Source organism: Colwellia marinimaniae (genome assembly GCF_002207865.1).
In the GTDB taxonomy this organism is placed as follows: domain Bacteria; phylum Pseudomonadota; class Gammaproteobacteria; order Enterobacterales; family Alteromonadaceae; genus Colwellia; species Colwellia marinimaniae.
On the sequence record NZ_BDQM01000005.1, the window covers coordinates 57,672 to 115,342 of the forward strand.

Below are 57,671 nucleotides of genomic sequence, written 5' to 3' on the forward strand. Positions count from 1 at the left end.
CGATATAGTTATCAAAATCAGCGGCCATGGTCTCTGGCTCAATGGCTAAATCTTTTAACATATTTAGCTCTTCTGCCATAACTATGATGCTGTTTTGAGTATTCGCCTTGGTTTTTCCTGCCGATAACATTAAGTAATTGTTAATTTTTTCATTTAATGTTGCCACTTCAGTATATAAACCGGCTTTGGCAAAACCTGGTGTTAGGTGGCTTATCATAGTCGCTCGACCACGACGTTTAGCCTGCATAGCCTCACCAACATTATCGATAATATAGGGATAAAATACCGGCAAGTTGCCTAAAGCTAAACTCGGTGCATCATAGACAGATAAACCACGTTCTTTACCGGTGAGCCATTCTTGACTGCCATGAGTCCCTAAGTGAATATAGGCATCAGCGCCGAAGATTTCTCGGGCAAATAAATAGCTGGCTAGGTAGCTATGATTAATCGGTGTTTTAGTGCTGTGGTATAAATTGGCATGCTCTTGGGCATCGTCACCACGAACACCTTGGGGTATCACTATCATATTGCCAAGGTTCATTCTTGGAATAATAAACGCGGGTATGGTTTCGCCGTTAATTTTTGCTTGTCGTAACATGCTACTTTCTTCTGGCTTGCCCCAACGGGCAATAATAGCTTCAGTAACCTCTGCTGGCAGGGCATTAAACCAATTAAGGTAAGTAGTTAACGGCATATATTCGGCCAAATCGAGGGCGATTAACTGCTCAACATCTTCGCCGCGATAATAGGGGCGTAATAACTTACCCGCTGACTCAATGATTTCTTTATGACCTTTAACATCAATGTTGTAGCCTTTGTCTTTCATCGCTTTAGCGATATTTTCAATGGATGTTGGTACGTCTAAAAAGGCGGCACCAATATTTTTCTCACCTGGTGGGTAGTTCCAAATAAAAGTGGCTATTTTTTTATCACTGTTGTTGATATGCGCTAGCTTGGCATGATTATAAGCACGCTCAACTAAGGCATTTAACTGATAATCAATTACCGTTTTAACACCTTTGTTCTTGCCGGTACCGTTGGCGGCAATAATAGTAGGGTCTGCGCTACCGGTATCTTCTGGCATCACCAAAAAAAATGGTGTTAATGATGGTGAAATACCGGCATGGTCTTGTTCAAAGCTGGCTTGATCGCCTTCGGTATAATTAAGGGCATGTAATACTGGCACACCCAGTTGTTCAAACTCAGTTCGACGCTTAGCAACAAAATGTAATGAGCGATAGTTAATCAATAAATCAACACGGCTTTTAGTGGTAGTCATGGTGCCTTGTGCACTTGCAATACTGCCAGAGCTTTCGACCGTCAATAAATCAGTGAACTTCGTTGCTTGATCTTCACCTTCGAAGAAATAAGCTAAGGCTTTAGCGCCCTTTGCTTCAAGACCTTTAATCAAGGCATCGACGATTTGTTGTTGTTCATAATCAATAACACTTCTATGGATACCAATAGCAATTACCGGTTGATTGTCGGCAATATTTAGATACTGAAAAAAGGTTTCTTCATCGGCGGTCACTAAACCGGGAAAATCATAATGGTATAAGCCAACATTTGGCACAATAATAGGCGCTTTGGCGGTAAGCGAAGATAGCTTTAAAAAATCATTGGCAAGGTAAAGCATCAAATTACCATAATTATCACGACCAGCATTATTGTAATAAAGGGCAATGTTTTTAGCTTGTTCGCTTGGTAAGCCTTGGTTCATGTTAGCGTTATGTAAATCGCCCAAGGAGATAACCGGCACTGAAGAAAATTCACTGACATAAGCTTGGTATTTACCAAACATGAATTTAGACAAAGCCGGATTGATACCATCAAGCATTATTAAGCTGGCTTTCGACCAAGCCGCTTTAATATCTTCTGCTGATTTGCCTTTGCTGGAAAAATTAACTAGCTCAAACGGTTGCTCTTTTGCTAATAATTGCAATAAGTCGCCCTTAGGTTTAGAGACGTGAGAGGACATCATCAGTAATATTTTCGGCTTAACTTGTGCCTTATTTGACTGCTTATCTACCGTGGTAGAGGGCTCAGCAACACTGACATTTACTAAGCACATTAGTGCTAAAGCCGTTAGTAAAGTAAGTTTATTTAAAATTTTTGTTATCATTATATTTTTGAGAACCTTTTTAACCTCAGCTCGGGTTAATGGTTGTTAATTAGAGTAAATATATAGCCAAGCTAGGTAAAATGCCTTTTCAGCACGCCTGAGTAATTCATGATGTTTGGCTATAAAGACAATATATCGGTTAGTGAGCCAGAGCATGCATAGCTCAGCTATGCATGCTCGCCACCGCAATAGCGTTCCACCAATAAGGCGTTATTACTATTGATAGCAATAACAACTCATATAGAGGAAAAAATAGCGACTTAAACTAACGCAACTAATCCCTCGTTGGCTTAGTTGCTACTGACATGGACTCAGTTTGTGCTGCAACACCTTCAGGTACATAAATAAAACTACCATCAGCCATTTTATACGCAACACCGGCTCGCACACCTTCACCTGAGCCGACTTTTCCAGTAGATTTGTATTGTTTAATTTCTTTGCCTTTTTTAACAATCACTTCCATATTTGGCTTACCGGGATTTTTTATCACGGTAACATCATCACTGGAAAAGGTGCTCAAGGGATTTTGTGCTAACGCAATTAACAAGGCGGTAATGATGACCAAAAACACATCAATCAAGTTAACAGCACTAAGAATGGGGTTTAGCTCTTCATCTTCATCAAGAAAGCGCATTATGCCTGACCTTTAATTTTTCTAATGTTAATTAATTCAACGGCACACCAGCGTTTTTTCACCGAGGCCGGCCAAAACGTTAACGATGAAATTACCATGCCCCAAATAACGGCGGCAAAAGCAATGATCAAGTTTTCACTAATGCCTTGGATATTGCCATCAGCCAAGGCTTGTAGTGCTGGCCCCATGGGAATCATGGTGGCAATCAAGCCTAACATTGGCGCAATTCGTGTCACTATACGCAGGTTTTCTAATTGCTTTAGCGCCACCACTTCCAATTCATCTTCACTGGCATGAGGGTTGTTAATAAAATGGTTATGGATGGGATAACCATTATGTGTGGTCACCTTCGGTAGGTCTGCTTGGGAAATCTGGCGTACATAAGCCAGTTTGTTTTGTTTTCTAACTAAGTACTGTGAGAAAAATCGCCCTAATGCATATATGGCGTAAACGACTAACGAACAGATTAAAATAATAACGGGCGTCATCAATAGTTCTGATGTTTGTGCCATGGTTATTTCTAAAGAATGAATATTCACTGTGCTAATTACCTCGTAAAAATTAAGCCAAACAATTGTACAACTCTCCGAACAACATATCAAATAATAATTATTATCATTTAGGTTTACATTTGCATTTCCACTCTGTATGGTACTCACGAAATTAATAAGCAACGTCTGTTTCTTGCACAAATGCACAATGGATACTTGCTGAAGTATTGCTTTTCCTGAAGCAAATTATTTACTTAATACCCCTATTTTATATTTAGGTGTATCTCTTTCTAATAGGAATAAAAAATGTTTATGCCCAAGCGCGCCCTCCTCGCAATCGCGATTTCCACAGCCATTTTTGTCGCACCGTCAAGTTATGCTGAAGACAATGTCCATAACACTGTTCATAGTGCCTTAGAAAGAATTGTTATTAGTGGTACTAAAACAGAAAAGCCACTAAAAGATGTTGCTGGTAGTATCTCGGTCATCACAGAGCAAGACATTGAAAGACAGCTAGTTACCGACATGAGCCAGTTATTTAAATATGATCCCAGTGTACAAGTGACCGGCAGTATCGGCGGCGCACAAAATATTATCGTGCGTGGCATGGGCGGCGATCGTGTCTTAATGATCAAAGACGGCATGCGTATGAACGAAGGTTATGGCGCCAATGGCTTAAATGATATTGTTGGTCGTGGTTTTATTGACACCGATACCTTAAAACAAGTGGAAGTAGCTAAGGGTGCCTCTTCTTCGCTTTATGGCTCTGATGCCTTAGGCGGTATTATCGTCTTTACCACTAAAGACGCTGCAGATTACTTAACGGATGGTGAAACCTTTGCTGGTACGGTTAAAGTTGGCTACACCGATGATGGTAAGCAAGGCAATATAGGTACTACCCTAGCTTTAGCAACCGGGGATTTTGAGCAGGTACTAAACCTAACTTACCGCGACGGTGAAGAGTCACAGAACTATGCTGGTACAAAACCGTCATTAGCGATTGAATCAAGCAGTATGTTCTATAAAGCAAAATACCACTTCAATGATGATACTTACCTTAGCTTTACTGCTGACATCTGGCAGCAAGATGTTACCGGTGATCTTGCTTACGGGCTATTAGGTTATTTTAGAGATCTTGAAGGTTATAGCATTATTGATGAAAATAGCCAAAGTCAAAAAGATAACCAATCCTTGCAATTGCGCTTTCATAGTGAGACTAAAACAGCCGTTTATGATCTGCTCAATGTCTCGCTTTATAGCAATAGTACTGAACAAGAAGATATTGAATATGGTCAGTTAGACATAAACGCTAATTATGGTTATCCGCTAATTGAAATTCGCGATATGTGGAAAACCGCGCTTTATAAACAAGCGACCCTAGGTTTTTTATCTAACGCCAGCCTAGCCCTAAATGACACTCACACTATTGGTTATGGTTTAGATATTGAACAATCGACTTCTAGCCGTACCGAAGTGAAACTTTATTCCGTCGAAGGTACGCCAAAAAATGGCTACCCACAAGCAACGGATAAATTCCCAGAGACTGATGTTTTTCGCGCTGGTTTCTTTATTAATGATGAAATTTCGTTGTTAGATGGCAAGCTTTTATTCACCCCTGGTGCCCGTTTTGATACTTACCAAATGGATGCTAATGGCGCGCTAAAAGAAGACGGAACCCCCTACGCAGATTTTGATGAAAACCATGTTTCATTAAGCATTGGCGGCCTATATAAGTTTACCAACACCATTGCTGGCTTTGCCCAATATGGACAAGGTTTTAAAGTACCTGCTTATGATTTAGCCTACATTGAGCATGATAATTCAATGTACGGGTATAAGATTGTCCCTAGTGATGATTTAGCACCCGAAGAAAGTGATAATTTTGAAATTGGTCTACGTGGCCATACTGGCAATTTTTTCTTTTCGACCGCTATATATTACAGCACGTTTGATAACTTCTTAGCAACAGAGGTTATTGGCCATGAAACTATTACCGACCCATACACGGGTCAAGATATGCTGGTAGAAATCAATCAATATCAAAATATTGACTCAGTGACACTTAAAGGTATTGAAGCAGCGGTTCGTTATCATATCAATGATAGTTTTTCTGTCTTTGCCAATGCCGCCTATCAAGACGGTAAAGATGATGAAAGTGGTGATTACCTAACCAGTATTTCACCACTTTCAGGCATAACAGGTGTTAGTTATGAAGTAGATGATTTATCTGCTGAGTTAATAGTTAACTGGGCTACTCGTATGGAAAAAGTGAATGATGGCAGCCCTGAAATTGCTGGCTATGGCACGGTTGATTTCTTAACTAGCTACCAAGTTACTGATGAATTTAGAGTTAGCCTAGCAATAACCAATATCACTGACAAAGAATATGTTAAATATCTAAACGGTGCTGGCCATAAAGATATGGCGACTTTATCAGATGTTACTGAAGCTGGACGTGGTTTCTCTGCATCAATGCGTTATGATTTCTAATGAGTCGCTAATAGCGTGTTTAATGAAATAACAACAATGGCCGTATCAATGATACGGCCATTTTTATATTTAAAAACCTTATCGCAATGTCTTATAATAAGTATTAAATACCCTATATAAGACGATAACGTTTACACCGAAAATGGATATTTAATCGCCTCATGGCACTCGTAACCTTCTACTTTAAAATCATCCATGGTTACCCAAGTCTCTAAATCTTCTAATGATTTGATGTCTGGGTTGATGATAAGTTTTGGCAACGCCATCGGTTCACGTTTTAGCTGCACCTCTTGCATTAACGATAACTGGTCTTCATAAATATGGGCATTAACAATTTTGTGATAGGCCATACCGGCTTTTTTACCGGTTATTTGCGCCATTAACGCCAAAAAGGTAAACACTTGCACCTGGTTAAAGTTAAGTCCTAGCGGTACATCACACGAACGCTGAAAGCTGGTTAGGTGTAAAGTATCGCCCAATAACGAGAAGTTATGAGTATGCATACAAGGTCTTAAACAGCCCAAGTGAAATTCACCTGGGTTGTAAAAAGTCATAATTTCAGCGCGATCATCAATACCGTTTTTTAGGTTATCAACAATCTTCTTCAGTTGATCAATAGTGCCGCCATCGGGCTTAGCCCAAGCGCGGGCTTGAACACCATACACGCGGCCCATATCATCTTCACCTTTACGGTGGGAGTTATTCAGCCAAGCTGCATTTAAATTGGCATTGGCATCCCACGTTTTAGTGCCTAATTTACGAAAATCACTGGCATTATCATAGCCACGGATATAACCAATAAATTCCGCTATGGCCGATTTATAAAAGCTTTTACGGGTGGTAATTAACGGAAATTCATTAGCGCCAACATTGTATTCTAAATCGGCATTAATCACCGTCAAACAACGCTTGCCAGTACGCTCATTTTCAACCCAGGTACCTTGATCAACAATGCGTTGACATAAATCTAAATAAGCGCGCATTAACTATTTCCTTTGGCAGATTTTATCGATGATGAGCTATTAGCTTTCTTTGATGATGAGCTAGCAGATGTACTGGTCGACTTCGCACTGGCTTTGCTCACTTTTTTACTCTCATTAATGGCCAATTTTTGCTGCTGGTTGTACCCCCAATAAATGATAAACAGTCCAATAAGTATCATGGGAATACTTAATATTTGCCCTTTGGAGATAAAAGAGAAATACAAACCTAAATGAGCATCTGGCTCACGGAAGAATTCGACCATACTTCTGAAAACACCATAACCAATTAAAAACACCCCCGAGGTTAAACCTAAACTGCGTGGCTTACGGGTAATAACATACAAAATAATAAACAATACCACGCCTTCTAAAAAGAATTCATAGAGCTGTGAGGGATGACGCGGAACTTGTAAGGCATCTGTTGGGAAAACCATAGCCCAAGGCACATCAGTTTGACGTCCCCAGAGCTCGGCATTGATAAAGTTGCCTAAACGGCCCATGCCTAAACCAATAGGTACTAAGGGCACAATGAAATCGCCGACCGCTAAAAAGGACTTATTGGTCTTACGGGCAAAAATCAGTACCGCTAAAGTAACCCCCAGTAAGCCACCATGAAAAGACATGCCACCTTGCCATATTTGTAATAGGTATAAGGGATCAGCTAAGAAGTAGTCAAACTGGTAAAACAGCACGTAGCCAATACGGCCACCTAAAATAACGCCGATAAAACCGTAAAATAATACATCACTGACTTGCTCACGTGTCCATAAGCCATTACTTTTATCAGCCGCCTTGTTTGCCATAAACAGTGCGGCAAGAAAACCAATTAAGTACATAGTGCCATACCAACGTAATGATACTGGGCCAATGCTAAAAATGATGGGGTCTATCACGGGGAATTGTAAAAACTTATCTGTCATTGCTGGTCCATTTTTTAGATAAAAGTTAGAGATAAAAGGTTAAAAGATAAAATCTTTGCTTAATGCGCACGATTATACCCTGTTATGGCTAAAAGGTTATTTATTAAAATACTTAACTGCAAACCACTCAACTTAAAAAATCAGTTAAAACTGGTTAACTAAGCATCATTTTAATAGCGACAAGAATAAGAAAAACCGCAAAAATTTTCTTCAAGGTTTTCACCGGTAATTGACTGGCATATTTAACCCCTATCGGCGCAAATATTATCGAACTCATCACTATGCCCAATAAGGCTGGCAAATAAATATAACCGAAACTCCACTCAGGCAAATTTGTTAAATTAAAGCCAGTAATGATGTAACCAAGTGAGCCAAATAAGGCCACCATAACGCCACAAGCGGTTGCTATACCAATGCTATGGCGCACCGACACGCCGAAAAAACTCAACATGGGTACTAAAATAGCACCGCCAGCAATGCCCATTAAACTGGCAATAACGCCGGTAAAAAAGCTAAGTGATGGCAAAACATAAGTGGCGGGCAGTGACCTTACTTTTGAGGCATTTATCGAAAGTAACATGTAAACCGCCAGTAAAACCACGACAACAGAGAAAAACCCGGCCAACACTTCACTCGAAAGAGAATCAGCAATGAAAGCGCCTAACAATGCCCCTATGGCGATTAAGATCATTAATGGTCTGGCTAATGACCAGGGGATATTATCTTGTCTATGGTGGGCGAATGCCGCACTGGCCGAGGTAATGACAATTGCCCCTAAAGACGTGCCTAACGCCACCGGCATTACTATCTCGCTACTCACGCCAACCAGTGGCAGTAAATACACCAGTGCTGGTACGATAATAAGACCGCCACCTATGCCTAACAGGCCAGCAAGAAAACCAACAATACTACCTAAAACGAGACAAAATATTAATACAGTTAAAATCATACTAGTTAGCGGCAAGTCCGCCCTTCTATCAATTATTGCTCAAAAAGGAGGGGGAAACAGCCCCTAACCACCCGCGTGAATAAAAACACCCAGGCCAAGTGCTTCCAGCTGTTCATTGAGATAACTATGTACTTGCTTAGCCGTTGTTAAGGTTAAGACTTTAGCTAAAATAGTTTCTGCTTGAGTAAAGGTAATGTGACGAATAACCCATTTAATACGGGGTACGTTATGACCATTCATGCTTATTTTGTCATAACCCATGGCCAATAATAAAATGGCCCCGGCAGGTTGTGCCGCCAATTCACCACATAAACTAATGGGCGTTAAATATTGCGCCGATTGCTGAGCCAAGCTATTTAAAGCCGTTAATACCGCCGGATGAAAAGCATCATATAAATTAGCCACCTGGCTATTATTTCGATCGACCGCTAATAAATACTGCGTTAAGTCATTACTACCAACAGAGAAAAAATCAACACGTTTTGCTAGCGCTTCCATTTGAAATATAACTGAAGGCACCTCTAGCATAATACCCACTTTGGGCCGTACTAATTGCGCCGATACAGCCTGAGCTTTCAATTGTGCTTGCTGGAGACTTAAGTGACCATCGGCATTGCTTGCTGACATTAGCTCTGTGGTTATTGCTGTGGTCAATTCCGCTTTTAGCTCGGCAAACGCCTGATTGATTAAGCGAATGGATTCATCTACTTCTTCAACACCAGAGATCATCGGCAACATGATTTCTAAATTATTTAAGCCTTGATTGGCCCGTAACATTGCCCGCACCTGCACCAGAAATATTTCCGGATGATCTAGGGTAATACGAATGCCGCGCCAGCCCAGAAAAGGGTTTTCTTCATTAATAGGAAAATACGGCAGTGATTTATCGCCGCCGACATCTAAAGTACGCATGGTGACACTATGTTTAGGAAAGACCTGTAGCACTTTGCGATATAACTTAGTTTGCTCTTGCTCCGAGGGAAAACAGTGCCTATTCATAAAGGGTATTTCGGTGCGATATAAACCAATACCAAGGGCACCAAGTTGCGCATTATGTTCAAATCCTGCCGATAAACCGGCATTGAGTAACACTTCAATCGCTCTACCATCTTGGGTAATACAAGGCAGGTGTGCCACGGCCATGACTTTATCGGTCAGGGCTTTTTCTTGGCTTAATAAATACTGATATTCTTGTATTAAAGTTTCATCAGGTTTGATAAATAACTCGCCACTATAACCATCAAGTATCGCCTGTTGCTGGTGTAATTGACTAAGCACTATGGCATTAACCCCCATAATGGCCGGCAAACCTAATGAACGCGCTAAAATAGCCGCGTGAGAATTATTTGAACCTGATAAGGAAATAATGCCAAGCAGACCCTGATGCTGATATTGAGCGACCATGGCGGCACTAACGTCTTGTGCCAGCAAAATAAATTCGTTGGGCAATAGCTGTTCTTCTTGCGCTTGTTGCTGAAGATTAATCAATAAACGCGTGCCTAAGTCTCGAATATCACTGGCGCGCTCGCGAAAGTAGCTGTCTTCAATGGCTTCAAATTGACTAATATAATGCTCGATCACTAACCTTAAGGCACTATCCGCACGCCAACCTTGGGCGATTTTCGCGGCAACCTCTTGGCCTAAATTGGCATGTTCTAATAATTGTTTGTAAACATCAAAAATAGCTAAGCTGTCATCATCAATCGTTTCACTCAATTTACTACTTAGGGCATTAAATTCTAAACGCGTTTTTTCAACGGCTTGTTCAAAGCGCAATAACTGTTTTGGCCTATCGTTAGATTTTTTTAATGAGACCGCAGCAAGATCAGCTTGCGGTTGGCAGACGAAAATTTGACCTAAGGCTATTCCTGGCGCGCCAGCAATACCATGTAATTGTTTAACACCTTGATTGTGTTCTTCTTGCTGATTCAGTAAATTTTTAATTTCGGCATTAGCCAAAGCACCGGCTAATTGCGCTGACAGTGTCACTAAAAAAGCTTCGTCATTTTCAGTAAAATGACGCGACTCTTTTTGCTGAATCGCTAAAATACCTAACACTTTACGTTGATGAATAATGGGCGTGCCCAAAAAGGCATTAAAATCCTCTTCTTCAACTTCTGGAGCGTGAATAAAGTCTTGATGCTGCTGAGCATCAGCAATATTTAACGGTTCTTCTCGTTGGCCGACAAGACCGACTAAGCCCTCAGAAAAACCGATACAGGTTTGTCCTTGTGAAGTTTTAGCTAAGCCATCAGAAGCCATTAATAAAAAATGTTGCTGGTGATAATCGGCAAGATAAATTGAGCAACAATCAGTTTTCATGGCTTTTTTTACACTAGATACCATACGTTCTAACGCATTTTGCAGTTCAGCCTCTTGACTAAATTCCAAGACTATTCGACGTAAGGTAGTTAACATTTAAGGCCTCAAAAATTTATTAAGGGTTAGCATAAAGTGAAAGTTAGAAAAAAATAACCCACAATAAAGTGGGCTATTACGATTATTAGCGCGATTCTACAATCATAGTAATAATTAAGTTTTATTGACACTAGGCGCGACGTTTACGACGCTCCGGCCGCCGTTCATACGTTAACGGTAAAGCAAAACTGGCAAACTCTTTCATGACCATGCGATATATATCACGTTTAAAAGAGACAACCTGCCTAACCGGATACCAGTAACTTACCCATCGCCAATCATCAAATTCAGGGTGCGAGCTATGCAGTAGATCAACTGCAGATTCTGGTGCCGTTAGTTTTAATAAAAACCACTTTTGTTTTTGTCCAATACAAACGGGTTTAGAGTCATGCCTAATATAACGTTTTGGTAATCTATATTTTAGCCAATGCTTAGTTGAAGTAACAATTTTCACGTGTTCGGGTTTTAAGCCAACTTCTTCATGTAACTCTCGATACATGGTTTCCTCAGCCGACTCACCTTCATCAACACCACCTTGTGGATATTGCCATGAATGTTGTCCAAACCGCCGTGCCCAAAATACTTGCCCCCTGTCATTAATTATTACTATGCCGACGTTGGCGCGATAGCCTTCGGCATCGATCACAGGAACTCCTGACAATTTATAAAATTCTTGCATCAATTCAACCATATTAACGTCAGAGGGGCAAATGATTACTTTGATTTTTTTAGCAAAACCATGATAATAGTTATTAACTTAGTAATAATATATTTCATGGTTAATTCACTGCACTTATGAACATACCCTCCTCTGAACAAGCACTGATGCAAAGTGCGCAAAATTTAGCCGGATTAACCCTAGGTGAAATAGCGCAACAAGCAGGTATTGCCATTCCTAAGGATTTAAGCCGTAATAAAGGTTGGATAGGTTTGTTATTCGAGCATGTACTAGGCGCCAGTGCTGGCTCTAGGCCAGAGCCAGATTTCCCTCACTTAGGTATTGAACTAAAATCCTTACCCATTAATGAGCAAGCTAAACCGCTTGAAACAACATTTGTCAGTGTAGCCCCGTTAACTGGTCTAGTTGGGGTAACTTGGCATAATTGCTACGTGCGGAAGAAGTTAGCGCGAGTACTCTGGGTGCCAGTGATCACCCGTAAAGATGTGCCGTTGAGTGAGCGTTTAGTGGCTACACCTTTTTTATGGTCGCCCAACGCTGAAGAAGAAGCGTTATTAGCCCAAGACTGGCAAGAGCTCACCGATATGATAGTACTGGGTGAAGTAGAGAATATTCATGGCAAACACGGGCAAGTGATGCAGTTAAGACCCAAAGCGGCCAACAGCAAAGTAAAAACCCAAGCATTTGACCGCAACGGTAAACCTTTTATGACCTTACCGCGGGGTTTTTATCTAAAGATAAATTTTACTCAAGCCTTGTTACATCGCTATTTAAGAATTAACTAATTCGTCAAAGAAACGAGAGTGTAGTTAAAGTTTAGTGACGGTTATTTCTTGCGAGATGATGACAGTTGTCCCTGCCGGCAGTGCTTGCCAGCGAGTATTTGCGGCTTCTAAACAAACATATTCTTGCTCACCATTAGGGTGAATATCTGCCATAGTATTGGCTAAGTCAACGCCTGGGTTCCATAACACCCACTGTTGGCAATTACTGCTGACGATAGTAATTTTACGCTGCCACTGGCTATCAACAAGGGTCATTGGTTCACTGCTATGATATTCACGATCAATCTCGCCGACACAACTAACGCTCTGTTGTTGAATGCTCGAATTACCGGTTAATTTATCATAATAATTCACGCCAGTTAACGCATCTATGGTGACGTTGTTTGGCTTACTGACACTAAAATAGCTATGCAAGGCAGTCGAGTATTGGGCATCGTCTGGCGAAAGGTTGCTCATGGCTAGGGTCTGTTTAAGGCTTTTACCAAAAAACAGCGTTTGCTTTAATTTATAGGCATTAGGCCACAGCGGATGTTGCTGCTCTCCCTCTAAGACCAAAACAAGGGTAACGCCACTTTCATCGGCCTCAATTGCTTCAAGTTGCCATGGCAGTTGGCGAGCAAAGCCATGGTTAGCTGATTTTATCTGCTTATCTTGCTTATCATGCGCACCAAACCAAGGCCAACACAGCGGGATACCACCGCGAATTGCTGTACCGCGTTGATAACTAGCTTGCTCACTTAACCATAAAACATCTTTATGGCCCCTAGGGGTAAAACTTAACACTTGCCCGCCATACAAACTTAGCCGTGCTTGGCAATGTACATGGCTAATACTGAGTCCCTCATGACATTCAGTAGCATTCCCCGCTGGAAGGTTTCCTGGTGAAGAATCACCCTGGTTTAGGGTGATGGCGGTAACTTGAGCAAAATCGTTATCTAATAATATTTGTGTCATGGCGGTAACTAATGTAGTTAGGTTATAAAGTGGTAAGTGCTTGTTATACCAAAATCAATTGTTCGCGTTTTTAAACGGTAGATTAAGCTAGGTTTTATTAGCAAGTAGCTAAAAGCTGCTAAATTCTATAAGAAGCTAACACTGGTTGATAGCATAAAAGCTTACCTGCTAGCTTTTACTTAACAGCAAGCCATATAAAAATATGCTCTTTTAGCGAGAAATCACTTCGTTAGCTACAGTGGCCTATCTACCAGCTTTTACCTAGCGATAAAAATAGCGAATACTCACCGCCTGTGGCAGCTCCTATACCGAATACCGCAGGGCCAAAACTGGTGTCTGTGCCTATGTAAATGCTGCCGGAGTGAATTAAATCACTGTATTTAACGGTTTCATTCATAGCCCAAACATTACCGGCCTCAATACTGGTCCCTAAATAAATAGGTAAACCTGAGCCACCGGGTACTTCACGGCCTAAATCATACTGATAAACAACCGCAGCAAAGACTTTATGTACACCAATAAGCGCATCCTCTTGATAGCCAGACAGGTTTAAGAAACCACCTAGCTCGGTCACATGGACACTAAAGTCACTGTCATTATCTATAGTGGCAAAAGAGGTTATACCAACAAAAGTATGGCCACCAAGACCAACAGCACCACGCCAATCAAGAGTAAAGGTCAGGGTTTTATCTGTTGTAGTGGTGGTTAAATGCGGTGAGTACTTATCATTTAGCCACTGCACTTCAACGGATAACTTATTGCCTTGCGTGGGGAAATTAATACTGTTGAGCGTATCATAAGCAAACTTAACAAAGCTGCCATAACTCTGATAATCAAACTCATCAGTATCGGGAGTATCTAAGGATAAATCCCCCGTTTCAGCCGTTACGCCTAACTCAATAATACCGTTAAAAGAGTAATTATAACCTAAGGATAGCGTTGCCAAATAAGAGTCTTTACTCAGTTCAGGACGTTGATTGGTTTTTTCCCACCGGTCTTGAGCAAAGGTAACTCTAGCGCGACTGTATAAATCATGTGACTTGTTCAACGGTTGATAGAATTCACTAGCAAGTAAGGTTTCCCAACCAACTCTAACTTCATTTAACCAGCGACCACCCTTAGGGGTAAGATCTGTCATCAAATAAGACATATTCATCGAAGTGATAGAGCGATTAGAAAAGTCTGTCTTTAAATTAAAACCAAAATCAAAGTAATTAGGCCCCCAAGACTTAGCCTTAGTATAGAGAATTAAAACCCTACCTTGCTCGGTATCAATAAACTCAACGGTTACTTGTTCAAATTTATCTAAGGCATAGACTCTATCAATGGCTAAATCTAAGGCTTCTTTGCTCAGTTCTTTGTTTAACTCAACGGCAAAGTGCAGGGCAATAATATCGTTTTCTACTTTTGAATCATTGCTAAATTGAATTTCAACAATTTTGTCGGCTAGCTTAGCAAACCACTGTTGAGCTTTATTGCGCTTTTGTTGTTGATAAGCTTGATAATCAATGTCATTAATGGCTAATTTTGCCAAAACATCTAAATTAGCCAACGCGGCTTGCTCGCCCAACTTTAGCGCTTGTGGCATAACCGACCAATCTGTGGTGCTTAGCTCATCAATGGCTGGCCGTAACAACACATCTTTATCAGTCATTAAGGCTTTTTTCGCCAAACTGGTATTGTTCGTTAAAATGGTAGATAACTGATTGAGCACGGATACGGTACTGGTTAATTCACTTTGTTCTGCTAATGGCGAGCCAATATCGACAGCAATAACAATATCGGCGCCCATACTTTTAACGACATCAATGGGCATATTATTGGTGATACCGCCATCAACTAACATCACGCCATCAATTTCGACCGCAGCAACAATACCTGGTACGGCGGCCGATGCTTTCATTGCTTGGTTAATACTGCCAGCATCCAGCACCACCATTTTTGCTGTTGCTATATTTGAGGCAATCGCTCGAAAGGGTATGGCCAAGTCATCGAAACTAGCAAAAGAGCTGACGGTATCCGTTGAGCGCTGTAGGATTTGATAAGCACTTTGTCCTAACAACAAGCCATGGGGAACTTTAAACTCGCCATCGCTATAACCTAATCTTATTGATAAATTGTACCTATCTCTGTGCTGTTTATTGGCATATGAGAGTGCTGCCCTTGGGATGAAATCAGAGTAACCATCATGCCAAGGCAATGCCAGCATAATACGTTCAATTTCATCAACTTCATAACCTAAGGCATACATGCCGCCGACATAAGCGCCAATACTGGTACCGACCACATAATCGATAGGAATGTTATGTTGTTCTAGAACTTTAAGCACACCAATATGGGCCGAGCCTTTCGCGCCACCGCCACTTAAGACTAAACCAATTTTATCCCGGGCATGGACAGAAAAAGCTAACGTAGCTAGCTTAAAGAGTAAAAAAGTCAGTAAAACAAAACGCATAATAGTTGCTTAAAAATTAGTTAGTCAGTTAAATATGTAACATTATAATAATGTTCAATAATTAAAATACAAGTTTAATCTCTTGACTCAATTTAGCCATCACTTAGCGAATGCGCTGAATATAATACTGACCAAGGCAATTTATTTTAACAATTGTATGAGTAAAATAAAAAGCCCGTATGTTGAGTTTCCTTAACATACGGGCTTTGTTAACGGTACAGTGACTCCCTCAATGCCCCAAGGCTTTAGCTTTATGCTTAACCTTAGGCTTACCTTAAAGATTGATCATTATTTAGTATAGGCACGCGGCATATTAGTATCGGCGGTATAACGTTGACGTAATGCATCTTGGCGTGATGTTAACGACATAGCATTACCGTTAATCCACATAGCATCGACCTTGGTACTAATTTCAAACGGATCACTGCTCCATAAAACTAAATCAGCATTTTTACCGACAACAATACGGCCAGAGTTTAAGTTAAAGCTATCGGCAACATTGGCAGTAATTGCGGCTAAGGCAGTGGTTTCTGCTAGACCATTGGCAATGGCCACACCCGCATCAAAGCGTAATTGATTAATGTTATGGCTCTCTCCACTATTAGTGATAATAACGGTAACACCCGCTTTGCTCAATATAGCGACATTGGCAAGTGAGGTATGCAATGAATCAAAACTAGTCGGTAAGTTATCAATAGCACTCATCATTACCGTTACCTTGGCTTTCGCTATTTCTTCGCTAACTAGCACAGCATCGCTTGCGCCAACAAGTATTAGATCAAGGTTATATTTTTGCTTTATTTTAAGTAAGGCGAGAATATCTGTTGCTCTATCCGCGTAAGCCAATAGTGGTTTTTCACCTGATAATAAAGCATACATGACCTGCTCTGCCCGCGATGGCGTTTTAGCTTCTTTTTCTTCTTTGTCTTTTCCTTGCGACTTTTTCTTCTTGGCTTTAGCTTTTTCGGCTTTAGCTAAGGATTTTTGTGCATCTTCAAGTTCATTACTCAAGGTTTGCAATTTAACCGCTCTTGAGCCTTTACGAGTGCTACCAAGTGACACTATTACCGCGTTTTGCGAGACAATAACACTGTCAAATTCACCGGATAAATTAACGACAAAGCTTTGACCGGTAAACACTTTTTCGCCACCATGTGGCATAACCAAGTTACTGGTTATACCGCCCTTGCGCGCATAAGGTATTAAGCTCGACTTAGGGTTAAAGGCTAAACTGGCATCAAAGGTTAAATCTGCTTTTTTATCAGAGCCGTCGCGAGTAGCGGAGACAGCGCCCACTTCAACTAAACCCAATAAGTTCTTAGTGGCAATAAAACCTGGCGTTAAAATACGTCCTTTAGCATCGATAATAGTGTCGGCATTAAGTGAGTCTGGCACGTCATCCTTGCTATAAACGGCGGTAATTTTTCCCCCTTCAATAACAACGGTTGCTTGTAAAAGTACCCCTTGTTCAGCAACTGTATACACAGTGGCATTGGTGATAGCTATTTTTTCTGCCTGTACCGCGCTAGTTGTTAGGGCTAGTGCGCCAAACAAAACATAACGCAACGAAGTAATTAATTGAATGTTTTTCATTGAGGTTGCCCTTATTTGGTTACTGGTTTGGTTACTGGTTTGCTTGCTGGCTTATTTACTGAGTTGTTTACTGAACTGTTTACCGGTTCAGTGCTTGCTTTGTTAGCGGCTTTACTGGCATCGCTATCAACATAACTATCTAGTGTTTGGCCAAGTAAAAAATCACTTTTAGCTTGGTATTTATCATCAAACCTATCATAAACCTTAGCGCCATCAATAAAGACTTGCTCAGCTTGGGCATAAACGCTGAACGGATTAGTGCTCCAAACGACAACATCAGCCTTTTTACCCACCACTAAACTGCCAACTTCATCATCAATACCCAAAGATTTGGCGGCATTGGCGGTAATCCACTTAATGGCATCTTCTTCTTTTAAGGCAAAACCATGCTCATTGGCACGGTACATCACTTTCGCCGCTTCTTGGTTTAAACGTTGAATAGTTGTGCTTGAGTCAGAATGCACCACAGCACAAGAATTTTTAACCGCATCAACAATGGCAACATTTTCTTCAACCATGTCAAAAGCTTCCATTTTAAAGCCCCACCAATCTGGCCACATGGCCGCACAGTTGCCATTGGCAGCTAATAAATCAGCAATTTTATACGCTTCAATGGCATGGTGAAAAGTACCCGAGTGATAATTAAACTCATTACCAAGGTCAATCATTACCGCCATCTCTTCCGCTTTATAACAATGGTTATGAATTAAAATTTCGCCGTCTAAAACCCCCATTAAGGTATCAAGCTCTAGATCACGTTTTGGTGCTTTCGGGTTTTTACCAGCGCTGTAGTCACTGTCATACTTATCCCAAGCACGCTGGTACTCCGTCGCAGCAAGCCAAGCACTGCGGTAACCGGCAACATTACCCATGCGAGTAGATGGTAATACTTTTCGGCTACCATAAACACGTTTAGGGTTTTCACCACAAGCCATCTTCAAACCATAAGGTGCCTCGGCAAATTTCATGCCTTGCATGGTTACACTGGGTACATTACGTAAAGTAACACCACGGCCACCAAATAAATTAGCTGAGCCAGGTAATATCTGTAGGGTAGTTACACCACCAGCACGAGCAGCTTCAAAGGCCGGATCTTGCGGCCAAACGCTATGTTCAGCCCAAACTTCTGAAGTATTAGGCGAGGTCATCTCATTGCCATCGGAATGTGATTCCACTTGTGGATTTGGATAAACACCTAAATGGGAATGAACATCAATGATACCTGGGGTAATCCACTTACCGGTCATATCAATAACCTTCGCCTTACCTGCGAGTAAGTCTTTACCTACTTGCATAACTTTGCCATTAACTAACAAGATGTCGGCATCATTTAAGCGCTCACCAGTACCGGTTAAGATAGTGGCATTGGTTAGTAAAATACTTTGCGCCGGTAGTGCTTGGTAAGTACTTGGGTAAGGGTTTTTATTGATAACAACTTTAGCATCTTGTTTTTCATTGGGTAGACAAGCAGTTAAACCAAGTGACAACATACTGGTGGCGAGCAAGGTAAACATACTTTTATTATCAGTGATTTTTTTAGTGAATTTACCGTTAAAAAAACTGCGTGGTAATGACTTTTTAGGCATCTTAATTCCTGTAGCGAAACATATTGCCCGATACCATAAATTTTTTTGGCTAAAACAACAAGGTTATGACGACAAACAGTCAAAAAATTAGGTTTAATGACTGAGATTAAGCTCAAATCTGAGTCTATCCTTAACCCTGAGAAATTATTTATAGCCATGTCACCGCAAAAGGCTGGGGTCAGCGTATCTAAACTGGTGCTGGTTATTTCTTCTTAACGATAGATAAGAGTAACGCTTTAATTTTTTTATAGCGAAAAGCTAATAAAATGAGGGTCAAGATAAAATAAAACAGCGGTGAAATAAGTTCAGATTTAACCGACCAATAAAAATGAATCGCCACCAAGACAGTAATAAGATAAGAAAAATTATGTAAGCTTTGCCATGATTTACCCATTTTCCGTTTAAGGCGGTTAACGGAAGTAATGGCCAGCGCAGCTAATAACACAAAGGCAATCATGCCAACTGTGATATAGGGGCGTTTAATAATTTCGTTAAAAAATAACGACCAAGCAAACTGCAAATCAAAGGCTAAAAAGTTCAGTATATGCATAAAGGCATAACTAAAAGCATATAAGCCAAGTAAGCGTCTTACAGGCAATATATAACCTTGTTTAAATTTTTTGGCCAGCGGTGACACAGTAAGCGTTAGCAGTAACAAGTTAAAAGCACCGATACCGGTAAAGTGAATCACCCGTTGTACCGGGTCAGCACCGAGTAAATCATTAAAAGCCAGGGTATATAAATTAAACAAGGGCAAAAAAGCCGCTAGATGAATAACAACTTTCAACATCAATACTTTGTTCGCCGTGGCTATTTTTCTCTTCATACAACTAAAAGAACTGTCTTAAATTCATACCTTTATATAAATGAGCTACCTGCTCACCATAACCATTAAAAGCTAAAGTTTTAATGCGGTTGCGGGCAAATAAACCTCCCGTCGTTATGTGCCGTTCACTGGCTTGACTCCACCTTGGATGGTCATGCTCGGGGTTAACATTGGCGTAAAAACCATATTCCTTAGGTGCCAGCTTATGCCAGGTGGTTTGTGGTTGCTGACTTACTAACGTAATCGACACTATGGATTTAATACTTTTAAAGCCATATTTCCATGGCACCACTAACCGAATGGGCGCACCATTTTGCGGCGGTAAAGTTTTACCATATAAACCGACACTCATTAAAGTCAGTGGGTTCATCGCCTCATCAAGTCTAAGTCCTTCAACATAGGGGTAAGCAATACCACCGCCTAAGCGTCTATTGGCTTGTCCTGGCATCTGCTCTGGATCATCAAGGGTTTCAAACAATACATATTTTGCTGAGGCGTTAGGCGCTACTTTCTTTAATAAGTCAGCCAAAGAAAAGCCGATCCAAGGAATGACCATGGACCAAGCTTCAACACACCTCAAACGATAAATTCGCTCTTTAAGGGGAAACATACTGGTTAGGTCATGGTAATCTAAAGTGATGGGCTTATCGCATGCACCACCAATAGTTAACTGCCAAGGATTAACGTTAAAATTTTGTGCTAACTCTTGTGGTTGCTGCTTTTGTGCGCCAAATTCATAGAAATTATTGTGGGAAATAACTTTACTTTCAGGAGTAAGAATTAACTTATCTGGATTGGTATCCGGTGTGTACTTTAACGGTGTTGTTTTGAATTTTATTGGCTCATCTTTGGAGAACCAACCAGCGTTCGCATTAGCACTAGCAGTAGCTAACAAAGCACCCGCCCCTAAAAAGCCCATGCCCTTTAATAATTCACGTCTATTTAGATATACATCTTCTGGGGTTACATCGCTTTCTTTTAAATCGTAGCTCTTGGCTGTTTTTATAAGCACAGCTAATCCCTTATTAAATATGACAACTAGTAATAAGATAGGTTTTAGCTACATTAAATTTCAAAGCTGGCTCATTAAAGATATTACTAACATTTAAAATAAAAAAAGTGCGCCATCAATGGCACACTTTATAATAAGGTAAGTTAGCTTAGCTTAACTTATCTCAACTAAACTAAACTAAACTAAAGCTAAGCTAAACTAAAGCTAAACTAAAATTAAGCGGCTTTAGTTAAGGTTTGTAAATGTGCTACCACATCACTTGACTCATATAACCATTGCACTTGACCATCTGATTTTTCTATACGTAGACAAGGTACTTTGCGTTTACCGCCTTCACGAATAAGTTCTTCACTAAAATCATTTTTACCACTGATGTTACGTAGCTCAATCTTTAAACCTTCTCGTTTCATGGTACGGCGAACTTTTACACAAAAAGGACAAGATGGTAGCTGATACAAGCTTAAGCTTTGGGTTTTATCATCAATTTTAGCTTGTTCCTCTATCGCGCGTTTTGGTGAGCGCGGTGAAAAAATAAAGTTTAGTATTAAAATTAATTGCCCTATGGGCCAACGGATAGCTTTCATCAACATAATATTTAGTAACTCTTGTAAATAAGGTAATTTCTATATGCTTAATTAACACTTTGTTTAGGTTAACTATTAATATAGGTACTAGTGTTATAGGCGTTCAAGACACCAATTCTGGCAATTATTCTAACACAATTGTCAGACTATTATTTTGCTGACCATTGTCCTATTAATTAACTACCACATTAGGTCATCGGGAATTTGATAATCTGCATAAGGATCATCTTCATCCGTTTCTGCAGTCGCTAACTTATCGTTTTGCACTAGCACCATAGTATGGTCGAGCTCTGCGACTTTGGCAGCCGTTTCACTGGTAACAAGGTAAGTGACTTCATTTAAGCCACATAATGCCAAGCGGCCATTGACCAGTGCTTTATGGGTGATGGTATTAAGCGATAATTTTTTAACTTTATTATTGAAGGTATAGTTATACTCACTTTCCCCGCTAACACCTGTCAGTTGGTGATGTTCAAGAATTTGCTTGATGCGTAATAGCTGTTCTTTAGTAGCAACCTCTTGTTTTTTAACATCATTAAGTGCGCTATCTTTAGCAACTTTCTCAGCTTTCGACTTAACTAAGTCTTGTTTTACTTGCTCTTGTAAACTCGCGCCATGATCAACACCGCTACGTTTTTGCTTATTTTTTTTACGTTTATCGGCATTTGCTTGACGCGTTTTTTGCCTGGTAGTTAAACCGGCTTTGAGCAACTGTTCTTGAAGAGAAGCCATGATAAATTCCTTACTGCTTTAGGCAATATGTGAGGCGAAAATTTTTTGCTATTCTACCCATATTTAAGCGTAAGTGCCAATTTAGGCGCATAAAGACTCCAGAGTAACGCATCAAGTATTATCCTGGCTAAAGAAAGACATTATACCAAGTCCATTAAGTTAGTTCCCGAAGGGCGAATTTAAAAACTTATCCACTGGCGTTATTACTTTTGATAAGGACTCGGCATGGATACTTATTAGAGAATGCAGACGGTACCTTATGTGGATAATGCCGGAGCAATGATCCTGAGTATATTCTCCTCAATAACCATTCTCGACCATCAATGCCTTGGCTCTAAGACTTTTAATGCCCGCTGAGTGAGAACAAGTTCCTTGGTATTGTATCGATTACCTACCGGTTGCTTTTATCCAGCAATTATTTTTCCTAGACAGTCATGGCCTTTGCCAAGGCTTAGTTAATAAGACATAAATGGTAAAGTTTTACTGGTAATTCATCGACTAAAAATAGCATTATTGTCCTCTAACCGTGGTAATAACCCTATAATTTGTACTGGTTGATCCGATGATAACACCCAAAAACAAGTAAACAACGAAGCCTTTCGTAATATTATAAAGTTCAGCTATGGGTTAAAGTGGTTAGCCAACCCCTGTATTTAAAATGGCCTATACTCATTGAATTCATTGATAACTAGATTTTATAGCTGTTTTAAACGCCCGTATTATAACCACTGACATCTAAGGTATTCCGATGGCTAAGGCGCAAGTTTCATTTCCCTGACTTTCAATTGCTAGGTAGATGCGTTACTGTACAGGCGATCAATTATATGATTATAATTATTTCAAAAATATAATTTCAAATTTAAAGTAACAGGAAAGTAGTATGTCTCAAGCAAGTGCACGCCACATTTTAGTGGATACAGAAGAACAATGTTTAGCCTTGAAAACAGAAATTGAAGCAGGTAAAGACTTTACTGAAGTAGCTAAAGAGCATTCTAACTGCCCATCTAATGCCCAAGGTGGTGATCTAGGTAGCTTTGGCCCTGGCCAGATGGTACCGGAGTTTGATGCAGTTGTTTTTTCAGCACCTTTAAATACCGTACAAGGCCCAGTAAAAACTCAGTTTGGTTACCACTTATTAGAAGTAACTGAACGTAGCGAAACCTAGTCCAATAAAAAGTAAAATAAAAAGCTAGTTAAGCTAATGGTTTGTAAAAACTAAGTTTAAATAAAGAACATGAAAAAGCCGCAAAATTTGCGGCTTTTTTGTCTCTGTTTTCTAGAAGCTTAGGGCAGTAACAAGCTAGCTAAAAGTTGCCTGCATCATCCAGAAGAACAAAATGGATAAACCTGCACCTATAGGTAAAGTGACAACCCAAGAGATAACAATGTTTCGCACCACACCTAAGTTAATGGCGGCAATACCACGGGCCATACCGACACCTAACACCGCACCAACCAGAGTTTGTGTAGTTGATATTGGTAGACCTGCACCCGAGGCGATGACCACAGTACTAGCCGCAGCTAATTCAGCAGCAAAACCACGACTTGGCGTTAAGTGAGTAATACCTTGGCCAATGGTGGCCATTACTTTATGACCAAACAGCGCTAGTCCAGCAACAATACCAAAACCACCTAATGGAAGAATCCACCAAGCAATGGCTGACGTAGCAGAAATTTGCCCATCATTTTCAACAATACTTACCACCGCGGCCAATGGACCAATGGCGTTAGCAACATCATTTGAACCGTGAGCAAAAGCCATAGCACAAGCGGTAATTACCATTAATACAGCAAATACTTTTTCTACATTGACGTATTGCGCTTTTTTGGCAAGCGTTTCATCAAACTTCAAGCGACTAATCAATATTTTACCTATGATTGCCACGATAACAGCGACAATAATTGCTAAATAATAACCACCTGCGCCTTTGATTTCAAGAGTGACAATACCAAGATCGACAGTTTCTAAACCTATGTGTTTAAGACCTTTTTTGATGGTAACCAGTGATAAGACAAAACCAGCAAGAAACATATAAACAGGAACCCAACGCTTAGCTTGTTGTAATGGTTTATCAGTATCAAAAATCAATTTTTGTGCACTGTTAAAAATAACAAAAGCGATAACACCTGAGATAAGTGGCGTGACAACCCAGCTACCAACAATACCAAGAACCTTACCCCACTCAACAGCATCAGGGCTTACGCCTACCGCAGCAAAACCAACAATGGCGCCAATTATAGAATGCGTGGTAGAGACCGGCCAACCTAAGGCTGAAGCGATTAATAACCAGGTTGCCGCAGCAAATAATGCTGAAATCATGCCATAAACAAGTAATTCAGGCGTTTCGATAAAGTAACTAGCATCAATGATGCCTTTACGTATGGTTGAGGTCACTTCACCACCCGCAAGGTAAGCTCCGGCAAATTCAAAAACCATTGCTATAATAATAGCTTGTTTAATGGTTAGTGCTTTTGAACCAACAGAGGTTCCCATGGCATTAGCGACATCATTGGCACCAATACCCCATGCCATGAAGAAGCCCACAACAGCAGCAATAATGACAAAGGTGCCGCCTGAGTTAAGTATAATATCCATCAGTTAAGCCTTATTTCCTAGCAAGAAGAATTTCTAAACGTGCACCTACACGTTCAGCAAGATCGGCTAAGTCGCCAACCCAATCAATAATTTGATATAAGAACATTACATCAACTGGATTCAAATCCTTTTCAATCGCTAATAAGTTTTTACGTAAAATAATTTGCAAGCTATCGGTATCATCTTCAATAGCGTCTAATTGGTTGATCATTTTCTCAACTAAGACAACTTCACGGCCACGAAAGCCCGTTTCTAATAAGTCATCTAGTTCATTAATGGCTTCAGCCGCTTTTTCGGTAGCATCAAGACAGCGCATTAGATAAGTAGAAAACTCTGCTTGCAAGCTAGTTGGTATTTCAAGTTTACGCCCTAAGATTCGGCCGGCAATATCTTTTGCTTTGTTGGCTATTTTGTCTTGTTGGGTAAGGAGTTCAAGTAAGTCAGCTCTATCCACTGGCATAAATAAGCCACCAGGTAATTCTAGACGTAATTGACGTTTTAAAGTATCAGCATCTTGCTCTAACTTAGACAGTTTACGACGAACTTTTGCCGCTTCACTCCAGTCATTTGCAAAACATGCATCAAAAAATGGGATAAGTTGTTTACTACATTTAACAACTATTTGAATATGTTTTTCTAACGGTTTTATTGGTGATTTTGCAAATACACCTATGATTGTATTTCTGGCCATAATTATGTTTCCAGTCTGTATAACTCTCGTCATTGCTATGCGCGGCGGATAGTAACTCATTTAACTTCCAATGTTAAATGCTAATATGAGCTTAAATGCATACCTATATTAGCTAACCACAACAGTGTTAATTTATATCCACTAAACTCTCGATTAGATCTTAGCTAATCAATTGAATTTAATGTTTTTTTTATTATTCATCTTTATTTAAATTACTTGGTAATTACTTGTTGAACGTTTAGAGATTTTTCATCTCTTCCGCCGTGGTATGACGAACCACCTTACCTTTAACAAAATAAATAATATGTTCACAAATATTTTGACAACGGTCGCCAATACGCTCTAACGCTCTAGCGGACCAAATAACCGTCATAACTTGCGGGATGGAACGTGGGTCTTCCATCATATAGGTCATTAATTGACGTATCAGCGCTTCATATTCACGGTTGATTTTGTCATCCATTTGATGAATTTTAATAGCAGCATCAACATCCATTCGAGTAAAAGCATCTAAGCTTAATTGCAAAAACTCTAATACCCGTCGACCTAAGTTATCAAGATTTACCAATAAGTATTGCTGGGAAGTGGAAAAGTTTTCTAGGGCGACTCGGGCTATTTTCTCTGCTTCATCGCCAATACGCTCTAAATCCGTAATAGTTTTAACGATCGCCATAACTAAACGTAAATCGCCAGCCGCTGGTTGGCGTTTGGCAATGATGCGGGTGCACTCATCATCAATACTCACTTCATAAGCATTCACTTGATAATCTTTACTTAACACTTGCTTCGCCAAGGTTACATCCCGTTGATCAACCGCCGCGAGTGCATCCGCTACTTGTTTTTCAACCAAGCCGCCCATATGCATAACATTATTAATGACCCGCTCTAAATCTTCATTGAACTGGCCAGAAATATGACGACCTATTTGTAAATTATCCATGGTGTATCCTTTTATCGGTATGTTCTTGCATACTTATCTACTTATCTACTTATTGCTAATGAGTTACTACTAGATTACTACTAGAGGAGTTAACCATAACGACCAGTAATATAATCTTCAGTTTTCTTTTTCAATGGCGTGGTAAATAATGTATTGGTATCACTGTACTCGATTAAATCCCCCATATACATAAATGCCGTTTGATCAGACACCCGTGCTGCTTGTTGCATATTATGAGTGACTATTACCACAGTAAATTGCTTTTTAAGATCATTGATTAACTCTTCAATGACCAAGGTCGAAATGGGATCAAGTGCGGATGTCGGCTCATCAAGCAGTAACACCTCAGGTTGAATAGCAATAGCACGAGCAATCACTAAGCGCTGCTGCTGACCACCAGAAAGCCCTAAAGCGCTTTCATGTAATCTATCTTTCACTTCATTCCACAAGGCGGCACTGCGTAATGATTGCTCGGCTGCATCATCAAGATTTCTACGGTTATTTTCGCCCATAATACGTAAACCATAGACGACATTTTCATAAATAGTTTTAGGAAAAGGATTAGGACGCTGAAACACCATCCCCACTTTTCGTCGCAATTCGGCCACATCTACATGTTTGTTATAGATGTTATGACCATTAAGGTTTATTTCACCTGTGATATGACAATCATCAACTAAGTCATTCATACGGTTAATACAACGTAATAAGGTTGATTTACCACAACCACTTGGTCCAATAAACGCAGTGACCTGCCCCTTGGGAATCGACATGGTAATATTATTTAACGCCTGTTTTTTACCATAAAATAAATTTAATTTATTAATATCTAAGGCAACTTGCTCGGGCGGTAAATTATTTAAATCTAGCGGGCTTTTAATTAAAGCGTCAGAGCCTGTAGCTAATACTTTTGGGCTTATAGAAATCATAATAGGTTTTTCTCTAATTACTTTTCATTGATCATTACTTGTCATTTTAAAAACTAATTTGAAATGACTAATTTAAACTTACTGTTTAAGCAACCTAGTGCTCTAACATCTTATATTTTTCCCGTAATCTATTACGGATTGACACGGCAATCATATTCAAGGCAACAATAATGCTGACTAAGAGTAAAGCGGTTGCAAAAACCAAGGGCCGCGCGGCTTCTACATTAGGACTTTGAAAACCAACATCATAAATATGAAAGCCTAAATGCATGAATTTTCGATCTAAATGTAAGAAGGGAAAGTTACCATCTATGGGCAAATTAGGCGCCATTTTAACCACGCCGACCAACATTAGTGGTGCTACTTCCCCTGCTGCTCGAGCAATAGCTAAAATAATACCGGTCATAATAGCAGGACTGGCGATAGGTAAGATAATGCGCCATAAGGTTTCAGCCTTCGTTGCGCCCAAGGCCAAGGAACCGTAGCGCATCTCCGATGGAATACGTGATAAACCTTCTTCGGTGGAAACTATGACCACAGGTAAGGTCAATATTGCTAGCGTTAGCGAAGACCATAATACGCCGGGGGTGCCAAAAGTGGGGCTAGGTAGGTTTTCTGAATAAAACAATTGGTCGAGTGAACCGCCCACTATATAGACAAAAAATCCTAAACCAAATACGCCATAAACGATAGACGGCACACCAGCCAAATTAATAACCGCTATGCGTAATAGCCTAGTGAAGGCATTTTTACCGGCATATTCATGTAAATAAATCGCTGCAATAACGCCCAAAGGTGACACTATGACTGTCATCAATAACACCATAAGTACGGTACCAAAAATAGCAGGAAACACCCCACCCTCAGTATTCGCCTCACGCGGATCTTCAATGATGAATGCCGAAATCTGACTAAAGAAGGTAGCCAGTTTTTCAAGCAAGGTAAGTTTATTATTAAAGGTGACTTTAAGGATGTATTCAAAATTAATAGAAACTAACTGCCCATCCATAGCACGCATAACAAGATGATCACGCGATATTTTTTCGCGATAGCCCATTAACTCTTGCTCTAACTTGGCATAGCGTTGATTTAAACTAACCACCTCACTATCAATCTCAGCTTGCACACTTGCGGTTAACTTATTTTGCAATTCATACTTACGCGTTTTTAAACGTAAACGTTCTAATTGATAGTTTATTGCACCGATATCAGACTTTTGTAAGTCATCAATCTGTTGTTGAAAATTTTCAACTCGCGTTAATAATGTAGTTAACTGATTGGCGTCAACTACTTTGCCGTCAACAACAACACTGTCAATGTAACCGTAAAAGTTACCATTAGTACGACGTTCAACCATGACCAATTCTTTTGGTGTTTGCGTCTTTTGAATGTAGTGACTTAACAACCAACGAAAGTCTAAACTGACTAGCTCTCGGTTACCGGTTTTGATCAATAAGCGCTCTAACATTTTTTGCTCTGGAGCAAGCACTAAATTTAAATGCGCTAATTGACCGACAGGTATTTCCTCTCGGTCATATATTTCACCAATAACAATACTCTTGACACCATTTTTATCGATGAGATCAAATTGATAAAGTTGGCTTGGCCAAAAATATGACAAACCACGTGAAGCGATAAGCCATAACAAGCCCAGCACAGAGATTAAGCTGATACTTACGCCAGCTGCTGATAACCATATCCAGGGGGCGCCTGATTTAAACCATTTATTCATAAAGGAACTCTATAGTTTGTTTATAACTACACACTTTGTTGCTGTTTAGCTAAATTTATTTGTCGAAAGTACTCATTGATAGTCATCAACTCCGTGCTTTTTTCTCTAAATTGAGCAATACAGCTTATAAGTGAGCAGCTATATAATTAATTTATTAAATATTCGTTGTCTAAAGTTAACGCTAAAAGCACTACATTGAACTGTATTTTTCACGTAAGCGTTGACGAACAATTTCCGCTGCGGTATTGAAAATAAAGGTAAAGATGAATAATACAAAGGCGGCTAAGAACAAGATACGGTAATGGGAACTACCCACTTCGGCCTCTGGCATTTCTACGGCAATATTGGCGGCTAACGTTCTCATTCCTTGGAAAATACTCCAATCTAATATCGGCGTATTACCCGTTGCCATCAAGACAATCATAGTTTCACCCACTGCACGGCCAAGTCCCATCATAACCGCGGAAAAGATACCTGGACTTGCGGTCAACAGCACTACCCCAACTAAGGTTTGCCATTGAGTGGCACCAAGCGCTAATGAGCCACTGGTTAAATGGCCTGGAACACTAAAAATTGCATCTTCAGCCATAGTAAATATGGTAGGAATAACAGCAAAACCCATGGCAATACCGACCACTAAAGCGTTCCTTTGGTCAAAATTGATACCCAGGTCGTTAGTAAGGTATTGACGCATATCGCCATTAAAGAGCATAGCTTCTAGCAGTGGTGATAGAGAAAATGCCGCATAGGTTGTCAATATTATCACTGGGATTAATATAATTGGCGCCAGGGTTTCAGGGAATTTATCTTTGACCTTATTGGGTAGTTTATACCAGGAAAAGGCCGTTAACAGTGTCACCAAAGGTAATAAAATAAAGAGCATAAATATTGCCGGTAAATACTCTTCCATTAACGGAGCTAACCATAAACCCGCTAAGAAGCCTAAAATAACGGTCGGCAGTGCTTCCATCATTTCGATAGTAGGTTTGACTTTTTTACGTAAGCTTGGCGTCATAAAATAAGCGGTATATATTGCCGCACTTAAGGCAACCGGTACCGCAAATAACATCGCATATAAAGCCGCTTTAATGGTGCCAAAAGAAATAGGCACTAAAGAAAATTTAGCTTCAAAATCATCAGAGCCAGAGCTAGATTGCCAAATATAATCAGGCTCAGGATAACCTTCATACCAAACTTCTTGCCATAACGCTTGCCAAGTAACCTCTGGGTGCTCGTTATGAACACTGAACGTTTGTAAGGTTTGCTTATTGATATCGAGTGGATCATTACCATTAATGATTAAGCCATTTGCTCGCGGCGCTATAGCAAAGGCAGCAGGTTGGCTCGAGGCTAATTGTCCTTGCCATAAATGGGCAGAACTTGTGGTATAAAAGACATTGACCAGGCCACTGGTCGTCATAGTATAAAAACTTTTGCGGAACCGCTCGGTGTAAATAGCGGTTATCGCCTTTGATGTTTGCTTTTGGCTGTCATCATTGGCATTAAAACTTCTGATTTGTTTAAACTGGCGACCTGAATCTGTTGCCACTTCAAACCATTGACTGACGTGGCCACTACTATCACCCAGTAATACTGAACTACTACCAGAGAGCAAAGCCATTGAAGTAAGGTAAGTATCTTCGCTACTAAGAATAGGGGTAATCGTTGCTTTTAAGCTAACCTCGTCATCATCTTTTAACGAATAAACCCACACGGTTGAACCAGTGCGTACAAAAGCCAAACTCAAATCAGGCGTTACTTTAATTTCATCAACACCACTATTAACGATAGCGTCTGGCAAGTCTATTTGTTGATAATTTATTTCATAATCAACGTCATCGCCCGCACTGTCTGAGCCAAACTCATCATCAGCGATAAAGCTGGTTTTTATTAAACGTTTATCCTCAGTAAAAGCAACAAAGACCATTCTTTCGTCATCCAGGGCAAAAGCCAGATGAGGTAATTGCGCTTGTTGCTCATCTATCCTTAACGACTTTTGTCCTAAGGGGTAATTTACTTTAGCAATAATTTCCCGGGTATCATTGGCGTAGATGGCATGAAAGCTCGGCTGAACTAATAAGGTTTTACCACTGCGAGTATGGAGTAATTTATCAGCTGAAAAGGAATTCACCACACTAATAACCTGCTCTTGATTAAAAGCATCACTGGCAAAAAGAGACCTTGAAAGCGCTTTATCACCGACTGAAAACTGATTATTTGCGTGCTCCGCACTGGCGGTTAAATGATAAAAATGAATAGTACCCGTATCGGTAATTTGATAAACCAATTCTTGTAACTCATCGACACCGGTCGCTAACACTTTTTCATTCGCTGGTAAGTTAATACTGATATTAACCGCTGGCTCTATTTTAGCGGACTCAAAAATAGGCATAACGACATAAAGCAAATACAAAAAAATCAACACTAGGGTGAACAAAACGCTAATACCACCAAAGGTTATTAACCATTTTGCCAATGAATTTTTAACCGCCCGACTTCGGGTTGAACTAATAAGAGTTGCCACTTAATTAACCTTATTATTAATAAACTAACGACTAGCTTATCCAATATAGAGAATATGATAAAAATAACTGGGCAAAGTATAAGTCAGTTATGTGACATTTATATTACAGTAAAAAATTGCTTCACTAATAAATTGCCAAGGGCATAAAAAAAGCAGCGCCTCAAGTGAGTTGCTGCTTATCTAATACCACGGCTAAATTTCAACGTGACTGTTATTAACTTTGGCTCATGTCTTAGCTCAAAAAGTTAATATACCAAGGCATGGCTTTATCTATGCCTTGTTGGATTTTAAATTCTGGCTCAAAACCAAGCAATGATTTAGCTTTAGCAATATCGGCTTGTGAATGCCTAACATCACCTGCTCTAAAGTCTCTATACGTTGGCGATTGTTGATACTCGATACCATTCGCTTGTAAAGCGATTTTTAAGCTAGCAAATAAACTGTTCAAGCTTGTTCTATCACCTAAGGCAACATTGTACACTTGATTCTTACCGGCAGCGTTTGCCGTGGCCGCTAAAATATTAGCTTGTACCACGTTTTCAATAAAACAGAAATCACGGCTGGTTTCACCATCACCATTAATCAGCACAGCTTCGTTCGCTATCATGGCAGCAGTCCACTTAGGTATTACCGCAGCATAAGCGCCATCTGGGTCTTGTCTTTTGCCAAAAACATTAAAATAACGTAAACCGGTACAATTTAAGCCATAGGTTTTATAAAAAACATCCGCATAAAGTTCATTAACATACTTAGTAACCGCATATGGGGATAACGGTTTACCAATAACCTCTTCCACTTTAGGTAACCCTGGGTGATCGCCATAGGTAGAACTTGAAGCCGCATAAACAAAACTTTTAACCTTGCTATCTTTTGCCGCCGTTAACATAGTTAAAAAACCAGTAATATTGGCTGAATTGGTTAATAAAGGATCGGCAATCGATCGGGGCACTGAGCCGAGCGCCGCTTGATGAAGGATATAATCAACACCCTCTTCATAATGACTTAAAGCTTTATTACAATCACTCAGCTCTCTGATATCACCTTTAACGAAATGAAAATTTTGCCATTGCTGGGATGAAAGCTGTGTTGCTACTTCATCCAAGTTGTGTTGATGACCAGTAGAAAAATTATCTAAACCCACCACTTTTTGATTTAATAACAGCAGCATTTCTAATAAGTTTGAACCGATAAATCCGGCACAACCCGTAATCAGCCAAGTTTTAGGTGAATTGATAAGTTCTTGTTTAATTTTTTGAAATTGAGTCATTTTCTTTTCCTTCAATGAGAAGCCCATGCGTTAAATAGTCCTTCTTTAACAAACTACCTTTAACTGAAAGTCAGCTAGAGCTGTTTTATGTCGCCTCTGTTGTAGTTTAGTGTTGCTAAGTGAACAAGCGAGACGCGTAAACCTAACGTGCATGGATGCACTAATGTCGTGGAGACAGGAGTCTAAGAACGACCATGGGGATCTACACAAGCTTCAGGATAATATGCTCCCAGCATTATCTAATAAAGTACATCCTGTACCGTCATGCTGGTGAAACTCGATTTTATCACTTCGGAAATATTCACCATAAAATCATATAGTTACAATGTAGGCATCAGTATTATGGAACAGAGCCTTTATGTCATATAGTTAGTTGAATTAGGCAAAATGAGATTACAAGCGAATATCTGCTAACTCTTTATCTAACATATATTTCAGATCGTAAATCACATGTTCTTTTTTCATCATAGCTTTGATTTTACTAGCAGTTAAAGCCTTAAACTGCTTGTGAGCTACCGCAAAAATCACCGCATCATAATAACCTTGCTTAGGTGATGAAATTAAATCGATATCATATTGTTTTTTTGCATCTTCAGGATTTACCCAAGGGTCGTAAACATCAACTTTAATATCAAACTCTGCTAATTCTGTGTAAACATCAACAACCTTAGTATTACGAATATCCGGGCAGTTCTCTTTAAAGGTTAAGCCCATTAATAACACATTAGCGCCATTTACCGGTAACTTGGCTTTTAGCATGGTTTTCACTAATTGTGATACCACATATTTGCCCATAGAGTCATTAATACGACGTCCCGCTAAAATAACTTCTGGATTGTAACCAATCGCTTGTGCTTTATGGGTTAAGTAATAGGGGTCGACCCCAATACAATGGCCGCCAACAAGACCTGGCCTAAAAGGTAAGAAATTCCATTTAGTGCCAGCGGCTTTTAATACTTCTTCGGTATCAATATTAAGTTTATTAAAAATCACCGCTAATTCATTAATTAAAGCAATATTGAGATCTCTTTGAGTATTCTCAATCACCTTAGCTGCTTCAGCTACTTGAATACTTGATGCTTTATAGGTGCCTGCGGTAATAATAGATTTATATAAGCTATCGATAAAATCAGCAATTTCAGGGGTAGAGCCTGAGGTAACCTTTAAAATATTGGTAACCCTATGTTCTTTATCTCCGGGATTAATACGTTCAGGGCTATAACCGGCGAAAAAATCTTGATTAAAAACCAGCTGACAATTACGCTCAATCTCAGGTAAACATACCTCTTCAGTAGCACCAGGATATACCGTTGATTCATAAATAACGATATCACCTTTACTCATCACTTTAGCCAGCATAGCACTGGCTTTGATTAACGGCGTTAAATCAGGTTGCTTGTGTTGATCAATAGGTGTTGGCACTGTGACAATATATATATTACAGTTTTTTAAATCGTCGACATTAGTAGAATATGAAATAAAGGCTGAATCGGCTAATTCATCACTTGATACTTCTAAAGTGAAATCATGGCCTTGCTTTAATTCCTCTACCCGTTTGTTATTAATATCAAAACCTAAGGTCGGATATTTTTTGCCAAATTCTACTGCTAAGGGTAAACCGACATAACCTAGGCCAATGATTGCTAAATTTACGTTTTTTAATGAATGCAACATACTAGGTCCATTTAATTTTTATCAATACTTTATGAGTATTTTATTAACGCTATTATTTAATTTATGACCTGCTAGGCATTAACCCCTAGCAGTATTTATTTAATTTAACTATACGCTTTCAGTTAGATTCCACTGATAGCAGCAAGGGCCACGGCTGAGTTATAGATAATGGTCGTGACACTAGTCCATAATGCTAAGTTATTCATGTATTCAGCATCAAGCGGTACCACTATGGTATCGCCAGGTTTTAAGTTATCTCCAGCATCGCTAGTAAACCAATTGCCACTGTCCATCATTTTAATACTACCATTGGCAGCAATAATATAGATTCTGTCTTCATCAGCACGTTTTTTACTGCCGCCACTTTGCGCAAGGTAATCTTCAGCTGATAAATTAACATCATACATATGTGACGAGGTGACTTGTACTTGACCAACGACGTTAATAGAGTTTTTCAATGTTGGTACGTAAAGCACATCACCCCCTTCAAGCAGCACATCATAATGTTCATCGTTAACTACTTTAGGTAAGTCCAGTACTAAACGACCGACAGGCTGTACGTTAGCCATATCAGTCAACATTTGTTGTACTTCCGCATAAGATTGTGAGTAATTTTGATCCGTCATTGACTTTGACGCCATTTCTATCCGTAGATCAGCAGTCAATTTTAATAAGTTTTGTTGTTCAAGTTCACGTAACTGCACCCGGGTAAAAACTGAGCCTTCTTGATGGGCAAACCGAGTAAAACCACCGGCCTTAGCAATTAAATCCGCTAAGCTTTCGCCGCGACGAACGCTATATTTACCTGGAAAAACAAATTCACCTCTCAGCTCAACCACGTTATTTTCACTCCAGGCCGGAATTTGATGAATATTCAATCTATCTTTAGAGCTTAATAAGACATTATCCTTTTCCTCACCTGCAAGTGCTGCCCCAAGGTTAATGCTAAAAGACATTTGCTGAGCCATATGATTTACAATTTGATTACGAGTCACTTCAGCGCGTACTACATAGGCAGATTCTGTTAAGCCGCCAGCAGCCGCCACTAAGTCTGCAATCCGGGCATTTTTAGCCAGCGGATAAACCCCAGGGAATTTCACTTCACCGTCAGCTTCCACTAATTGAATCGGCTGACCTGATTTACCTTGACGTTTTAACTGTTCAATAATAGGCCACAGCAAACGTTGACGTGAAAACAGGGTTAACTCTTTAAGGTCTAGTTCATCTTCAACTTCGCCACCACTAAATAGCGCAATAGATTGCTCAATGCGTTTAGCCGCGGCGATTTGTCCACTATTAAGTTGAGAAATTTTTTCTTCATCGCCGTATTTCAACCAGAATTGCTTTAGCTTATATTTATCTTTCGCCAGTTGCTGCTCTTTTTTAGTGAGATTATCTTGAGTAAAGGCTAAGGCATTTAAATTAATTTTACTGTCAATTAATTTAACAATATTAGCAAAGACTAATATTTTATCATTGCCTTGTAAAATCAGGTTATCTTTTGAATTTGGTGCTGAAATAGCTTTGGCTAAATCAAACTGGTGAATTTCAATATTACGAGCAATATCAATTTCACGAACAACAATAGAATAATTTAGATCGGCAGAGTGTAATAAGTGAGAGTCGATACTGGGCAAGATATCGGTAATACGCTGCCCAGCTTGCCATTGGTATTTACCTGGGCGAGTAACCGCACCAATAACAGTAATAGATTGCTCAAACATTTCAGCCGCTTTCATCACGTAAACCGCATCACCTGCTTGAACTTTTTTAGCTAAATCACTGGCTTTGGTTAAATCGATATTAACTACCGTGCGCAAGGCATCATGATTATAACGTTCCACTCGGGTTGTTTTAGCAAAGGCTGTGGGTAACAAGCCCCCTGACATAGTCAAGACATCATTAAAGTCAGCATTTGGGCTTAGTTCATAAATAGCAGGGCGTCGTACTTCACCTTCAACACTAATGGTATGACCTTTAGGGGCAATAAAAACCACGTCACCCGATTGCAATAAAACATCAGAGCTTGAGTCACCATGAATTAACAGGTCATATAAATCCAGCGTAGTGACTAATTTACCGCCACGTTTAAGCTGAATATTACGCAAACTACCTATATCACTAATACCACCAGCAGCAAAAATCGCATGGGTAATGCTTGATAATGAACTTAAGGTATAAGGACCCGGTTTAAAAGCATCACCAAGGACAAAGATACGCATTGAGCGTAAAGAGGCTATACCGATGACAACATCAATACCAATAACCTTCTCTTTAATACGTGCAGACAATAAACGTTTCATTTCATCAAAGGTTAAACCAGCAACAGTAAAAGGTCCGTGTGATGGAAAGACTATTTGCCCTTCACGGTTCACCGTTAATTCTAACTCGCTTTGTTCTTTACCGAAGATTTGTACTGAAACTTTATCTCCTGGTCCCATGATATAGTCGGCAGGAATGGCAATATCCATCATAGGCGCAAACGTTTGTGGCGCATTAGCAAAAACATCATAGCCAAAGGGTTTTAGCTCATCACTTTCTTCTAACTCTGCTAACGCATCTTCTGCAACAATAGGGTTGCCGTCCGCATCAAACGTGGTGCCGCGCGGAAAGACCTCGGTATTTTTTATCTCATTGCTTGAACCACTCGCCGATAACAGGCCTTTAATACTACTTAAATCAACACCCATACTTTTAGCAAGTGCCGCTTGCTGAGCTGGTGGCAGCTTTTTAAACTGCTCTAACTGCTGCTGGCTTATCTGAGTATTAGCGAGTACTTTTAAGGGCAAACTGGCCAGAGAAAAAGTCAAAAAAAGCGATGCTATTATAAAAAAATTTTGGGTATTGGCATGGTGATTTTGAACAAACTGTTTGATGGCGGTTATCATGTTAGCAAAAATTCCTATTTATATAGCCGGTGCAGTAATACATTTAAGCAGAGCGACCATTTATCATTGGAACAATCCGTCCTTGAACTAATAGCGCCTGAGCTAAACCACTTAAATTAGTGACGCCGAAGTTTACCAGCATATGGATAGGCAAACAATATGTTAACCAACCTAGTGCTAAGTTATATTAGCCAGCAACTGACTATTTAGCTGGTAAGTGCAAGGAAACATTTCTCTACGGCTCTCAAAGCAAGCAGGCTATTGATTTCACCTAAAACTTGCCTTTAAAGCAACACACAGGTATAACACTCTCATTACTTTTGTATGGTCATACCCTCTGCCCATACAAAAGTAAAATTAACGCAAAAAATTATAAAAATAAAATCTAGGATAATTATATGACTACACCTAATGCGGGTACGCTATTTGGCCACCCAAAAGGACTTTTCCTGTTATTTGGTACTGAAATGTGGGAGCGTTTCGGTTATTACGGTATGCGTGCCATTTTGGTCTTGTACCTAATTGCCTCAACACAAGATGGCGGTTTTGGCTGGACCAACCAAGAAGCGTTACGGTTATATGGTTTTTTCACCATGGCTGTTTATTTAACCCCGGTAATCGGTGGTTGGTTAGCTGACAACTATCTTGGTCAACGTAAAGCGATTATTTGGGGGGGTATTATCTTCTCCTTAGGTTACTTTACCTTAGGTATTCAAAAGTCATTGATTGTTGGCATGGAAGAAACGGTATTTTATATCGGTTTAGCGCTTATTATTATTGGTAACGGTTTATTTAAAGCCAATGTTTCAAGTTTAGTCGGTGAGCTTTATGAAGAAGGCGATAAACGCCGTGATGCTGCTTTTACTATTTTCTATATGGGCATTAACTTAGGTGCCTTTTTAGCACCCATCACTGTTGGTGTTCTTGGCGAAACGGTTGACTGGCATTACGGCTTTATCTTAGCCGGTTGTGGTATGTTAATTGGTTTAACCTTACAACTGACCCTAGCAAATAAATATTTAGGGGATATTGGTGTGCTACCATCAGCTAAACGTGTTAAAGGTGAAACAAAAGCAGATGCGCCGTTAACCCCGCACGATATCGATCGCATGAAAGTTATTTTGATCATGAGCATGTTCTCGGTAATTTTCTGGGCCGGTTTTGAACAAGCCGGTGGTTTATTCACTATTTATGCGTCGGACTTCACCGATCGGACCTTGTTTGGTTTTGAAATTGCCGCTTCATCATTTCAATCATTGAATGCCATGTTCATTATTTTACTTGCGCCTTTTGTTGCCTCTACTTGGGTTAAAATGGGCTCAAACGAGCCGACCTCACCGAAAAAATTCGCTTTAGCTATGTTATTTTTAGCTTTAGGTTTCTTCGTGATGTTATGGGCTACTATGGTTCAAGGCGGCGATGTTGCGGTGAAAGTAAGTATGTTGTTCTTAGTTTTTGCTTACCTGTTCCATACCTTAGGTGAGTTATGTTTATCACCGATTGGTTTGTCAATGGTCACTAAATTAGCGCCACTTAAATTTACCTCGTTATTAATGGGTATTTGGTTCTTCTTTACCGCTTTATCTAACTGGTTAGCTGCATTTATTGGCTCATTTGTTGGTGAAGGTGAAGAAATGGTTAATAATGCCGCTAACATTTTTATGGGGGTTGGTATTGGTGCATTAATTACCGGTGTTATCATCTACCTTTCTGCAGGTAAACTCGTTGAATGGATGCATGGCGCCGAAGGCGAGAATACCCATGATTTAGAGTCTAAAATTGAAGAAGAAATTTCAGTGACTGGCACCCATGAAGGTATTTCAGAAACACGCAGATAATTCGTAATAGTACAAGTTACAAGTTACAAGTTACAAGTTACAAGTATAGTATTAAGCTGGGTGAGCAATCGCCCAGCTTTTTTTATTCCGAATAAACAATAAAGAACGCATAAAGATAATCGCCCTTATGAATGCACGCTCACAATTACGAAAAGAAATCAGACAACGCCGTAATAGCTTATCAGCAAGTGAACAGCATAATGCAGCGATTGCTCTAGCAACTAGCTTATCTAGCCATAGTAAAATTCAACCAGCTAAGCGCATTGCGATTTACTTAACCAATGATGGTGAGTTGGGGACGTCAATTTTTATTGACTGGTGTTGGCAACAACAAAAAGAGCTTTACCTACCGGTTATACACCCTTTTAACCCTGGGCATTTACTTTTTTTACGTTACCAACAAGATACCGAGCTAGTTACCAATGCCTTTGGCATTTTAGAGCCTAGATTAGATGTCACTAAGGTTTGCCCGTTAGCCGAGCTTGATATCATATGTACACCGCTAGTGGCTTTTGATGATACTGGCGCCAGGTTAGGTATGGGGGGTGGTTTTTATGACCGAAGTCTAGCCCACTGGCAACAAACTAAACTATACCCACTTGGGCTTGCCCATGATTGTCAGCGAGTAGCAAATATCCCGGTAGAAACTTGGGATATTCCCTTACCCGAAATAATCACGCCAAGTAAAAGCTATTGTTTTGTTTAGCTATCCAAGCATCATCGATTAGCTAACAAATAAAGCCTAGCGTTAACAATAAACGTTAAATGACGGGCCATTTCAATTCAGTAAAAAGCTGTTGCCATTGCTGATCAAACGGCGCTGATATAGTTATTCTTTTATCGCTAACCGGATGGTTGAACGTTAATGACTGTGCGTGCAGCATTAAGCGTTTAAAGCCGAAGTGTGCAATAAAAAACGGATTCTGCTTGTTATCGCCATAGTTGATATCACCTATAATAGGATGGCGTAAATGCGCTAGATGACGACGAATTTGATGACGCCTACCAGTAACTGGCTGTACTTCAACTAGAGAATAACGCACGCTATCGAATTTCCCAACCTTGATTGGCAAGCTCACTTGCTGCTTTACTTGATAGTAGCTTTGTGCCGATTGTGCGGGCTTATCACGACTCACATTTTTATCGCCTAATTTATCCAGTTTTTCTTTCAATGGGTGATCAATGAAACCGGTTGGCACCGCCAAGTGACCACGTACTAGCGCATAATAGGTTTTCACCATGCCACTGGCTTCAATGTTATCTTGCGGAGCGAATTTCGGCGCAAGCTCGGCATCAAGTTCAGAATCAAGTTTAGGCCTATGCTCAGCTTGGCTACTTTTATTGGCAAAAGCTTGATTGAGCAGAGTGGCAACCTCTTTCGTTAAGGCAAACAACAGCACCCCAGACGTTGGTCTATCTAAACGATGGACCGGGTAGACATATTGCCCGATTTGATCCCGTACTAATTGCAAAGCAAAATAGATTTCATCTTTATCCATAAAGCTACGATGGACAAATAAACCTGCAGGTTTATCAACTGCCACCATAAACTCATCTTGATATAAAATAGTAAGTACTGGCTTGACTAATGGCACCGCTTTTTCTTCAGCTAAATCCATAGCTGAGCCCGTAGCTAAGGTCTTAGCTAAAATACGCCCGTCAATATCACTCACAGTAATCACCTTGCCCGGTCAATGTTTGGTCTATTTTATTGATAACAGCAAGTAAAGCTTGCGCCGATAACTGTTTAAAAGATTCTTCTGCCATTGGCCTTAACGCTATTTTACTCGGTAGCGCTTGTTGTTGATTTATCAGCTGAGTTATTCGAGGAATAAAAACAAACTGTAACCATTGCTCAAAAGATAAGCTATCACAGCAAAAAGGTGCACTACTCGCCAGCTCGGCCGCACTGGGTTGCTGTGTTTGCCAAAGTTTAAGTAATTTAAGTTCAGTGGTTAGCGCTGCCAGCAACGCTCTGGTGTGTTCAAGGTGTTTTTTCATCATCAGGGGGTCAATTATTTAAGGCCGATTAATGCCGGCCGATAGTTTTACTATGTTAATAGCGTCATTATCCTTATAATAAGGTGCTATAACAAGCAGCAATATTTTGAATTTATGACTGACACAGTACCAGCAGCAAACATAGCTACCCTATCAGAATTACTTAAACTTTCTGGCTCACAATATCGCCTTTATGATATTGGTCGACTAGTCACTAAATTATCCAAAGAACACTTTGAAAAGATGGAGTTAAACCAATTACCCTATCCTAGCCCCGTTCAGGGTCATGCTTGCCTGGCGATTGCTTTTTGGCAAAAAAAATCGTCTCAACCTTATTTATGGCTATTGAAGTTGCCTCTTGATGAGCGTGGTTTATTAAACCAAGGGGCAATAAATCACTTTATCGCTATTGTTGTTGAAGCCCTAGGTGCTGATTTAACTCAAAAAACCTCTAAAAAGCAAGAAGAAATACTCAAGTCTAATCCATACCTTTATACTCCGCCTCAATATAAATTAGCCAGTATAAACAGTAAAATCAAAGTTGATTTACAGCAACAGCCCAGTGAATTTTTTGCACCGTTTAAGCACTACCTTAGCCAAGAAAATTTACCAGATAACTGGCAGCACATTGGTGTACAAGGCATTACCGACTTTATTGCCAGGATAAAGCAAGATAACCACAGCGAACTGCTAGTCAAAGCATTGCCTCATTTACCCGATGAAGTACTATCCCCGGTTTGCAGTGCCTTAGAAAATGAACAATACCCACTGGTTTTAATAGATGCCCTGGTCGCCTTAGTGGAAAAGGCCTTAATAAAGCCAGCAGAGACAGTAAAAGCGGCACCTTTCTTACGAGCACTGGCAGCCAATAGTCACCACATCCATGTGAAAGCAGTTGTCGCCAATATTTTGACTGCTCAGCCAGTAAATAGTGAATTATTAATTACCCTATCAAGCCGTTGCTGGCCAGCTTTAGCGGATGAGAAAACGCTAATGTGTTATTTTGAACACCTAGTTAATCTTAATGATCTAGCCCTGTTTTCCAGTACTTTTAAAGATTTAGTGGCGATTCCGACCATGAAAGCCATTGTTTTTCATTGCCTTCGCAGTGAACATCGCTCTGAGGCACTCGCACAAGCCATTGGACAATTATTTAACCAAGCTTAGGTATTATCGTTTATGGAAAACATTTATTATTTGCTATTCTTCTGTTTATTTTGCTGGTACTTCGTCTATTTAAGACAAGTGTCGGAGGCTGCTCAACGTTATGTAAATAATTACTGCAAAGAAACGGGTCTGCAGTTTATTTCCTTGGCGAGACGCTCAAGTCGACCCAAGTTTACCAAGCAGCATGGCCTCTGTATTTATAGCACTTTTGATTTTGACTTTAGTGGTGATGGCGAGTCAAATAACCACGGTTATCTAACGCTTTATGGTTTAAAGCTAGAGCAAATAAACTTACCCGCTTACCGAGTAAATTAGTACTGACCTTTATTAATAAACACATTACACTGGCTTTTTTGTCAGACTAGCCGTTAAGTTACTGTTCGCTTAAACAATAAGTTAATACCTAACCTAGCGCTAATTTAATCTATCTGTTGGAGATTTTTGTGCCATTTTTACAAGCCGTTTTTTGTTTAAAAGGATTTGACGACCGTAGTCGATTTTTTACCAGCTCAATATTTTCTCTGTTGGGTTTTATCTTTTTTTCAGCCATTTTTTCCAGCTTTTTACTGGTAAGTTTTGCACTTTTATTAATCTTAACCGCTGTACTCACCTGTAGCACCAAACGACGATTACACGATGCCACGCTTAACAAGAATTGGCAATTAGTGCCCGGCGGTTTACTTTTACTTACGGGTGTACTGAGCTTAATAATTGAAAATAGTAGCAGCTACTATTTATTAATTTTACCGGCCTTGAGCTGCGCACTGCTGCTCACTTACCCCAGTACAAATAAAAAAGTTAAGCATGATTATATCTTGGGCTATTACGGCCCAGTAGATCTAACTAGCTACCAACAAGGGCCCGTTGGCATAACAACGCTTCATCAGCGTATTGAACCAACCTTAGCTGCTGACTCCGCCAGTGAGCAGGTTTATCTTAGTGACACGGTCGCGGCGGAGCAAAGCAATACACCAAATTACCAGCCTAATGATGAAACGAGCAGTAAACAAGCGGATCTTGGGGAGCTTATTCGGCTAAAGATGCTCAGTAACCGTAAATTACAACTTGGGGTAATTGCCAGCGTAGCACTGATTTTTATCGCGGTATTTGTTAGTAGTGTTTTAAACTCAATCAACCAGCAACATTTAACTAGCCGTAATACTGCCTTGAATGAAGCCAAACAAATCACTAAAAACACCTCTGATAATATTATTATCACTAAAAAACATTTATTGGCAATGCCGGATAATTTCAATTTATACTTATCCGAGTACCAAGGCATTATTATTCACTGGCAAGCGGATCAAGTCCCCGATGGTGAACTCTGGTCACTACTATCCGCACAAGGTGATAAAAGCTGTCAGAGCATTAAGTTTAATAAAGGTGCACCTTTACGTCCTTTAACGGTTTTAGTTGAAAACGGTAGTGAATACTTTGCTAGCTTCTCCCCGCTCGATAGTCGGGAATTAGTACAAGCTCTGGCTTTTCGCGGTAAGTTTTCATTATGTGGTTATAGTTTCTCCCTTAAAGGTAGCCAAGCTACCCTGGGTAAACACCTGCAGTACGCGCCTTTCCTAGATAAAGATGCATAGTTTGACCTGAGCAAGCGTAAACGATTAGCTTATCACTAATCCGATCATTAACTTTGTCACGGTTGGTTTTAAGGGACTTGCTACATTAGGCATCAAGGCATCAAGGCATCAAGGCAATAAATAATAGCCGCTATATTTTTAGTTATTTGTACCAGTCGGTTATTATTTGTTTTATTTTCACCATATCCAAATGTGTTTGACAGGCTTTACTTACTCGCTCAATAGCTTGCTCTTCCAGTACCGCTACACTCGGCGCTTTGCTGACCTCATAACCCAGCCATTGCATAAAGAGCTGTAGTGCCGCCGGTTGATCAAATAGACCGTGTAAATAACAACCAGCGACTTGCCCATCGTCACTTAATAAACCTTGTTCCTCACCTTGCATATCAAGTAAATAGTGACACGGTTTTGCGCCATCATTAATCAAGGTGCTTTCACCGGCATGAATTTCATAGCCACTAATTTCAACCCTTTGCTGAGCAAGTTGTAATATCGCGGAAACATTAAGCAAGGTTTTTTCCCGCTTTAATACTGTCTTCATGGCAAAATAGCCTAGTCCTTTACTACTCCCCGCTTGCCCTTCTAATCCTTCTGGGTCAACAATCAATTCACCCAACATTTGATAACCACCACAAATACCTATCACTTTACCGCCATAACGCAAATGTTTGGCGACATCATCATGCCAACCACGTTGACGTAAAAAAGTGAGATCACTACGGACATTTTTACTACCAGGTAAAATAATCAACTCGCACGGGGGAATCGCGATTTTTTCAGGACTGTTATCACCTGCAACGCCTTTAGCAAACAGGAACTGGCAATCTATATCTTTATGATGGCGTAAGGCATCAAAATCAGTATGATTACTCATGTGAGGATAAACTAATACTACAATGCGCACTTTGGCTGTAGACGATTCTCCTGTTTCTGACGATTGCTGGGTCACTAAGGCATCTTCTGAAGAAATATCTAAACCGTGCAAAAAAGGTAACACCCCTAACACAGGTTTATTGGTTTTTTTCTCTAACCAGGTCAAGCCAGACTCAAGTAACTTAATATCACCTCGAAAGCGATTAATGACAAAACCAACCACTCGGTCTTGCTCTGATTGTGACAATAACATCAAGGTACCGACCAATTGGGCAAAAACACCACCTTTATCAATATCAGCAATGATCAAAACGGGGCAATCGACTGCTTCAGCAAAACCCATATTAGCAATATCACCCTCGCGTAAGTTTATTTCTGCTGGACTGCCCGCACCTTCAACCACGACTAAGTCATATTTTTCTATTAAACGCTGATGTGAACTAAGCACAGCGTGCATAGCCGTTTTTTTATAATCTTGGTACTCACTCGCCTCCATATTCGACGAACCACCATGAGTAAGCACCTTACCGTGCACAATAACTTGCACACCGGTGTCACTATTAGGTTTTAATAACATAGGGTTAAAGTCGACCTCTAAAGGTAAACGCGCAGCTTTGGCTTGCAGTGCTTGGGCTCGACCAATTTCGCCACCACAAGGGGTAACAGCACTATTAAGCGACATATTCTGCGGTTTAAAAGGTGCTACCTTTATATGTAAATCAGCAAATAAACGGCAAAGGCCGGCCACCAAGGTAGTTTTCCCCGCGTCAGAAGTAGTCCCTTGGACCATCAAGGTTTTACCTTGAGCTGATTTAGCGAACGTAAATGGAGTATCGCTAGTATGAGTGTTACCTTGCTTAGCTGGCATATTAAAAGTCCTCAAGCAGCGGCATGGCAATAGTCGTCACTTGTTGATGTAGTGGTTGCTCTGCTTGTGGATATAAGTGCTGAGCTTGGTTTTTATCTTGATAAGGCTGGCTTATACAAATCCGCGAGAGACTGCCATGGCCTATCTGTAATTTTTGGTACCAGCTTGCTTGTTGCCAATCTAGCTGTAATATATGCGCTAGTATCATGCGAATAACGCCGCCATGGACGATAACTAACACACGTCTCACTGCTGGCATTTTTTTTGCTAATGGCCCTTGCGGCTTAGCATGAAAATTTGCGGCTTGCTCAGTGGCAATAGCCACTTGTTGCGTTAACACGTTTTGCCAAGCCTTCATCACTCTAGAGTGAAAGTCAGCTAAGGCTTCAGCCTGAGGTAATATTACCTCAGCCGGAGCCTGAAAAAACGCTTCAAGTTGTGACCAATGCGCTTTAGCTTTTGCCTGCTTAAAATATTGCTCTTGGTTACTTATGTTATGACCTTGCCTACCACAAGAAAGAACTTCATCCCCAGGTACTTTTTCCAAGCCTACTTCTTTAACCGCTATTGAGTTCACCGGCACTTCGCTCAAGAGGACAGAGTCGAGGGGTTTAGCGTCAAAATGAACACCCTCAAAAGGTATATCATCAAAGCAGCCAAAATTCATCTCTTGTAAACCTACTGATAACTCTAACGGTAATTGGCATAGCTGTGAAAATTCTGTAGCTAAAAGCTGGCAGCGCCTTAAAGGCGAACAAATAATACTCTGGTAGGCATGGGCGGTTTTTTGTTGGCCAACTAAATATTTAAGTAAACGGCTATTATCACTAGCAACAGGAGCAACATCAGTACAGCCATATAAAGCTGGCTGGCCTACAACTTTAACATGCCTTATTAAGTCAATTACCAGCAAAACTAGCAATCATCTTCATGGCGGTCCTATTAACAAATAGTATTTTAATCGTCATCTTGGCACTCATGACTGTTTTTTATATTTAGCGGAATACCGGCGGTTACCAAGGTAACTTTATCAGCAAGGCCAGCAACCTTTTGGTTTAACCAACCACAATAATCAACATATAATCGCGTCGACTCACCCATAGGCACAACACCTAAGCCAATTTCATTACTGACAATAATAAGTTCTGTCTTTACTGAGCTTAAAGACACCATTAAATTATCTATCTCCGTTTGTAAATGCTTACCCTGCTGGACATTACTTGCCTCATGTACCGCATAAAGTTGGTTGTTCAACCACAACGTTAAGCAATCCAATAAATATACATTGTTGTTATCAAGATCAGTCAACATTTGCGCTAGCGCTAATGGGCATTCCATTAATTGCCAGCTATCACCTCTATCACTTTGGTGTTGCTTTATTCTCTTGCCCATTTCAACATCAATGGCGGTTGCCGTAGCAATATAAACCGCAGCTTTATTTAGCTTGCTTGCCAATGTTTGCACTTGTTGCTCGGCATATTTCGACTTGCCCGAGCGAGCACCGCCTAACACAAAATGAATCACCCCATAACTCCCGTTAAAGTATCGTTATGGAGAAAGGCAACTAGGGTTAAATATATAAGCAACTCAGAAATTTGCTGTGCGGCACCTAAACAATCGCCGGTAAAACCACCTATTTTAGCCATAAGCCACTGTTTGAAAAACCAACGAAAAAACAATAACACCAATAACAAAGAAAAAACCACTTCACTGGCATAAAAAATTAGCGGGGCTAGACCTATCAATAGCAGCAGAGTTAATTCTGCCCATGACTGTGCTTGCGCTAAGGGTTTACTCTTACTTTGCTCATCATTACTGACATAGGGCAGGCTAGAAATCAGACTGCCCGCAACCGCTCTAGACAAGCTTGCCGCTAAAACAATCGCTAAAAGTAAGTGGTTACTATCCTGTTGAGCTAGCTCTACTAACAAAGTGAATTTAAATAGCAAAGCCATCACTAAAGTGACAGCACCATAGGTACCAATACGACTATCTTTCATTATACTTAATCGTTTTTCTCTGGCGAATGCGCCACCTATGCCATCAGCCATATCGGCTAAACCGTCCTCATGAAAAGCGCCGGTTAATAGCAAACTTATCACCATAATTAACAAAATAGCGACATTGACCGGTAAAAAGTGACTCAAACCGACATACGTTAAGCCGAGCAACAAACCTGTGACTAACCCCACTAAAGAGAAGTATCGGTTAGCTTTATTCAGTAAGGCCTCTGAATAAATCATGGTTTTAGGCACAGGAAAACGAGTAAAAAAGCTTAGCGCCAAGTAAAATAAATTCAGTTGAGCTTTTACGTTCTCGAGCAGATTTTCTATTAGCTGGCCTTTTATCGGCTTAATCACACGGTCACACCCGCACTTTCGAAGCTGGCCATGTGATTATAAAAGCTTGCTGCAGCTTTAATCAGAGGATAAGCAAGTGCGGCACCTGTGCCTTCCCCCAAACGTAAACCTAGATTTAATAAGGCTTGACCTCCTTGCTTAGTTAACGTTTGTGCCGCCAGTAGTTCACTCAGTAATAGCTGATGGGCTTTTTCTTCGGATACATGGGCAAAGATAAGGTAATTTGCTACATTTTTATCTAAGCGCAGTGCAACAAGTGCGGCCACGCTAACAATGAAGCCATCAATGACAACGGGGATGGTGTTAGCGGCGGCTGTTAATATCGCCGCCACCATTTGCACAATTTCAAAACCGCCGAGTTGTGATAGTAACTCAGTGATTTCTGCTTGATTTAACGTTTCAGCGGCACTGTCTGCTAGGTTTACTCGTTGTAAAGCATGTTCAATCAAGGTGGTTTTTTTAGCTAATTGTTCATCAGTGATACCGGTACCGCGACCAACACACTGCTCGACACTAAAACAAGTGAGCGCTGACATTAAGGCCGCAGCAGAGCTAGTATTAGCAATGCCCATTTCACCGAGTAATAACAACTCGACACCTTGTGCTACTTGCGCATTAACAAGCTTTTCTGCCTGTTCAAAGCCTTGTTCTACCTGAGAGATAGACATAGCAGGGCCGACTGAAAAATTATTTGTTCCTGCGCCAAGACGTTGTTCAATAAGTTTAACGCCTGCGCTGTTATCGTCAACTTGCGCTATGTCATTAGGGTTAATGGCTTGTAATATGCCGCAATCAATCACCCTAAGCGCAAGCTCATTACTTTGACAAAAACAATTTATTGCTGCCCCTCCCTGTAAAAAATTGAGTAGCATTTGTTGTGTCACTTCACTGGGGGCAATACTTAATTTTTCTTCGTTGATGCCGTGATCGCCCGCAAAGACTAACATGGTCGGCATTTTAATGCTGATGTGGCCATTACCTTTATCAGCTGAGCTACGGCTATCAAAATCGGCATGATTTTTTCGTCTTTGCTCACTAATTAAAGCGAGTTGCACAGCCAAGGGTTCAAGTGCACCTAAGGCACCTAGCGGTTTCGTTTTTTCGTCAATTTTAGTTTGTATAACGGCTAATGTTGCTTTACTTAATGGTGATATTGGCATCATGAGGTTTAGTCTAAGGGGGGTAAAAAAGAAAAACAATGACCTTATTTAAGCTATTTAACTTATTAAAAACATAACTCTTTTCACTATGATAGCAGGATTAATTTACAGCAATGTTTTAAATTATTATTGCTTGCTCCGCTAAAGTCTTCACTAGGAAAAAGTGCTAAAACTCTGTACCATCCTTTAGTAAGAAATATTCACCTTAAAATTCCACCTCAGGCTGATATGATTTTATGAAAACAATTACAAAATGTACCCTTATCCTTGCCAGCATATTGTTGACCAGTTGCGTTAATCAAAATACCAAGATTGCCGCAAATATCATGCCCACTACCAATCCATGTAGTAAACTCGAACAACTTAAAAATGCCTATTATAATGACTTTAAGCAAATTAAAGAGATTAAAGTGGCCGGCAGAGTCAGTAATATATGGAAAGCTAAATATCAGCTTTTTGGTGAAAACTGCCAAGTGTTTTCCTGGGGGGGCAAGCAACATACCTACTCTTGTCGCTTAGTGGCGCCTGATGAAGAAACCGCTCAAAACTATTACCGCAGTGCCAAAAGAATCACCCAGGAATGTTTAGGTGATGAGTGGCAAATAGAAGAAAGTAACAGACGGCACGATGATGGTATGAAAGCAAGTTTTACCAATCATGGCGCGAAACAGAGTGAACAGGTAACTTTTTCAACACACTTAGTGCCAACACCGGGTTTATTTTCCACAACTTGGACGCTGTACTATTATGTAGGAAATAGTACCGAGCCAAGCAAGAAAAAAGATTAAGTTAGGTATATACCCGTAACCATTCAAGATGCATGTTTCAGAGTGCTTGAGCAATTTCAATTCAAGGCGCTGTGATGAAATAATGGTTGTTCAGGAGAATATGCTCCTGCATTCTCTAATAACACCATCCATGTCGCGTCATTATGAGTTACAGCAACGATGAAGTGATGTTGCTCAAACGCTTCTTCGATGGGTTTAAAATGACTTTATACCGCGTTAAATAATTAAACCATAGAATGACTATGCTTCCATTATTTCCCTTGCCTAAAGCCCTTTTAATTCCCACTGAAATCGAGCACTTTGAATGGTAACGGGTATATATTTAAAGTTTATACAAGTTAACCGGGTTATTTCATTTATTAAAAAAGCTGATATTTACTTTTGCAACTAAGTAAATATCAGCTTTCAGTTTATAATCGGTAATGCAATAGCGATTACTCGCTATATGACTAGTTATCTGTCGGCTCAAAACCATCAAGCGTTACGCCAGATAAACCACCGGTGCCACCTTGCTCATTATTACGTAATTTGATCATTAACCGTAAATCATTCGGTGAATCAGCATGATGTATGGCATCTGCATACGTAATCATCCCCTGTTGATAATGGCTAAATAGCGCCTGATCGAACGTTTTCATACCCAACTCATTGGACTTTTCCATAACTTCTTTAATACTACCAATGTCACCTTTTTTGATAAGTTCACTTACATAAGGAGAGTTCAGTAAGACCTCAATGACGGCAACTCGGCTATGACCATCTTTAGTCGGTACTAGTTGTTGCGCAATAATAGCGCGCAGGTTTAAGGCCAAATCAAATAATAGTTTACCGTGTTGATCCGCAGGTACTAGATGCATAATCCGATCAATGGCTTGGTTGGCGTTGTTAGCATGTAAGGTAGCGATACATAAGTGCCCGGTCTCAGCAAAACTAAGCGCATGCTCCATCACCTCTTGGTTACGAATTTCACCAATTAAGATAACATCGGGCGCCTGTCGTAATGAACTTTGCAGTGCGGCATCAAATGACACGGTATCTAAGCCAACTTCGCGTTGAGTGATCATACTTTTACCATGTTCGTGGACAAATTCCACCGGATCTTCAATGGTTAAAATATGGCCACAAGAGTTACGGTTACGATAACCGATAAGTGATGCCATCGAGGTTGATTTACCCGTACCCGTACCACCAACAAATAACACTAAGCCACGTTTAGACATAATGACGTCTTTCAATATCGGCGGTAGACCTAAGTCATCAACATCGGGGATTACGGTAACTATTCGACGAATAACCATACCAGCCATATCCCGCTGCCAAAAAGCTGAGACCCGAAAACGACCAATATCATCAATTTCTATGGCAAAGTTACATTCTTTTTCGGTATGAAATTGCTGCTGCTGCTTTTCATTCATGGCAGCATGAACGAGTTCTAAAGACTCTTCAGCAGTTAAAACCACATCATCTATCGGTTGTAATTCACCATTTATTTTTGCACTCACTGGCATTTTGGCGGTAACAAACATATCAGAAGCGTCTTGTTTTACCATTCTTTCTAAAAATTGATGCAGTTTCATTTAATAACCTCTATTTCTTTTACGCGCTACACTCATATACCCGTTACCATTAAGATACCGGTTGCACGTGCACTTTGATTGGTAACGGGTATAACAAGCTTATAAACCAATGAATTGATTTTTATCAACCGCTTTTTCCATGGCGGCTTGTTTAGTAATGATGCCGCGATTGACTAGGCCTTGTAGACATTGATCCATGGTTTGCATACCGTGTTGCATACCCGTTTGGATAGCAGAATACATTTGCGCTATTTTATCCTCGCGAATAAGGTTACGAATAGCGGGTACACCAATCATAATTTCATGGGCGGCAACACGACCACCACCCACCTTTTTAATCAAGGTTTGTGAAATAACCGCACGCAGTGACTCAGACAGCATAGAGCGCACCATAGCTTTTTCTTCTCCGGGAAAAACATCAATAATACGGTCAATGGTTTTCGGTGCTGAAGTGGTATGCAGTGTACCAAAGACCAGATGACCCGTTTCTGCTGCTGTCATGGCTAAACGAATAGTTTCTAAATCACGCATTTCACCAACAAGAATTACATCGGGGTCTTCACGTAAGGCTGAGCGCAATGCCGCTGAAAAGCTTAAAGTATCACGATGTACTTCCCTTTGGTTTATTAGGCATTTTTTATTCTCATGAACAAATTCAATAGGATCTTCTATGGTGAGAATATGATCATGTTTAGTACTGTTGATATAATCAACCATGGCCGCTAAGGTGGTTGACTTACCTGAGCCGGTAGGTCCAGTAACCAACACTAAGCCGCGTGGGGTATCGGAAATTTCACGAAATATTTCCGGACAACCTAAGTCATCAAGGGAGAGGATTTTACTAGGAATGGTACGAAAAACAGCGGCTGGACCGCGATGTTGATGGAAGGCATTAACCCTAAAACGCGCTAAACTGGGCACCTCAAAAGAGAAATCGACTTCTAACTTTTCTTCATATTCTTTACGCTGACGATCATTCATAATGTCATACACTAAGGCATTGACATCTTTAGCATCAAAAGCTGGGATATTGAGTTTACGTATATCGCCATCCACTCGAATACTCGGCGGTGTCCCCGTTGATAAATGTAAATCTGATGCATTATGCTGTACGCTAAATGCAAGTAGTTCGGTAATATCCATAAAAGCCTCTATTGATAGGGTGATACAAAATAATATTTTTATCTTTTATCGGTAATAATTTAATAGGTTATACTAACCAGAAAATACGTTAAGTTAAAACAGTTCACATTAAGTTCACATGATAAACATAAAAGATAATCTTGATAAAATTAAAGCGCAAATCCAGCAAGCTTGCCAGCAAAGTGGTCGATTAATTCCTTATACTGAACAAGTAAAGCAGTCACTGCCAGTATCACTACTGGCAGTCAGTAAAACTAAGCCTGCGGCACTTATTGAACAGGCATATTTAGCAGGACAACATGATTTTGGTGAAAATTACCTACAAGAAGCCGTAGAAAAAATAACGCAGCTAGCACATCTACCTGAGTTAAATTGGCACTTTATTGGTCCTATTCAAGCCAATAAAACCAAACAAATTGCCCGTTATTTTTCTTGGGTCCATAGTGTCGATAGAGAAAAAATTGCCCGGCGCCTAAATCAACATATTCAAGATGATAATTGTCACAATACTCCGCTAAACATTTGTTTACAAGTGAATATTAGCAATGAAGAGTCTAAGTCAGGCGTTGCTATTGATGACATTTTATCCCTCGCTGACATTGTTAACAACTGTGATAAACTCACCTTACGTGGCTTAATGGCCGTGCCTGAAAAAAACGCCGGTAACGATTGCTATGAAAAAATGCAGCAACTATTTATACAATTACAAAAACACTACCCCAGTGTCGATACCCTGTCTTTAGGCATGTCTAATGATTTGCCCCAAGCGGTGGCCCACGGTTCAACCATGGTGAGAATTGGTAGCGCCATTTTTGGTGCACGGACATATAAAAATTAACCTTAGGATTATCTTTATGAACAAAATTGCCTTTATCGGTGCCGGTAACATGGCGCGCGCGATTATTATTGGCTTAGTCAACTCAGGTGTTGCACCACAAAACATCATGGTGGCTAATCCATCAGCAAGCAAGAGACTAAATCTGGCGCAAGAGTTCGGCGTTTTACAAACGGAGGATAATAACAAGGCCAGTGAGTTTGCCGAAGTAGTAGTGCTTTGTGTTAAACCACACCTTATCACTGAGGTTTGTCGGCAAATAAGTCAGGCTATCAGTATTTCAGGAAAGCTTTTTATCTCGGTAGCCGCGGGGACAACGGTTGCACAGATCCAAGTAGCCTTATCAAAAAACAGCAAGGATAACCTGCCCCCTGTGGTTCGCGTTATGCCAAATACCCCGTGCCAATTGGGCTTAGGTATGAGTGGTTTATTTGCCTCAAATGAAGTTAGCGTTGAACATAAGGCGATTGCCGAGCAGCTTATGACGGCAGTGGGTAAAATCATTTGGCTGGCCACAGAGGATAAGATTAATGATATTATCGCCGTTGCTGGCTCTGCTCCAGCCTATTTTTTCTTGTTTATGGAAGCCATGGAGAAACAAGCGCAACATTTAGGCTTTTCAAGTCAAGAGAGCCGCATGTTAGTACAACAAACCGCTCTTGGCGCCGCACAAATGGTCGCCCATAGTGACGAGGCTATCAGTACCTTGCGTGCTAATGTCACCTCAAAAGGTGGGACAACACATGCGGCAATAGAGCAATTTAAACAGGATGGTATGGAAGAAATGGTAAAAAATGCCATGGCTGCTGCCATTGCCCGTGCTGAAGAAATGGCTAAATAGTTCATTTCAATGACCACAACTTTAATTAGAAAACTTATAATTACTTAGAGGAAAACCAATGGAAGCAATTATTTATTTGCTGAGATTCGCCTTCGACGCCTTGTTAATGATTTTGATCATGCGTGTATGGCTGCAATGGGTTAAAGCAGACTTTTATAACCCCTTAAGCCAATTTATTGTCAAAGTAAGTAACCCATTAGTGGTACCACTGCGCCGAATTATTCCCGGGTTAGGTGGTTTTGACCTAGCAACTATATTGGTGGCATATATTGTCGCAACATTGAAATTTGTCACCCTTGCGGCTTTATCCGGTGAAAGTTTAGGTGTGTTAGCCTTTTACATTGGCTTATTAGTGTTATTAAAACAAGCAGGATTTTTGCTGTTTATTTTAATGATCATCATGGCTATCATGAGTTGGGTAGTCAAAGGTTATAATGCCACGTCAATGGTTCTTAGCCAATTAACGGACCCTTTTTTACGACCACTCCGCAAAATAATTCCTAATTTGGGTGGTTTAGATTTATCTATGTTGGTCGCATTTTTGGCGATGAATGTCATCAATATATTATTGGCCAATTCACTGCCTTATTGGGGCGCGCTATAAAACAGTTAAACTCATCTTTATCAACTTAATTTACTTCGGAACTGTGCTATACCCGCTCTACTTCAAGATGCATGTACAGGAGCACAGAGCAATTTAACTTTTAGGCGCACCAATGAAGTCATGGCATTCCCTTACAAATTGGTGCAACAAAGAAGGGATGTTGCTCGGTGTTCCCCTTCGGGTGGGTTTTAACAGGCTTTATGCCGCGTTATTCATGATAATAAGGGAACAACAACCATTATTTAAAATGAATGCCTTACCTAAAGTCTGTTAAATTCCCACTGAATCTTGCACCTTGAAGTTGAACGGGTATATAATTAAGTACAAGTAACAGCACAGTTTCGAGTCCCCTATACTTTTTTGGAGATCCACATGAAAACTTCAATCATCAAACTACTTATCGCACTTAGCCTTAGCTTGTTTGTGATGACCAGTGTTAGCGCTGAAAACATGAAAAAACTAGGCTCAATGAATGTACATTACATGGCTATTGGGTCAACATTTTTCACCCCTGAAATAGCTAAAGCCTATGGTATTACGCGCAGCAGATACAATGGTTTAATCAATATATCGGTATTAGACAATAGTAAAAAAGGCACGCCTGCTAAAGCCGTTAGTATTACCGGTAAAGCTAAAAACAACCTTGGACAATTTAAAGATCTAGATTTTGTCGAGGTCAAAGAAGGCAATGCTATTTATTACCTAGCCCAAGTTCGCTATCGCAATGAAGAAACCCTTCATTTTGATATTATGATTAATGACGGCAAAGAAAAGCAGCAGTTGAAATTTTCACAAAAATTCTATGTTGATTAAGCGAAAACACCCTAACAGGTTATTAAAAAAGAGCTTTATATAGCTCTTTTTTTTGCGCTTAATTTTAGCGAAATATAGCAAGTCTATTACTGTTTAAGGTAGAATAGCGCTCATAAAATATCATTAATAAAACGAGTAAACAGGTAACCATCATGTCAAAAATTGTATTAGCCACAGGAAATCTGGGCAAAGTTAAAGAGTTAGCCCACTTATTGACTGAGCAAGGCATTGATATAGTACCGCAAAGTGAATTTGATGTTGCTGAAGTGGCCGAAACAGGCACGACTTTTGTCGAAAATGCCATCATTAAAGCCCGTCATGCGGCAAAAATTACCGGCTTACCTGCGATTGCTGATGACTCTGGTTTGGAAGTTGATGCCTTAAATGGCGCGCCTGGGGTTTATTCAGCTCGCTACGCTGCAGATATCACCCAAGGGCAAGTTACTGATGATGATAATACCAATAAATTACTGGCGGCTTTAGCCAATACTCCTGATGAGCAAAGAACAGCTCGCTTTCATTGTGTTTTGGTTTATATGAAACATGAAAATGATCCAACACCACTTATTTGTCATGGTGTCTGGCAAGGCACTATTGCTAGAAGTAAGCAAGGTGAACAAGGCTTTGGTTATGATCCTATCTTTTGGCAAAGTGACTTGCAAATGACTTCCGCGCAATTACCTCGAGCAGTAAAAAACACGCGCAGTCATCGTGGTCAAGCATTAGCAAAGTTGGTTACACAACTGGCTAAGGCGAGAGCATAAAGTGAGCATGAGTACCGTTATAATGTTAGAAAATCAACCCTTGTCACTCTACATTCATATTCCATGGTGTGTAGAAAAGTGCCCTTATTGTGACTTTAATTCCCATGCGGTTAAAAGTAGCATTCCCGAGCAGGATTATGTCGAGGCCTTAATTGCCGATTTAGATGCCGACATTAAGCGGTTTGACCTAACCGAGCGCTCTTTACACTCCATATTTATTGGTGGCGGTACACCAAGTTTATTTTCAGCCGCATCGATTAAAAGCTTACTAACACAGGTTCTTAGTCGCTTTGACCATAAAGCCGAGATAGAAATCACCCTAGAAGCCAATCCTGGTACCGTTGAGGCCGATAAATTTATTGGTTTTTTTGACGCTGGTGTATCTCGACTTTCTATTGGTGTACAAAGCTTTGCTTCAGATAAGTTAATAAAACTCGGCCGTATCCATGATAGCGATCAAGCCAAAACAGCAGCAAAACTTGCCACAGATAGCGGCGTCAGCAGTTTTAATTTAGATCTAATGCATGGTTTACCTGACCAGTCTTTAGCCAATGCTTTAGACGATTTAAAAATTGCCATTAGCCTGAATCCTCATCATATTTCTTGGTATCAATTAACTATTGAACCTAATACTATTTTCCACTCTAAGCCACCGAAATTACCCGTGGATGATGTTTTGTGGGAAATCCAAGATATGGGCGTAGAACTGCTCAAAGAAGCGGGTTATCACCAGTATGAGATTTCAGCTTACGCTAAAACAGGTTACCAATGTCAGCATAATATAAATTACTGGCAATACGGCGACTACCTTGGCATTGGTTGTGGCGCTCATGGTAAAATTTCCGATAGCCGAACACAAAAAATAATGCGTACGGTCAAAGTAAAGCACCCTAAAGGCTACTTAGATCACAATCGTGATTTCTTAGATCAATTATCAGAAGTAGAAGACAGTGACCGCCCGTTTGAGTTTATGATGAATCAGTTAAGGCTTTT

Annotated in this window: 49 protein-coding genes (2 of these 49 cut by a window edge); 15 read left to right on the forward strand and 34 right to left on the reverse strand. The window is 40.2% G+C overall.

The window, feature by feature from the left end; translation table 11 throughout:
* The 3 genes from MTCD1_RS04715 to MTCD1_RS04725 all read right to left on the reverse strand — a co-directional run.
* Positions 1-2,122: the 5' portion of a cobaltochelatase subunit CobN gene (locus MTCD1_RS04715; RefSeq protein WP_082606545.1), read on the reverse strand. Its footprint begins 2,030 nt before the window's first position; 2,122 of the gene's 4,152 nt are visible here — the first part of the coding sequence; its start codon is at positions 2,120-2,122; its stop codon lies off the left edge, out of view.
* 274 nt (positions 2,123-2,396) lie between these two features.
* Positions 2,397-2,756, reverse strand: a complete 360-nt coding sequence (locus tag MTCD1_RS04720) for a DUF2149 domain-containing protein (protein WP_057181600.1) — start codon at positions 2,754-2,756, stop codon at positions 2,397-2,399.
* On the reverse strand, positions 2,756-3,295 hold the full coding sequence (locus MTCD1_RS04725; RefSeq protein ID WP_057181601.1) for a MotA/TolQ/ExbB proton channel family protein: 540 nt from the start codon (positions 3,293-3,295) through the stop codon (positions 2,756-2,758). The genes MTCD1_RS04720 and MTCD1_RS04725 overlap by 1 nt, the downstream gene beginning before the upstream one ends.
* A 258-nt stretch (positions 3,296-3,553) precedes the next feature.
* Between MTCD1_RS04725 and MTCD1_RS04730 the strand changes: the two genes are divergently transcribed.
* A complete protein-coding gene (locus tag MTCD1_RS04730) occupies positions 3,554-5,737 on the forward strand; it encodes a TonB-dependent hemoglobin/transferrin/lactoferrin family receptor (protein WP_057181602.1) in 2,184 nt (727 codons plus the stop codon).
* Between the two features lie 131 nt (positions 5,738-5,868).
* On the opposite strand, the gene MTCD1_RS04735 is transcribed toward MTCD1_RS04730, so the two are convergent.
* From MTCD1_RS04735 to rppH, 5 genes are all read right to left on the reverse strand, one after another.
* Entirely contained in the window at positions 5,869-6,720 is an 852-nt protein-coding gene (locus MTCD1_RS04735; RefSeq protein ID WP_057181603.1) for a thymidylate synthase, read from the reverse strand.
* Entirely contained in the window at positions 6,720-7,640 is a 921-nt protein-coding gene (gene lgt / locus MTCD1_RS04740) for a prolipoprotein diacylglyceryl transferase (protein WP_057181604.1), read from the reverse strand. Before lgt ends, MTCD1_RS04735 begins: the two co-directional genes overlap by 1 nt.
* 154 nt (positions 7,641-7,794) lie before the next feature.
* Positions 7,795-8,589, reverse strand: a complete 795-nt coding sequence (locus MTCD1_RS04745) for a sulfite exporter TauE/SafE family protein (RefSeq protein ID WP_057181605.1) — start codon at positions 8,587-8,589, stop codon at positions 7,795-7,797.
* Positions 8,590-8,652: 63 nt separating this feature from the next.
* Positions 8,653-11,007 (reverse strand): phosphoenolpyruvate--protein phosphotransferase, encoded by a 2,355-nt coding sequence (gene ptsP / locus MTCD1_RS04750; protein WP_057181606.1) that lies wholly within the window; start codon positions 11,005-11,007, stop codon positions 8,653-8,655.
* Between the two features lie 130 nt (positions 11,008-11,137).
* Positions 11,138-11,653, reverse strand: a complete 516-nt coding sequence (rppH, locus tag MTCD1_RS04755) for an RNA pyrophosphohydrolase (protein ID WP_088568909.1) — start codon at positions 11,651-11,653, stop codon at positions 11,138-11,140.
* A 149-nt stretch (positions 11,654-11,802) separates the two neighbouring features.
* On the opposite strand from rppH, the gene mutH reads away from it, so the two are divergent.
* Complete coding sequence (gene mutH / locus MTCD1_RS04760) at positions 11,803-12,471, forward strand: DNA mismatch repair endonuclease MutH (protein WP_057181607.1); 669 nt, start codon at positions 11,803-11,805, stop codon at positions 12,469-12,471.
* A gap of 24 nt (positions 12,472-12,495) precedes the next feature.
* Here mutH and MTCD1_RS04765 read toward each other — a convergent pair whose 3' ends face one another.
* From MTCD1_RS04765 to MTCD1_RS04800, 8 genes are all read right to left on the reverse strand, one after another.
* Positions 12,496-13,425 (reverse strand): D-hexose-6-phosphate mutarotase, encoded by a 930-nt coding sequence (locus MTCD1_RS04765; protein WP_057181608.1) that lies wholly within the window; start codon positions 13,423-13,425, stop codon positions 12,496-12,498.
* Between the two features lie 247 nt (positions 13,426-13,672).
* Entirely contained in the window at positions 13,673-15,880 is a 2,208-nt protein-coding gene (locus tag MTCD1_RS04770; protein WP_057181609.1) for a patatin-like phospholipase family protein, read from the reverse strand.
* 288 nt (positions 15,881-16,168) lie between these two features.
* On the reverse strand, positions 16,169-17,473 hold the full coding sequence (locus MTCD1_RS04775) for an amidohydrolase family protein (RefSeq protein WP_057181610.1): 1,305 nt from the start codon (positions 17,471-17,473) through the stop codon (positions 16,169-16,171).
* 11 nt (positions 17,474-17,484) lie between these two features.
* On the reverse strand, positions 17,485-18,987 hold the full coding sequence (locus MTCD1_RS04780) for an amidohydrolase (RefSeq protein ID WP_082606556.1): 1,503 nt from the start codon (positions 18,985-18,987) through the stop codon (positions 17,485-17,487).
* A gap of 274 nt (positions 18,988-19,261) precedes the next feature.
* Complete coding sequence (gene msrQ / locus MTCD1_RS04785) at positions 19,262-19,885, reverse strand: protein-methionine-sulfoxide reductase heme-binding subunit MsrQ (RefSeq protein ID WP_057181611.1); 624 nt, start codon at positions 19,883-19,885, stop codon at positions 19,262-19,264.
* A 4-nt stretch (positions 19,886-19,889) separates the two neighbouring features.
* Positions 19,890-20,897, reverse strand: a complete 1,008-nt coding sequence (gene msrP / locus MTCD1_RS04790; protein ID WP_057181612.1) for a protein-methionine-sulfoxide reductase catalytic subunit MsrP — start codon at positions 20,895-20,897, stop codon at positions 19,890-19,892.
* Positions 20,898-21,112: 215 nt separating this feature from the next.
* Positions 21,113-21,481, reverse strand: coding sequence for a glutaredoxin family protein (locus MTCD1_RS04795; RefSeq protein WP_057181719.1), 369 nt, complete (start codon positions 21,479-21,481; stop codon positions 21,113-21,115).
* A gap of 180 nt (positions 21,482-21,661) precedes the next feature.
* Positions 21,662-22,213, reverse strand: a complete 552-nt coding sequence (locus MTCD1_RS04800; RefSeq protein ID WP_057181613.1) for a DUF2058 domain-containing protein — start codon at positions 22,211-22,213, stop codon at positions 21,662-21,664.
* 880 nt (positions 22,214-23,093) lie between these two features.
* On the opposite strand from MTCD1_RS04800, the gene MTCD1_RS04805 reads away from it, so the two are divergent.
* Complete coding sequence (locus tag MTCD1_RS04805) at positions 23,094-23,378, forward strand: peptidylprolyl isomerase (protein WP_057181614.1); 285 nt, start codon at positions 23,094-23,096, stop codon at positions 23,376-23,378.
* A gap of 135 nt (positions 23,379-23,513) precedes the next feature.
* Here the strand turns inward: MTCD1_RS04805 and MTCD1_RS04810 are convergent, their stop codons facing one another.
* The 9 genes from MTCD1_RS04810 to MTCD1_RS04850 form a co-directional block, all read right to left on the reverse strand.
* On the reverse strand, positions 23,514-24,809 hold the full coding sequence (locus MTCD1_RS04810) for an inorganic phosphate transporter (RefSeq protein WP_057181615.1): 1,296 nt from the start codon (positions 24,807-24,809) through the stop codon (positions 23,514-23,516).
* Between the two features lie 10 nt (positions 24,810-24,819).
* Positions 24,820-25,500 carry a TIGR00153 family protein gene (locus MTCD1_RS04815; RefSeq protein WP_057181616.1) on the reverse strand — a complete coding sequence of 227 codons (681 nt, stop codon included), beginning with the start codon at positions 25,498-25,500 and terminating at the stop codon, positions 24,820-24,822.
* A 238-nt stretch (positions 25,501-25,738) separates the two neighbouring features.
* Positions 25,739-26,440 (reverse strand): phosphate signaling complex protein PhoU, encoded by a 702-nt coding sequence (gene phoU, locus MTCD1_RS04820; RefSeq protein WP_057181617.1) that lies wholly within the window; start codon positions 26,438-26,440, stop codon positions 25,739-25,741.
* A gap of 89 nt (positions 26,441-26,529) precedes the next feature.
* Positions 26,530-27,369: a phosphate ABC transporter ATP-binding protein PstB gene (gene pstB, locus MTCD1_RS04825; RefSeq protein WP_057181618.1), complete on the reverse strand. Its 840-nt coding sequence runs from the start codon at positions 27,367-27,369 to the stop codon at positions 26,530-26,532.
* A gap of 94 nt (positions 27,370-27,463) precedes the next feature.
* The gene (gene pstA / locus MTCD1_RS04830; RefSeq protein ID WP_057181619.1) at positions 27,464-29,101 is read right to left on the reverse strand and encodes a phosphate ABC transporter permease PstA; all 1,638 of its coding nucleotides are present in this window, start codon (positions 29,099-29,101) and stop codon (positions 27,464-27,466) included.
* Between the two features lie 190 nt (positions 29,102-29,291).
* Positions 29,292-31,625 carry an ABC transporter permease family protein gene (locus MTCD1_RS04835; RefSeq protein ID WP_057181620.1) on the reverse strand — a complete coding sequence of 778 codons (2,334 nt, stop codon included), beginning with the start codon at positions 31,623-31,625 and terminating at the stop codon, positions 29,292-29,294.
* Positions 31,626-31,857: 232 nt separating this feature from the next.
* Positions 31,858-32,892 carry an NAD-dependent epimerase/dehydratase family protein gene (locus MTCD1_RS04840; protein ID WP_057181621.1) on the reverse strand — a complete coding sequence of 345 codons (1,035 nt, stop codon included), beginning with the start codon at positions 32,890-32,892 and terminating at the stop codon, positions 31,858-31,860.
* A 393-nt stretch (positions 32,893-33,285) separates the two neighbouring features.
* Complete coding sequence (gene tviB, locus MTCD1_RS04845) at positions 33,286-34,566, reverse strand: Vi polysaccharide biosynthesis UDP-N-acetylglucosamine C-6 dehydrogenase TviB (protein WP_057181622.1); 1,281 nt, start codon at positions 34,564-34,566, stop codon at positions 33,286-33,288.
* A gap of 122 nt (positions 34,567-34,688) precedes the next feature.
* Positions 34,689-37,454 (reverse strand): SLBB domain-containing protein, encoded by a 2,766-nt coding sequence (locus MTCD1_RS04850; protein WP_057181623.1) that lies wholly within the window; start codon positions 37,452-37,454, stop codon positions 34,689-34,691.
* 398 nt (positions 37,455-37,852) lie between these two features.
* On the opposite strand from MTCD1_RS04850, the gene MTCD1_RS04855 reads away from it, so the two are divergent.
* On the forward strand, positions 37,853-39,292 hold the full coding sequence (locus MTCD1_RS04855; protein ID WP_057181624.1) for a peptide MFS transporter: 1,440 nt from the start codon (positions 37,853-37,855) through the stop codon (positions 39,290-39,292).
* A gap of 127 nt (positions 39,293-39,419) precedes the next feature.
* The gene (locus MTCD1_RS04860) at positions 39,420-39,998 is read left to right on the forward strand and encodes a 5-formyltetrahydrofolate cyclo-ligase (RefSeq protein ID WP_057181625.1); all 579 of its coding nucleotides are present in this window, start codon (positions 39,420-39,422) and stop codon (positions 39,996-39,998) included.
* A gap of 55 nt (positions 39,999-40,053) precedes the next feature.
* Here MTCD1_RS04860 and MTCD1_RS04865 read toward each other — a convergent pair whose 3' ends face one another.
* Together MTCD1_RS04865 and MTCD1_RS04870 are read right to left on the reverse strand one after the other, a co-directional pair.
* On the reverse strand, positions 40,054-40,911 hold the full coding sequence (locus MTCD1_RS04865) for a tRNA pseudouridine(65) synthase TruC (protein ID WP_057181720.1): 858 nt from the start codon (positions 40,909-40,911) through the stop codon (positions 40,054-40,056).
* A gap of 46 nt (positions 40,912-40,957) precedes the next feature.
* Complete coding sequence (locus MTCD1_RS04870) at positions 40,958-41,296, reverse strand: YqcC family protein (RefSeq protein ID WP_231733057.1); 339 nt, start codon at positions 41,294-41,296, stop codon at positions 40,958-40,960.
* A 111-nt stretch (positions 41,297-41,407) separates the two neighbouring features.
* On the opposite strand from MTCD1_RS04870, the gene MTCD1_RS04875 reads away from it, so the two are divergent.
* The 3 genes from MTCD1_RS04875 to MTCD1_RS04885 all read left to right on the forward strand — a co-directional run bounded on the left by MTCD1_RS04875 (position 41,408) and on the right by MTCD1_RS04885 (position 44,052).
* A complete protein-coding gene (locus tag MTCD1_RS04875) occupies positions 41,408-42,460 on the forward strand; it encodes a DUF3549 family protein (RefSeq protein WP_057181627.1) in 1,053 nt (350 codons plus the stop codon).
* A 12-nt stretch (positions 42,461-42,472) separates the two neighbouring features.
* Positions 42,473-42,775 carry a DUF3301 domain-containing protein gene (locus MTCD1_RS04880; RefSeq protein WP_057181628.1) on the forward strand — a complete coding sequence of 101 codons (303 nt, stop codon included), beginning with the start codon at positions 42,473-42,475 and terminating at the stop codon, positions 42,773-42,775.
* Positions 42,776-42,903: 128 nt separating this feature from the next.
* Positions 42,904-44,052, forward strand: a complete 1,149-nt coding sequence (locus MTCD1_RS04885) for a hypothetical protein (protein WP_057181629.1) — start codon at positions 42,904-42,906, stop codon at positions 44,050-44,052.
* Positions 44,053-44,194: 142 nt separating this feature from the next.
* On the opposite strand, the gene MTCD1_RS04890 is transcribed toward MTCD1_RS04885, so the two are convergent.
* From MTCD1_RS04890 to cobT, 5 genes are read right to left on the reverse strand one after another with little or no spacing between them, the layout of a single operon-like run.
* Positions 44,195-45,793 (reverse strand): cobyric acid synthase, encoded by a 1,599-nt coding sequence (locus MTCD1_RS04890; protein WP_057181630.1) that lies wholly within the window; start codon positions 45,791-45,793, stop codon positions 44,195-44,197.
* A gap of 1 nt (position 45,794) precedes the next feature.
* Positions 45,795-46,715, reverse strand: coding sequence for a histidine phosphatase family protein (locus MTCD1_RS04895; RefSeq protein ID WP_231733058.1), 921 nt, complete (start codon positions 46,713-46,715; stop codon positions 45,795-45,797).
* Between the two features lie 35 nt (positions 46,716-46,750).
* On the reverse strand, positions 46,751-47,317 hold the full coding sequence (gene cobU / locus MTCD1_RS04900; protein ID WP_057181631.1) for a bifunctional adenosylcobinamide kinase/adenosylcobinamide-phosphate guanylyltransferase: 567 nt from the start codon (positions 47,315-47,317) through the stop codon (positions 46,751-46,753).
* The gene (locus MTCD1_RS04905; protein WP_231733059.1) at positions 47,314-48,153 is read right to left on the reverse strand and encodes an adenosylcobinamide-GDP ribazoletransferase; all 840 of its coding nucleotides are present in this window, start codon (positions 48,151-48,153) and stop codon (positions 47,314-47,316) included. Before MTCD1_RS04905 ends, cobU begins: the two co-directional genes overlap by 4 nt.
* The gene (cobT, locus tag MTCD1_RS04910; protein WP_057181632.1) at positions 48,150-49,316 is read right to left on the reverse strand and encodes a nicotinate-nucleotide--dimethylbenzimidazole phosphoribosyltransferase; all 1,167 of its coding nucleotides are present in this window, start codon (positions 49,314-49,316) and stop codon (positions 48,150-48,152) included. The genes MTCD1_RS04905 and cobT overlap by 4 nt, the downstream gene beginning before the upstream one ends.
* 233 nt (positions 49,317-49,549) lie before the next feature.
* On the opposite strand from cobT, the gene MTCD1_RS04915 reads away from it, so the two are divergent.
* Positions 49,550-50,101, forward strand: a complete 552-nt coding sequence (locus MTCD1_RS04915) for a hypothetical protein (RefSeq protein WP_057181633.1) — start codon at positions 49,550-49,552, stop codon at positions 50,099-50,101.
* A gap of 449 nt (positions 50,102-50,550) precedes the next feature.
* Here the strand turns inward: MTCD1_RS04915 and MTCD1_RS04920 are convergent, their stop codons facing one another.
* The gene (locus MTCD1_RS04920; RefSeq protein WP_057181634.1) at positions 50,551-51,678 is read right to left on the reverse strand and encodes a PilT/PilU family type 4a pilus ATPase; all 1,128 of its coding nucleotides are present in this window, start codon (positions 51,676-51,678) and stop codon (positions 50,551-50,553) included.
* 99 nt (positions 51,679-51,777) lie between these two features.
* Entirely contained in the window at positions 51,778-52,821 is a 1,044-nt protein-coding gene (locus MTCD1_RS04925; RefSeq protein WP_057181635.1) for a type IV pilus twitching motility protein PilT, read from the reverse strand.
* A gap of 118 nt (positions 52,822-52,939) precedes the next feature.
* Here MTCD1_RS04925 and MTCD1_RS04930 point away from each other — a divergent pair, with 118 nt between their 5' ends.
* The 6 genes from MTCD1_RS04930 to hemW form a co-directional block, all read left to right on the forward strand.
* Positions 52,940-53,659 (forward strand): YggS family pyridoxal phosphate-dependent enzyme, encoded by a 720-nt coding sequence (locus tag MTCD1_RS04930; RefSeq protein ID WP_057181636.1) that lies wholly within the window; start codon positions 52,940-52,942, stop codon positions 53,657-53,659.
* A gap of 16 nt (positions 53,660-53,675) precedes the next feature.
* A complete protein-coding gene (gene proC / locus MTCD1_RS04935; RefSeq protein WP_057181637.1) occupies positions 53,676-54,497 on the forward strand; it encodes a pyrroline-5-carboxylate reductase in 822 nt (273 codons plus the stop codon).
* A 58-nt stretch (positions 54,498-54,555) separates the two neighbouring features.
* Positions 54,556-55,101: a YggT family protein gene (locus MTCD1_RS04940; protein ID WP_057181638.1), complete on the forward strand. Its 546-nt coding sequence runs from the start codon at positions 54,556-54,558 to the stop codon at positions 55,099-55,101.
* A 372-nt stretch (positions 55,102-55,473) separates the two neighbouring features.
* Positions 55,474-55,914, forward strand: a complete 441-nt coding sequence (locus MTCD1_RS04945; protein ID WP_057181639.1) for a DUF4426 domain-containing protein — start codon at positions 55,474-55,476, stop codon at positions 55,912-55,914.
* Positions 55,915-56,066: 152 nt separating this feature from the next.
* Positions 56,067-56,678, forward strand: a complete 612-nt coding sequence (gene rdgB, locus MTCD1_RS04950; RefSeq protein ID WP_057181640.1) for an RdgB/HAM1 family non-canonical purine NTP pyrophosphatase — start codon at positions 56,067-56,069, stop codon at positions 56,676-56,678.
* A gap of 7 nt (positions 56,679-56,685) precedes the next feature.
* Positions 56,686-57,671 carry the 5' portion of a radical SAM family heme chaperone HemW gene (gene hemW, locus MTCD1_RS04955; protein ID WP_231733060.1) on the forward strand. The gene runs 187 nt beyond the window's last position, so the window shows 986 of its 1,173 coding nt (coding positions 1-986); it begins with the start codon at positions 56,686-56,688; its stop codon lies off the right edge, out of view.

Bases quoted from the DNA above. Each gene is read 5' to 3' on its own strand.
- MTCD1_RS04720 (WP_057181600.1), bottom strand. From the start codon at position 2,756: ATGCGCTTTCTTGATGAAGATGAAGAGCTAAACCCCATTCTTAGTGCT.
- MTCD1_RS04730 (WP_057181602.1), top strand. From the start codon at position 3,554: ATGTTTATGCCCAAGCGCGCCCTCCTCGCAATCGCGATTTCCACAGCC.
- MTCD1_RS04735 (WP_057181603.1), bottom strand. From the start codon at position 6,720: ATGCGCGCTTATTTAGATTTATGTCAACGCATTGTTGATCAAGGTACC.
- lgt (WP_057181604.1), bottom strand. From the start codon at position 7,640: ATGACAGATAAGTTTTTACAATTCCCCGTGATAGACCCCATCATTTTT.
- MTCD1_RS04745 (WP_057181605.1), bottom strand. From the start codon at position 8,589: ATGATTTTAACTGTATTAATATTTTGTCTCGTTTTAGGTAGTATTGTT.
- ptsP (WP_057181606.1), bottom strand. From the start codon at position 11,007: ATGTTAACTACCTTACGTCGAATAGTCTTGGAATTTAGTCAAGAGGCT.
- mutH (WP_057181607.1), top strand. From the start codon at position 11,803: ATGAACATACCCTCCTCTGAACAAGCACTGATGCAAAGTGCGCAAAAT.
- MTCD1_RS04765 (WP_057181608.1), bottom strand. From the start codon at position 13,425: ATGACACAAATATTATTAGATAACGATTTTGCTCAAGTTACCGCCATC.
- MTCD1_RS04770 (WP_057181609.1), bottom strand. From the start codon at position 15,880: ATGCGTTTTGTTTTACTGACTTTTTTACTCTTTAAGCTAGCTACGTTA.
- MTCD1_RS04775 (WP_057181610.1), bottom strand. From the start codon at position 17,473: ATGAAAAACATTCAATTAATTACTTCGTTGCGTTATGTTTTGTTTGGC.
- MTCD1_RS04780 (WP_082606556.1), bottom strand. From the start codon at position 18,987: ATGTTTACCTTGCTCGCCACCAGTATGTTGTCACTTGGTTTAACTGCT.
- msrQ (WP_057181611.1), bottom strand. From the start codon at position 19,885: ATGAAGAGAAAAATAGCCACGGCGAACAAAGTATTGATGTTGAAAGTT.
- MTCD1_RS04795 (WP_057181719.1), bottom strand. From the start codon at position 21,481: ATGAAAGCTATCCGTTGGCCCATAGGGCAATTAATTTTAATACTAAAC.
- MTCD1_RS04800 (WP_057181613.1), bottom strand. From the start codon at position 22,213: ATGGCTTCTCTTCAAGAACAGTTGCTCAAAGCCGGTTTAACTACCAGG.
- MTCD1_RS04805 (WP_057181614.1), top strand. From the start codon at position 23,094: ATGTCTCAAGCAAGTGCACGCCACATTTTAGTGGATACAGAAGAACAA.
- MTCD1_RS04810 (WP_057181615.1), bottom strand. From the start codon at position 24,809: ATGGATATTATACTTAACTCAGGCGGCACCTTTGTCATTATTGCTGCT.
- MTCD1_RS04815 (WP_057181616.1), bottom strand. From the start codon at position 25,500: ATGGCCAGAAATACAATCATAGGTGTATTTGCAAAATCACCAATAAAA.
- phoU (WP_057181617.1), bottom strand. From the start codon at position 26,440: ATGGATAATTTACAAATAGGTCGTCATATTTCTGGCCAGTTCAATGAA.
- pstB (WP_057181618.1), bottom strand. From the start codon at position 27,369: ATGATTTCTATAAGCCCAAAAGTATTAGCTACAGGCTCTGACGCTTTA.
- pstA (WP_057181619.1), bottom strand. From the start codon at position 29,101: ATGAATAAATGGTTTAAATCAGGCGCCCCCTGGATATGGTTATCAGCA.
- MTCD1_RS04840 (WP_057181621.1), bottom strand. From the start codon at position 32,892: ATGACTCAATTTCAAAAAATTAAACAAGAACTTATCAATTCACCTAAA.
- tviB (WP_057181622.1), bottom strand. From the start codon at position 34,566: ATGTTGCATTCATTAAAAAACGTAAATTTAGCAATCATTGGCCTAGGT.
- MTCD1_RS04850 (WP_057181623.1), bottom strand. From the start codon at position 37,454: ATGATAACCGCCATCAAACAGTTTGTTCAAAATCACCATGCCAATACC.
- MTCD1_RS04855 (WP_057181624.1), top strand. From the start codon at position 37,853: ATGACTACACCTAATGCGGGTACGCTATTTGGCCACCCAAAAGGACTT.
- MTCD1_RS04860 (WP_057181625.1), top strand. From the start codon at position 39,420: ATGAATGCACGCTCACAATTACGAAAAGAAATCAGACAACGCCGTAAT.
- MTCD1_RS04865 (WP_057181720.1), bottom strand. From the start codon at position 40,911: ATGGATTTAGCTGAAGAAAAAGCGGTGCCATTAGTCAAGCCAGTACTT.
- MTCD1_RS04870 (WP_231733057.1), bottom strand. From the start codon at position 41,296: ATGATGAAAAAACACCTTGAACACACCAGAGCGTTGCTGGCAGCGCTA.
- MTCD1_RS04875 (WP_057181627.1), top strand. From the start codon at position 41,408: ATGACTGACACAGTACCAGCAGCAAACATAGCTACCCTATCAGAATTA.
- MTCD1_RS04880 (WP_057181628.1), top strand. From the start codon at position 42,473: ATGGAAAACATTTATTATTTGCTATTCTTCTGTTTATTTTGCTGGTAC.
- MTCD1_RS04890 (WP_057181630.1), bottom strand. From the start codon at position 45,793: ATGCCAGCTAAGCAAGGTAACACTCATACTAGCGATACTCCATTTACG.
- cobT (WP_057181632.1), bottom strand. From the start codon at position 49,316: ATGATGCCAATATCACCATTAAGTAAAGCAACATTAGCCGTTATACAA.
- MTCD1_RS04915 (WP_057181633.1), top strand. From the start codon at position 49,550: ATGAAAACAATTACAAAATGTACCCTTATCCTTGCCAGCATATTGTTG.
- MTCD1_RS04920 (WP_057181634.1), bottom strand. From the start codon at position 51,678: ATGAAACTGCATCAATTTTTAGAAAGAATGGTAAAACAAGACGCTTCT.
- MTCD1_RS04925 (WP_057181635.1), bottom strand. From the start codon at position 52,821: ATGGATATTACCGAACTACTTGCATTTAGCGTACAGCATAATGCATCA.
- MTCD1_RS04930 (WP_057181636.1), top strand. From the start codon at position 52,940: ATGATAAACATAAAAGATAATCTTGATAAAATTAAAGCGCAAATCCAG.
- proC (WP_057181637.1), top strand. From the start codon at position 53,676: ATGAACAAAATTGCCTTTATCGGTGCCGGTAACATGGCGCGCGCGATT.
- MTCD1_RS04940 (WP_057181638.1), top strand. From the start codon at position 54,556: ATGGAAGCAATTATTTATTTGCTGAGATTCGCCTTCGACGCCTTGTTA.
- MTCD1_RS04945 (WP_057181639.1), top strand. From the start codon at position 55,474: ATGAAAACTTCAATCATCAAACTACTTATCGCACTTAGCCTTAGCTTG.
- rdgB (WP_057181640.1), top strand. From the start codon at position 56,067: ATGTCAAAAATTGTATTAGCCACAGGAAATCTGGGCAAAGTTAAAGAG.